Consider the following 57,671-nt stretch of genomic DNA (forward strand, 5'->3'; position numbering starts at 1 on the left):
CGCCATGGTCGTCAGGGTCACATGCCGGCGCAGAATGAGCTGTTGGGCAATGACAAAGTGCAATTGTTAGCAGCCTATGTGTACAGCTTGTCACATGGATTGAATACAGAAAAACTGATTACTGAAGACAATAAGCAGTAAGCGTTGCGTACACATCTGCCGCACCGTTCTCGGTGCGGCAGCATCCCGCCCCTTTGCGACGCATTGTCGCACCCCTTAACACCCTCACCTTTCGGTTCCCCGGATTCGGGTCTACGCTTGCTCGATGCGGACTGGCCCGTGCCGGTTCCAGGTCGACCCCGAGCGATGTGTTCGATGAATTGGCTGACAGACTCGCCGCAAAGGCCGGTAGATACCGGCTGTCGCGCCGATTGCCATTCATCAGCCGAACTGGCCGTTCGAACACACCTCGTTACAAGTGACCTGAACCCCTCGCTTTTTTCGTCCGCTGCGACATTTTGTCCGAGGCTGATTTTGTCCTTACGCGGCGCATGGAAAGGCCGCAGAATCAGCGTTGGAAAGCATTGACCCAGGTCATGGCGCGTTGCAATGACCCCCTGCTCTCTGCATACTTGCGGCCGATTTTAATCCTAATAAAACACCCAAACCGTGGAACCTTAGAATGAGCACAGCAATCAGTCCGACTGCTTATAACTATAAGGTAGTCCGCCAGTTCGCCATCATGACGGTGGTCTGGGGGATCCTTGGCATGGGGCTCGGTGTCTTCATCGCCTCGCAACTGGTCTGGCCGGAGTTGAACTTCGGTCTGCCGTGGACGAGCTTTGGACGCCTGCGCCCGTTGCACACAAACCTGGTGATTTTCGCCTTCGGTGGTTGTGCACTGTTTGCCACTTCCTACTATGTCGTGCAGCGAACCTGCCAGACGCGACTGATTTCCGACAGCCTCGCCGCCTTCACCTTCTGGGGCTGGCAAGCGGTGATCGTCGGCGCAATCATTACCTTGCCGCTGGGTTACACCACTACCAAGGAATACGCGGAACTGGAATGGCCACTGGCTATTTTGCTGGCGATTGTCTGGGTCACCTACGGTCTGGTGTTCTTCGGCACCATCACCAAGCGCAAAACCAAGCACATCTATGTCGGTAACTGGTTCTACGGCGCATTCATCGTCGTCACGGCGATGCTGCACATCGTCAACCACGCTTCCCTGCCAGTCAGCTTCTTCAAGTCCTACTCGGCCTATGCCGGTGCGACCGACGCGATGATCCAGTGGTGGTACGGCCACAACGCGGTGGGCTTCTTCCTGACCACCGGTTTCCTCGGGATGATGTATTACTTCGTGCCGAAACAGGCCGAACGTCCGATCTACTCCTATCGCCTGTCGATCGTGCACTTCTGGGCACTGATCACCCTGTACATCTGGGCCGGCCCGCACCACCTGCACTACACCGCACTGCCGGATTGGGCACAATCGCTTGGCATGGCGATGTCGATCATCCTGCTGGCACCAAGCTGGGGCGGCATGATCAACGGCATGATGACCCTGTCGGGCGCCTGGCATAAGCTGCGCACCGACCCGATCCTGCGCTTCCTCGTGGTATCGCTGGCGTTCTACGGCATGTCGACCTTCGAAGGGCCGATGATGGCGATCAAGACCGTCAACTCGCTTTCGCACTACACCGACTGGACCATCGGCCACGTACACGCCGGCGCGCTCGGCTGGGTGGCGATGATTTCGATCGGCGCGATCTACCACATGATCCCGAAACTGTTCGGTCGTGCGCAGATGCACAGCGTCGGCCTGATCAACGCGCACTTCTGGCTGGCGACGATCGGCACCGTGCTGTACATCGCTTCGATGTGGGTCAACGGCATCACTCAGGGCCTGATGTGGCGTGCAATCAACGACGACGGCACCCTCACCTACTCGTTCGTTGAAGCGCTGCAGGCCAGCCACCCGGGCTACATCGTCCGTGCGCTGGGCGGGGCTTTCTTCGCCAGCGGCATGTTCCTGATGGCTTACAACGTCTGGCGCACCGTGCGCGCCTCGAACCCGGCCGAAGCCGAAGCCGCTGCCCAGATCGCTGTCGTTGGAGCTCACTGATGAAGCATGAAGCTGTCGAGAAGAATATTGGCCTGCTGGCTTTCTTCATGGTCATCGCCGTCAGTGTTGGCGGCCTGACCCAAATCGTTCCGCTGTTTTTCCAGGACGTCACCAACAAGCCGGTCGAAGGCATGAAGCCACGCACCGCCCTTGAACTGGAAGGCCGCGACATCTACATCGCCAACGGCTGTGTCGGCTGCCACTCGCAGATGATCCGTCCGTTCCGCGCTGAAACCGAACGCTACGGCCACTACTCGGTTGCCGGCGAAAGCGTCTGGGACCACCCGTTCCTGTGGGGTTCCAAGCGTACCGGCCCGGATCTGGCCCGTGTCGGCGGTCGTTACTCCGATGACTGGCACCGTGCGCACTTGTACAACCCGCGCAACGTCGTGCCCGAGTCGAAAATGCCGGCGTACCCGTTCCTCGTGGAAAACAAGCTCGACGGCAAAGACACCGCCAAGAAAATGGAAGTGTTGCGCACGCTCGGCGTCCCTTACACCGACGAAGACATCGCCGGGGCCAAGGATGCCGTGAAGGGCAAAACCGAAATGGACGCGCTGGTGGCCTATCTGCAAGGCCTGGGCACCATCATCAAAAGCAAACGGTGAATTAGATGGATATCGGGATGATTCGTGGCCTGGGCACCGTTGTTGTGATGGTGGCCTTCATCGGTCTGGCGTTGTGGGTGTTCAGCCCCAAGCGCAAGTCGGAGTTTGAAGACGCGACCTTGTTGCCTTTTGCGGATGATCCCGAAGCCATCAAGCACGTCGAGCAAGCTTCTAGGAGTAACAAAGAATGACTACATTCTGGAGTCTGTACGTCACAGTCCTCAGTCTCGGTACGATCTTCGCCCTGACCTGGCTGCTGCTGTCGACCCGCAAGGGCCAGCGCAGCGAACAGACGGACGAGACGGTCGGGCACTCCTTCGACGGGATCGAGGAGTACGACAACCCACTGCCGAAATGGTGGTTCATGCTGTTCGTTGGCACGATCATTTTTGCTCTGGGTTACCTGGTGTTGTACCCGGGTCTGGGCAACTGGAAAGGCCTGCTGCCGGGCTACAACTACCTCGATAACGACAAGCAGACCGCGTTCGCCAACGGCCAGACCGGCTGGACCGGCGTGCACGAGTGGGAAAAGGAAATGGCCCGCTCGGACGCCAGGTTCGGTCCGATCTTCGCCAAGTTCGCTGCCATGCCAATCGAAGAAGTCGCCAAGGATCCGCAAGCACTGAAAATGGGTGGCCGTCTGTTCGCCTCCAACTGCTCGGTGTGCCACGGTTCCGACGCCAAGGGTGCTTACGGTTTCCCTAACCTGACCGACGCCGACTGGCGCTGGGGCGGCGAGCCGGAAACCATCAAGACCACCATCATGGGCGGTCGTCACGCGGTGATGCCGGCCTGGGCAGAAGTCATTGGCGAGCAAGGCGTTGCCGACGTCGCGGCATTCGTCGTGACCAAACTCGATGGCCGTAAGCTGCCGGAAGACGCCAAGGCTGACCCGGCCAACGGCGGCAAACTGTTCGCCGCCAACTGCGTGGCCTGCCACGGACCGGAAGGCAAAGGCACCCCAGCGATGGGCGCGCCTAACCTGACCCACCCGGGTGCGTTCATCTACGGTTCGAGCTTCGCGCAGTTGCAGCAGACCATCCGTTACGGCCGTCAGGGCCAGATGCCTGCGCAGGAACAACTGCAAGGCAACGACAAGGTGCACCTGCTGGCGGCGTATGTTTACAGCCTGTCACACGGTGAAAAAGCACCGGAAGCCGACGCCCAATAAGCCCGGCTTGCGCTGCAACGAAGCCCCCACCACTGATCTGGCGGGGGCTTTTTTATGGTCGGCTGGCAAAGATCGACTTTACCGGCACCGTCGCCACCGGCATACGTTCACGCCACTGGTTGCCCTCCACCAGACTCACCTCCAGTTGCTTGCGATCCTTGGAAAAACTGGCCGTCAGGTACGTCTGCCGAGAGGCCGCCCCACTGAGGAACATCGGCACGCTGCCTATGTAACTCATCATGCCGCCATCGGCATGGAAATGGCCGGCGAACATCGCCGTCACCTGATATTTTTCGATCATTGCACGAAAGCGTTTTTGCTCATCCCAACTGCCCGCCCAATCATAGGGTTTGTGCATATTGATAATGATCACCGATCCCTGCATCCGCGCTATCCGCAAATCATTCTCCAGCCAGTCCAGCGACTGCTTGATGTCGAACGTGGTCGGATTCAAGGCATGGGAAATTTTCACCTGGTAAGTCGGCTCATTGTTAAGTTGCACCAGATGCACTTCACCGATGTTCTTTGAATAAGCCAGGCTACCCAAATATTGTTTATTGAGAAGACCTCCGGTGACTGCAAGATCAAACTGATCGACCTTATCGACATGATGATCGCGATAATCGACGATACTGCCCGCTGCGCAACTCTCGCTAAAACAGTCGCCGACATTGTTCTGATAGTCGTGATTACCTAAGCCGTAAAGATAGTCATCAGCAAAGTATTTCTTCAACATCGACCCTACAAACGAGCGTTGCCAGCCGTGGCCGAAGGCGGTCATGTCGCCGTTGATCATCAGCGGCACTGCGCGCTGCCCGCCCATTTCGTTGCGGAACTGCGCAATACTCGCGAATTGGCTTTCAACCAGCCATTTCGAGCGTTTTTCAAAGTCCGCGCTCGACTCCTCTTCACCACTGTCCGATTTTTCCGTCCACGGGTATTGAGGATCCGAGGCAAATACCATGTGCTGTGGAACGCCCGCATCTGCATGGGCAAAAGAAGCCAGCGATGACAGGCAAAGTCCGGCGAGCATTTTTTTAACATCCTTTATATTCATACAACTCCATTTTTAACCTGATCTATAAACACCAATACGCAACTTCCGAAGAACGGCGCAAGCAACTAAACTATTCGAGAAGACCGCAACTTTAAAACCTGACAATTAACTAATTATATTTCCAGCACATTGATCTCGCGTACAAAAACGGCCCAGCCAATGTGTACTGGCGGGGCCGTTCCGTTTGCGTTTCATACCTTGAGACACTTGTCCGATGGACTCGATTGACCATCGGCGATAGGGTTTTGAGCAGCCCGATGATCCGCATTGGAGCAACTTCAAGGATGAAGCCGCCATGTCGAATGATGACAACACGCAACTGCCCGATGAGCAGGACCTCGCTGAAACCGAACAGGCTTGCAGCTCATCGGAACACGCCCTGAATCCCGCCGTGCTGACCCTCGGCACGCCGCTGCAACCCGACGCCAACAGCACCACTAAGCCGCACAGGAATACCGGCAGTCTCGACAGCCTGGGCGGTGGTCGGCTTCCCTGAGTTTTGAAACGAAGCCTGATTCAAGCCGAGATGGCTTCTGCTCCGCGCGAAGCCGTCTCGACACACGCCAGCCAGCGCCCGACCAACGGACGTATGAGCCCTGCTCCTTCCAATTGCCGCACTGACGGTGAAGTAGTAACGTTGCTACATCTGCAATCCGAGAGGTCGACCATGATGGCAATCACCACCATCTCCAGCCGTGAGTTCAATCAGGACACCAGCAGCGCCAAGAAGGCTGCGCGCCTGGGCCCTGTGATCATTACCGACCGCGGCAAGGCTTCTCACGTCCTGCTGAGCATCGAGGAATACCTGAATCTGAGCGGTACAAACGCAAACATTGTTGATTTGCTAGTCATGCCGGAAGCCGCCGACATCGAATTCGAAACCGAGCGTGCGGTCATCATTCATCGTCCCGTGGATCTATCCTGATGTATTTACTCGACACCAATGTGATATCCGAACTTCGCAAGCCGCAAGCTGATGCCAATGTCGTCAATTGGGCGAAAAGCGTGCTGGCTCCAAGCCTGTATCTTTCGGCCATTACCCTGAAAGAACTGGAAACCGGGGTGCTACGCATGGAACGGCGCGATCCTGCTCAAGGCAAGGTTTTGCGCAGCTGGCTGATGCGCCACGTCATGCCGGCATTCGACGCACGAATCCTGCCGGTGGACGCTGCTGTGGCACTGCGTTGTGCCAGTCTGCATGTCCCCGATCAGGCCAATGAAAGCGACGCATTGATCGCAGCCACCGCGCTGGTACACGGACTCACTGTCGTTACTCGCAATGTCGGTGATTTTAAATCGAGTGGTGTTTCCCTGATAAACCCCTGGAAACAATGAATTAGCGACCGCGCCAAAACTGTCCATACTCAACAAGTCAATTGACCTGCATCAGGCTTTGCTACATTCGCTACACCATTCAGGCTTCGCCCCCAACGCGACCAAAGGTCGCACCCTTGAGCTAGAGCGACAGGCGTATCATTGCGCCACTGCAACACCCCTTTTTGACCGCGGTTGGCACGTATCGACCGAGGCATTTTTCCACTGCCGTGGGATGCAATGATGAGCAACCAGATTCCAGTACACGACGTCACGCCACCGAGCAAAAACGCGAACAACAGCGTCGACCTTTACGCCTCAAGAGAAAAAATCTACACCCGCGCTTTCACCGGCCTGTTCCGCAACTTGCGGATGATGGGCGGTGCGGCATTGTTCCTGTTGTATTTCGGTACGGTTTGGCTGAACTGGGGCGGCCATCAGGCCGTGTGGTGGAACCTGCCAGAGCGCAAGTTCTTCATCTTCGGCGCAACGTTCTGGCCACAGGATTTCATCCTGCTCTCGGGGCTGTTGATCATCGCGGCGTTCGGTCTGTTCTTCATCACTGTTTATGCCGGCCGCGTCTGGTGCGGCTACACGTGTCCGCAAAGTGTGTGGACGTGGATTTTCATGTGGTGCGAGAAGGTCACCGAAGGCGACCGCAACCAGCGCATCAAGCTCGACAAAGCGCCGATGAGTGCCAACAAGTTCCTGCGCAAAGCCGCCAAACACGTGATGTGGCTGTTGATCGGTTTCGTCACGGGCATGACCTTCGTCGGTTACTTCTCGCCGATTCGCGAACTGGTCTTCGAATTCTTCACCGGCCAGGCCGATGGCTGGTCGTATTTCTGGGTCGGCTTCTTCACTCTCGCCACTTATGGCAACGCCGGCTGGTTGCGCGAGCAGGTGTGCATTTACATGTGTCCGTATGCGCGCTTCCAGAGCGTGATGTTCGACAAGGACACACTGATCGTTTCCTACGATCCGCGCCGTGGCGAAAGCCGTGGGCCGCGCAAGAAAGGTATCGACTACAAGGCCCAGGGCCTTGGTGACTGTATCGATTGCACGATGTGCGTGCAGGTCTGCCCGACCGGTATCGACATCCGCGATGGCCTGCAGATCGAGTGCATCGGCTGCGCGGCCTGCATCGACGCCTGCGACAGCATCATGGACAAAATGGATTACCCGCGCGGCCTGATCTGCTACACCACCGAACACAACCTGTCCGGGCAGAAAACCCATAAACTGAGGCCTCGCCTGATCGGTTATGCCATCGTGTTACTGGCAATGATCAGCCTGTTGGTCACTGCATTCGTGATGCGCTCGCTGGTCGGTTTCGACGTCAGCAAAGACCGCGTGCTATACCGCGAAAACGCTGAAGGCAGGATCGAAAACGTCTACAGCCTGAAGATCATGAACAAGGATCAGCGCGACCACACTTACGTGCTCGAAGCCAGCGGTTTGCCGGATCTGCGCCTGCAAGGCAAGCGCGAGATCAAGGTCGCGGCCGGTGATATTTTCAGCATGCCGGTCGAGTTGTCGAGCGCACCGGAACAACTGCCATCGAGCACCAACGAGGTGAAATTCATCCTCAAGGATGCCGATGACGACAGCGTCCACGTTGAAGCCAAGAGCCGATTCATCGGCCCACAAATCCGTTGAGAGAACTGAACATGCCCGCAGCAAACGCCGCAAGTCCCTGGTACAAGCACCTTTGGCCATGGATCATCATCGGGATTCTGGCCTGTTCGGTGACGCTGACCCTGTCCATGGTGACCATCGCGGTGAACAACCCGGACAACCTGGTCAACGACAACTACTACGAGGCCGGCAAGGGCATCAACCGTTCGCTGGATCGTGAGTTATTGGCGCAAAACCTGAAGATGCGCGCCAATGTGCACCTGGATGATGTCACTGGCGAAGTCGATCTGCGCCTGAGCGGCGACAGCCAGCCGAAGACCCTGGAGCTGAATCTGATTTCGCCGACCCAGCCGGAGAAGGATCGCAAGATCATCCTGACTCGCAGCGAAAGCGAAGCGGGCCGCTACATCGGTCAATTGGGTGACAAGGTCGAAGGTCGCCGGTTTGTCGAATTGCTCGGCAGTCAGGATGACCACGTCTGGCGTATGTTCGAAGAAGAACTGGTCAGCCACGACAAGGACCTGCTGCTCGGCGACGAACCCCTGCAAGGCGCCGAAGACCTGAAGAAGTAAACAACTTCAAAAGCCCCCTCACCCTAGCCCTCTCCCCCAGGAGAGGGAACTGATCTCGAGCGTTTGCACGTGTTGTGTATGGCTGTGAGGATTTCGAAGACTGAACCTGTTTTTCCGGCTCACACCGATCGGCTCCCTCTCCCTCCGGGAGAGGGCTGGGGTGAGGGCAAGCGGACAACCCCAATGCAAGGGCTTACCCCCCCAACGATGCCATGACCACCCCACTCCCCTGCTACCACTGCGCCCTGCCCGTCCCGTCCGGCAGCCGCTTCACCGCTGTCGTACTCGGGGAATCCCGCGAATTCTGCTGCCCTGGCTGCCAGGCCGTGGCCGAAGCCATCGTCGCTGGCGGTCTGCAAAGTTATTACCAGCATCGCAGCGAAGCCTCGGCCAACCCCGAGGCGCTGCCGGTGCAACTGGTCGATGAGTTGGCGCTGTACGACCGCGCCGACGTGCAAAAACCGTTCGTTCGTCATGAAGGCGATCTGGCCGAAACCACCTTGCTGATGGAAGGCATCAGTTGCGCAGCCTGTGGCTGGCTGATCGAGAAACACCTGCGCACGCTGCCCGCCGTGGCCGAGGCGCGCCTGAACCTGTCCAACCATCGCCTGCACGTAAGCTGGGTCGATGCGCAATTGCCGCTGAGCCAAATCCTCGCCGAGCTGCGCCACATCGGTTACGCCGCGCATCCGTATCAGGCCGACCGCGCCAGCGAACAACTGGCCAGCGAAAACCGTCTGGCCCTGCGCCAGCTCGGTGTGGCCGGGCTACTGTGGTTCCAGGCGATGATGGCGACGATGGCGACCTGGCCGGAATTCAACATCGACCTCAGTCCCGAGCTGCACACGATTCTGCGCTGGGTGGCGTTGTTCCTGACCACGCCAATCGTGTTCTACAGTTGCGCGCCGTTCTTCAAAGGGGCGATGCGCGATTTGCGTACCCGGCACCTGACCATGGATGTCTCGGTGTCGCTGGCCATCGGCAGTGCTTATATCGCCGGCATCTGGACCTCGATCACCGGTGTCGGCGAGTTGTATTTCGACGCGGTGGGCATGTTCGCGCTGTTTTTGCTCGCCGGACGCTATCTGGAACGCCGCGCCCGGGAACGCACCGCGGCCGCCACGGCGCAGTTGGTCAATCTGTTGCCCGCTTCGTGTCTGCGCCTGGACAACCACGGCCAGAGCGAACGCATCCTGCTCAGCGAATTGCGCCTGGGTGATCAAATTCTCGTCCAGCCCGGCTCGATTCTGCCGGCAGACGGCAAAATCATCGTTGGCCAGTCGAGCATCGACGAATCGCTGCTGACCGGCGAATACCTGCCACAGGCGCGCATGCCCGGTGATGCGGTGACCGCCGGCACGCTGAATGTCGAAGGCGCGCTGACGGTTGAAGTGCAGGCGCTGGGCCAGGACACGCGGTTGTCGGCCATCGTCCGCCTGCTCGACCGCGCCCAGGCGGAAAAACCACGGCTGGCAGAAATCGCCGACCGGGCCGCGCAATGGTTCCTGCTGTTGTCTTTGATCGCTGCGGCCGCCATTGGCCTGCTGTGGTGGGAGCTGGATTCCTCTCGCGCCTTCTGGATTGTCCTCGCCATGCTGGTCGCGACCTGCCCGTGCGCGCTGTCGCTGGCCACGCCGACGGCGCTGACTGCCGCCACCGGCACCTTGCACAAACTCGGCCTGCTGTTGACGCGCGGGCATGTGCTGGAAGGCCTGAATCAGATCGACACAGTGATTTTCGATAAGACCGGCACGCTCACCGAAGGCCGCCTGGTACTGCGCTCGATCCGCCCGCTCGGCGCGCTCGACAGCGATCAGTGCCTGAGCCTTGCCGCCGCCCTGGAAAACCGTTCGGAACACCCGATTGCCCGCGCCTTTGGCCGCGCTCCGCTGGCGGCTGAAGACGTCCACAGTACCCCGGGGCTTGGCCTCGAAGGGCTGGTCGGCGAGCAGCGCTTGCGCATCGGTCAGGCCGGGTTTGTCTGTGCTCTCAGCGGCGCCGCCGTGCCATCAATGCCGAATGATGCAGGCCAGTGGTTGCTGCTCGGTGACGCTCACGGCCCGCTGGCCTGGTTCGTTCTCGACGACCGCCTGCGCGACGATGCTCCGGCGCTACTTGCCGCGTGCAAGGCGCGCGGTTGGCGCACATTGTTGTTGTCGGGCGATAGCTCGCCGATGGTCGCCAGTGTTGCCGCCGAACTGGGCATTGATGAAGCCCATGGCGGCCTGCGCCCGGACGACAAGCTGCAAGTGTTGCAACAGTTGCACAAGGAAGGTCGCAAAGTGCTGATGCTCGGCGATGGCGTCAACGATGTGCCGGTGCTGGCTGCCGCAGATATCAGCGTGGCCATGGGCTCGGCCACCGATCTGGCGAAAACCAGTGCCGATGCTGTCCTCCTGTCCAATCGTCTCGACGCTTTGGTCCAAGCCTTCACGCTGGCACGGCGCACTCGCCGGGTAATCATCGAGAACCTGCTGTGGGCGGCGCTGTACAATGGCCTCATGTTGCCGTTCGCCGCCCTCGGCTGGATCACCCCGATATGGGCCGCCGTCGGCATGTCGATCAGTTCGTTGACCGTGGTGCTCAACGCCCTGCGCCTGACTCGGTTGCCGAGCGCGCCGGCCCTGCGCACCCCGTCAGAAACCCGCCCGCTGCCGGCCTGAGCCGCGCGGGCATGGAGTACAGATGCCAGCTCTCTACGTGATGATCCCGGCCGCACTGCTGATCGTGGCCATCGCCGTGTATATCTTTTTCTGGGCGGTGGACAGCGGTCAGTACGACGACCTCGACGGGCCGGCGCACAGCATCCTCTTCGACGATCAGGATCCGAATCACACGGCGGCCGTCGACGAAGCCAACGCCAGCAAGCCGGACGACAAGGCGCCACCCCATGCTTGAATTGGCACCCCTGCTGGTGTCGGCGCTGATCCTCGGCCTGCTCGGTGGCGGCCATTGCCTGGGCATGTGCGGCGGCTTGATGGGCGCGTTGACCCTGGCGATTCCCAAGGAGCAGCGCAGTCGACGCTTCCGTTTGTTGCTGGCGTACAACCTCGGGCGAATTCTAAGTTATGCCACGGCGGGACTGCTGATCGGCCTGGCGGGCTGGGCGGTGGCCAACAGTCCGGCGGCGCTGTTCATGCGCGTACTGGCCGGGCTATTGCTGATCGCCATGGGTTTGTATCTGGCCGGCTGGTGGAGCGGGCTGACGCGCATCGAAAGCCTTGGACGCGGTTTGTGGCGCTACATCCAGCCCGTGGCCAATCGCTTGCTGCCGGTGTCGAGCCTGCCGCGTGCGTTATTGCTGGGTGCGTTGTGGGGCTGGTTGCCGTGTGGATTGGTTTACAGCACGTTGCTGTGGAGCGCGAGCCAAGGCAATGCGCTGGACAGTGCATTGTTGATGCTTGCGTTCGGGCTTGGCACTTGGCCGGTGTTGCTCGCGACGGGCCTCGCCGCCGAGCGCGTCACCGCATTGCTGCGCAAGCGCAGCGTGCGCATGGCGGGGGGGGTGCTGGTGATTTTGTTCGGCATCTGGACCCTCCCTGGCCCACATCAGCATTGGTTGATGGGGCATTAAGATCAAAAGATCGCAGCCTTCGGCAGCTCCTACCTTTGGAATGCGTTTCCCTGTAGGAGCTGCCGAAGGCTGCGATCTTTTGATCTTATGCTGTTGATGCAAATCAAGATGCCCCTGCGCGCCCTCCCCTAGACTCGCCACACTGCCAGCCTATCCGGGGGAATGCCCGCATGCTCGACGCCATTCGTTGGGACACTGATCTGATCCGCCGCTACGACCTGGCGGGGCCGCGCTACACCTCTTATCCAACGGCCGTGCAATTCAACAGTCAGGTCGGCACCTTTGACCTGTTTCACGCCCTGCGTGACAGCCGCAAAGCCTTGCGCCCGTTGTCGCTGTACGTGCACGTACCGTTCTGCGCGAATATTTGCTACTACTGCGCCTGCAACAAGGTCATCACCAAGGATCGTGGCCGCGCCTTGCCGTATCTGCAACGGCTCGAGCAGGAGATCCAGCTGATCGCCTGCCATCTCGACCCGGCGCAGCAAGTCGAGCAACTGCATTTCGGCGGCGGCACCCCGACCTTTCTCAGCCACGACGAACTGCGTCAGCTGATGGCGCACCTGCGCAAGCATTTCAATCTGCTCGATGACGACTCCGGCGATTACGGCATCGAAATCGATCCGCGCGAAGCCGACTGGTCGACCATGGGCCTGCTGCGCGAACTGGGTTTCAACCGGGTCAGCATCGGCCTGCAGGACCTTGATCCGGTGGTGCAACGCGCGGTCAATCGCCTGCAAAGCCTGGAGGAAACCCGCGCCGTGATCGACGCCGCGCGCACCCTGCAATTTCGCTCGATCAACATCGACCTGATCTATGGCTTGCCCAAGCAGACCCCGGACAATTTCGCCCGTACCGTCGAGGAAGTCATCAGCCTGCAACCGGACCGACTCTCGGTGTTCAACTACGCGCACCTGCCGGAGCGCTTCATGCCGCAACGGCGGATCAACGCCAATGAACTGCCGAGCCCGGCGCACAAACTGGAAATGCTCCAGCGCACCATCGAGCAACTGACCGCTGCCGGTTATCGCTATATCGGCATGGATCATTTCGCCCTGCCCGACGATGAATTGGCGATCGCCCAGGAAGAGGAAACCCTGCAACGCAACTTCCAGGGCTACACCACCCACGGTCATTGCGACCTGATTGGCCTCGGCGTTTCAGCGATCAGCCAGATCGGCGACCTGTATTGCCAGAACAGCAGCGACCTCAACGAATACCAGCACACCCTCGCCTCTGCACAACTGGCGACCAGTCGGGGTTTGGTGTGCAATGCCGATGATCGGCTGCGGCGCGCGGTGATCCAGCAACTGATCTGCAATTTCAGCCTCGACTTCGCCGAGATCGAACAGCAATTCAACGTCGATTTTCAGGGCTATTTCGGCGCGCTGTGGCCGCAACTGCAAGGCATGGCCAACGATGGCCTGATTGAACTGAGTCGCGAAGGGATTGAAGTGCTGCCGGCCGGGCGCCTGTTGGTGCGCTCGGTGTGCATGGTGTTCGACGCCTACCTGGAACAACAGAACCGCCAGCGTTTCTCGCGGGTGATCTAGTTTTTCATCAGCAGCGAACCGACTTTCAGGTTCTGGTCTGCGCTCAGGCCCGATTGCCCGACCACTTTCGACAAGGCCAGATTGGCCGTGATCAAGCCGGTATTCAGCGCGGCGATGGCGCCGCGCAAGCTGGCAGCCTTGATGATCTTTTCTTCGTTGGTCAGGCGCTTGTCAGCCATCACCGCTTCGATGAGCGCCTTTTTCTCGGCAATCTCTTTTTGCAATTTGCGGATCATCTTCAGCAATTGCTGGATGTTCTCAGGCAAACCGCTTTCTTCGATATCGCGATTATCGCCGCCAGCGCCGGCGGATTTTTCGATGGAGGCTCCGGACAGCGACACTTTGACGCCCTCGACCAAGGTCGGGGTTGCGTCTTCGGTCGAGCTGGCGTCGCGGGCGTTGCCCGAAGACGTTTTAAACGTCTCCGGCAAAGCCGCAACGTCGCTGCCAGCGGGGCTGAGCGTGCCAATGGCGGCCATCGATTCATTCCTTGTATGCGTTCTGATACCTGTTTATCGGCTGCTTGCTCTGCGGCTTTATGGCTGTGGGACAAAGTCGCCACAGACTGGCCTGAATGTCCTCCCGTGGGTTACCCTTACGGCTTATGTGTGTTTTCCCACAAGGATTTAAGAAATGTCCGAGCCAGTCAAACTGCGCGCTCATAACCAGGCTCATTGCAAGGATTGCAGCCTGGCCCCTCTCTGCCTGCCACTTTCTCTGAATCTGGAAGACATGGATGCGCTGGACGAAATCGTTAAACGCGGCCGCCCGCTGAAAAAGGGTGAGTTCCTGTTCCGTCAGGGCGACACGTTCGATTCCGTTTATGCAGTACGCTCCGGCGCCCTGAAAACCTTCAGCCTGAGCGACAGCGGCGAAGAACAACTGACCGGTTTCCACCTGCCGAGCGAACTGGTCGGCCTGTCCGGCATGGACACCGAGAAGCACCCGGTGTCCGCCCAAGCGCTGGAAACCACCTCGGTCTGCGAAATTCCTTTCGAACGCCTCGACGAACTGGCCCTGCAATTGCCGCAATTGCGCCGTCAGTTGATGCGCGTGATGAGCCGCGAAATCCGCGACGACCAGCAAATGATGTTGCTGCTGTCGAAAAAAACCGCCGACGAGCGCATCGCCACGTTTCTGGTCAACCTGTCGGCACGCTTCCGCGCTCGCGGCTTCTCGGCCAATCAGTTCCGCCTGGCAATGTCGCGTAACGAAATCGGCAACTACCTCGGTCTGGCGGTGGAAACTGTGTCCCGAGTGTTCACGCGCTTCCAGCAGAACGAGCTGATTGCCGCCGAGGGCAAGGAGATCCACATCCTCGACCCGATCCAGCTCTGCGCCCTGGCCGGTGGCTCGCTCGAAGGCTAATGCCGATCCGCGGTTGAGCGAACCGTTTCAGCCGCGGGTATACTGCGCCGTTTGCAGCCCTGCCAGGACACCTCGACGATGGTCTTCGACTCCTTCGACATCAAATCCCTGATCCGCCCCGTGATCGACTTCCCGAAACCGGGCGTGATCTTTCGCGACATCACCCCGCTGTTCCAGTCGCCAACCGCCCTGCGCCTGGTGATGGACAGCTTCGCCCACCGCTACGTCGAAGCCGACTTCACCCACATCGGTGCGATGGATGCGCGCGGTTTCCTGATCGGTTCGGTATTGGCTTATCAGTTGAACAAGCCGCTGGTGCTGTTCCGCAAGCAAGGCAAACTGCCGGCGGACGTGTTGGCCGAAGGTTACGCGACCGAGTACGGCGAAGCGTTCCTCGAAGTGCACGCCGACAGCCTGTGCGAAGGCGATTCGGTGGTGATGTTCGATGACTTGATCGCCACCGGCGGAACGCTGATCGCGGCGGCCAACCTGATTCGCCGGATGGGCGCGCGGGTGCATGAGGCGGCGGCGATCATTGATTTGCCGGAGCTGCAAGGTTCGCAGCGTCTGCAGGACATGGGCATCCCGACGTTTTGCCTGACGCAGTTTGCGTTGACCGATAAATAATCAAGGTCAAAAGATCGCAGCCTTCGGCAGCTCCTACATTGGGATGTGCGTTTCCCTGTATGAGCTGCCGAAGGCTGCGATCTTTTGCTTTTAAAGCCCCATCTGCTTGCTGATGATTTCGTTCATCACCTCACGCGTCCCGCCGCCAATCGACAGAATGCGGTTATCCCGATACAGCCGTTCCACCAGGCTCTCGCGCATGTAACCCAACCCACCAAGAATCTGCACCGCCTCCGTGGTGATCCGGTCCGAGGTGTCCGTGGCAAAGTTCTTCGCCATGGAGATCTCCTTGATCACACTTTGCCCCGCCGCCATCTTCGCCGCTTGCCGGTAAGTGAACTCGCGCGACACCTCCAGCGCCGTGGCCATCTCGGCGAGTCGATGCTTGATCACCTGGAACTTGCCGATCGGCTTGCCGAACGCTTCACGCTCGCGCGCCCATTTCAGGCTTTCCTCCAGTGCGAGCTGTGAAGTCATGTTGGCCATCAGTGCCAGTGCCAGGCGTTCACTCTGGAAATTGCCCATGATGCAGGCGAAGCCCATATTCTCGGCGCCGATCAGATTTCCTACCGGCACTCGGCAGTCGTCGAAGAACAATTCAGCGGTGTCCGACGCCCACCAACCCATTTTCTTCAACTGCCGGCCGACGGTGAAACCGGCGGTGCCTTTCTCGATCAGCAGCAGGCTGATGCCGCCGAAACCCGCCGCGCCGGTGCGCACCGCAACGGTGTAGTAATCGGCGCGTACGCCACTGGTGATAAAGGTTTTGCTGCCGCTGACCCGGTAATAATCGCCGTCGCGCACGGCACGGGTTTGCAGGTTGGCGACGTCGGAACCACCGCCCGGCTCGGTCACGGCCAAGGCGCTGATTTTTTCGCCGCTGAGCACTTGCGGGACGACGCGATCACGCACGTCGGGGAGCGCCCATTTGACGATCGGTGGCAGACCGATATCCAGCGAGCCCAGCCCCGCGACGAGTCCACCTGAGCCGCAGCGCATCAGTTCTTCACTGGCGGCGACCTTGGCGAATAGATCACCTGCATGGCTGCCGCCCAGCGCTTCGGGGTAACCGATGCCGAGGATCCCGGCGGCGCCGGCCTTCAGGTAGAGCTCACGCGGAAAGCTTTCGGCTTCTTCCCACTCGTCAATGCCAGGCAGGATTTCGCGCTCGACGAAACGTCTGACGCTGTCGCGGACCATTTGATGGCTGGGGTCGAAGTATTCCTGAAAGGCAGGCATGGGCGAGCTCCACGGAAGGGTTCGCCGACGTTAACCGAGCGCTTGCTTGGTTTACAAGATACAGAAGATCAAAAGATCGTAGCCTGCGGCAGCTCCTACATCCGAATGCGTTTCCCTGTAGGAGCTGCCGCAGGCTGCGATCTTTTGATTTTTATCAGAGGGCGATCGGTTTACGCCCGGCAAACGAATGCGCCAGCGTGCCGCCGTCAACCAGTTCCAGCTCGCCGCCCAACGGCACACCATGGGCAATCCGCGAGGCGATCAGGCCTTTGTGCTGCAACAACTGCGCGATGTAGTGCGCCGTGGCCTCGCCTTCCACCGTCGGATTGGTCGCGAGGATGACTTCAGCAAACGTGCCCGCCTCTTCGATCCGCGCCATCAGTTGCGGAATGCCGATCGCCTCAGGCCCCAAGCCATCGAGCGGCGACAAATGCCCCTTGAGCACAAAGTAGCGCCCCCGGAAACCGGTCTGCTCGACTGCGTAAACGTCCATCGGCCCTTCCACCACGCACAGCAACGTATCGTCGCGGCGAGTATCGGCGCATTGCGGGCACAGATCGTCTTCGGTCAGCGTGCGACATTGCCGGCAGTGGCCGACGCCTTCCATGGCCTGGCTCAAGGCCTGGGCGAGACGCAAGCCGCCGCTGCGGTCACGCTCGAGCATCTGCAACGCCATGCGCTGGGCGGTTTTCTGACCCACGCCCGGCAAGGTGCGCAGAGCGTCGATCAGTTGGCGAATCAAAGGGCTGAAGCTCATGGGTAAAAAGTCCGACAAAACAACGAGACGCGGTTTATACCCGCGCCTCCGGCCAGCGTCAAATACTCAGTCCGGGGCAACCCGAACCACCAGTTTGCCGAAGTTGCGCCCTTCCAGCAGGCCGATAAACGCCTCGGGCGCCTGCTCCAGGCCTTCGACCACGTCTTCGCGGAATTTCACCTTGCCGTCGCGTACCCACGGCACCATGTGGCTGATGAATTCCGGCTGACGGTCACCATAATCGTCAAAGACGATGAAGCCCTGAATGCGCACGCGTTTGGTCAGCAGCGTGCGTTGCAGCATCGGCAGACGATCCGGGCCCTGCGGTGCCTCAGAGGCGTTGTAACCGGCAATCAGACCGCACAGCGGGATGCGCGCCTTGGCGTTGAGCAACGGCACGACCGCGTCGAACACGTGGCCACCGACGTTCTCGTAATAGATGTCGATGCCCTTGGGGCAGGCTTTGGCCAATTGTTCGGCGAAGTCTGCGGCCTTGTGATCGATGCAGGCGTCGAAACCCAATTCCTCGACCACGTATTTGCACTTCTCGGCACCGCCAGCCACACCCACGGTGCGCAGGCCTTTGATTTTCGCCACTTGGCCAACCACCGAACCCACGGCACCGGACGCTGCGGCAACCACCAGCGTTTCACCTTCCTTCGGCTGGCCGATGTCCATCAGCCCCATGTACGCGGTCATCCCCGGCATGCCCAGCACGCCGAGGGCCATCGACGGGCTCGGCAACCCCGACGGAATCGGAATGATGTTGCGGCCGTCGCTGATGCTGTGGCTCTGCCAACCGGTGGCGCCGACCACCAGATCGCCTTTATGGAATTTCGGATGACGCGAATCCTCGACACGGCTGACAGCACCACCGGTCATCACTTCGCCGATTTGTACCGGGGCGGCGTAGGAAGGTGCGTCGCTCATGCGTCCGCGCATGTAGGGGTCAAGGGAGAGGTAAAGGGTTTTCAGCAGTACCTCGCCATCCTGCAGATCCGGCAGGGCTTCGCGTTCGAGGCGGAAGTTTTCCGGGGTCGGCGCGCCGACCGGGCGCGAGGCGAGAACGAAACGTTGGTTGAGCGTGAGAGGGTCGGACATGTCAGCGTCTCCTGTGAATGATGAATTCAGCGGGTATAGGGAGCAGACCGTTGAGGCTTTTGCACGTTCGATGTTTATACAGGCGAACCGGGCTGATCGTTCCCATGCTCCGCGTGGGAATGCCTCAACGGACGCTCTGCGTTCGACTCTGGACTTGGGACGCGGAGCGTCCCGAGCGGCATTCCCACGCAGAGCGTGGGAACGATCAATGGGGCAGAAACAAAAATGCCAGGCGCGATGCCTGGCATTTTGTGTAGCTCATCTGCCGCCAAATGGCGAATCAGAATGGCAGTTTCATACCGGCTGGCAGGTTCATGCCGGCGGTCATGCCGCCCATTTTTTCCTGGCTGTTGGCTTCGATCTTGCGCACGGCGTCGTTGACGGCGGCGGCTACGACGGCTTCGAGCATTTCTTTGTCGTCTTCGCTCAGGCCTTCAACCAGGCTCGGGTCGATGCTGACGCTTTTGACGTCGTGACGACCGGTCATCACCACGGTGACCATATCGCCGCCGGCCTTGCCGGTGACTTCGGCGTTGGCCAGTTCTTCCTGCATCTTGGCCATTTTTTCCTGCATCTGCTGCGCCTGCTTCATCAGGCCGGCCATGCCACCTTTCATCATGGGAATCACCTCAAAAGTACTTGGATCAAAACAGCGCCCGGCCAGCGAGGCCGGGCACCTTCAGTTATTAGCCCTGGGCGACCAAGGCGTCGACAGGTTCAATAGTATCGTGTCGCACGACGGCACCGAACTGCTGGACCATCTGCTGGATGAACGGATCGCCGTGGATCGACTCCTCCGCCTCGCGCTGACGGTTGGCCCGGCGACGGGACGCGGCCTGGGCCGGGGTTTCCTGCTCGGGCTTGATCAGCTCGATGGTCAGCGTCAGCGGGCGGCCATGGAACTGGTTCAACGCATCGTTGAGACGACGCTGTTGCGTGGCATTGAACAGTGCGCTGTGCGCCGGGTCGAGGTGCATCAGCCAATGGTCGCCATCGACACCGATCAACGTGCAGTTGGCGGCGATGCTGCCGGTCATGCCGGAAATCGGCAGTTTCGGGAACAACTCCAGCCATTGCAATGCGAGGCCGGTGGCGGGTGCGGCAGCCGGTTCCGGCTCAGGTTCCGGCGCAGGCTCGGCGGCGTGTTCGCTGGCCAGTTCGTCGAGGTAGCTGTAGGCCGAGTCGATGTCCGGCTCGATGTAATCCTCGTCCAGCGGCGGCTCGTCGTCCATGTCCATGCCCGGTGTGGCGGCATCGACTTCGGCGACCGACGGCTCGGGAATCGGCGCGGCAGCCCACTCGGGGGCGTCCGGGACGACGCTGTCCGGGGTCGGCAACGGCATCGGCGGCAACTCGGGTTGCTCAGCGGCGGTTTCCAGCATTGGCTCGACGGCAGGCTGCTGGGCAGGCTCGGGCTCGGCTTCTGGCTCAGGCTCAGGCTCAACCGGGTCATTCCATGGCAGGTCGACGACTGCTTCGGCGACGACGGGCGCAGGTTCCGGTTCTGGCTGCGAAACCGGAGCAACCGGAGCAACCGGAGCAACCGGAGCAGGCTCAGGCACCGGGGCAGGAGCTGCCACTGGTGCAGGTGCTAGCGCAGGCGTTGGCGCAACAGCCGCAGCAACTACCGGCGCAGGTTTAGGCGCGGCAGCCACTGAGTTTGCGGAATCAACTGTGGCCTGGCTGATCCCCACTGGCTTTAGCGGTTGCCTCGGCGCGTCCGCAGTGTCGGCGGGCCGGAAGGCCAGCATTCGCAGCAGGACCATTTCGAAACCGCCGCGCGGATCCGGCGCCAGCGGCAAATCGCGGCGACCGATCAGGCCCATCTGGTAATAGAACTGCACGTCTTCGGCCGGCAAGGCCTGCGCCAAGGCCAGCACGCGATCGCGGTCGCCATGGCCGTTGTCGACACCTTCCGGCAGCGCCTGAGCGATGGCTACGCGGTGCAGCACGTTGAGAATTTCCGACAGCACGCCGTTCCAGTCCGGGCCTTGCTCGGCCAGGTGACGCACGCCTTCGAGCAGCGCCTTGGCGTCGCCTTCGATCAACGAATGCAGGACGTCATAGACCTGACCGTGATCGAGCGTGCCGAGCATCGCCCGCACGTCGGTGGCCAGCACCTTGCCTTCACCGAAGGCGATCGCCTGATCGGTCAGGCTCATGGCATCACGCATCGAACCGTCAGCGGCGCGACCGAGCAGCCACAGCGCATCGTCTTCGAACGGCACGTTTTCGGCGGTCAGTACGTGGGTCAGATGCTCGACCACACGCTCAGGCGTCATGTTCTTCAGCGAGAACTGCAGGCAGCGCGACAAAATCGTTGCCGGAAGTTTCTGCGGGTCAGTGGTCGCCAGGATGAATTTGACGTACGGCGGCGGCTCTTCGAGGGTTTTCAGCAGCGCATTGAAGGAATGGCTGGAAAGCATGTGCACTTCATCGATCAGGTAGACCTTGAAGCGCCCACGGCTCGGGGCGTACTGCACGTTGTCGAGCAGTTCGCGGGTGTCTTCGACCTTGGTCCGGCTCGCGGCGTCGATCTCGATCAGGTCGACGAAACGGCCCTCGTCGATTTCACGGCACACCGAGCACTCGCCGCACGGGCTGGAAGTGATACCTGTCTCACAGTTCAGGCATTTGGCAATGATCCGCGCAATCGTGGTTTTACCCACCCCGCGCGTACCGGTGAACAGGTACGCATGGTGCAGCCGCTGGCTGTCCAAGGCATTGATCAGAGCCTTGAGCACATGGGTCTGGCCGACCATTTCGCGGAACGAGCGCGGACGCCATTTACGTGCAAGAACCTGATAACTCATCGAAAACCGTCGCAACGAAGGAAGCTGAAGCGGCTAATGCTAGCGGAGCAGGGGCAAAATTGCATCCGGTGTCCTCGTCTAATATGGCTAAGCTGCATGAGCAGAGGCTTTTATCGGCTCAGGATCGGGAATTACCGGAGCGTTTATGCGTTGGGCCTTGGGGGCACTGCTGGGAATCAGCCTGAGCGTGACGGCAGCGGAACCGCCGTTGCGCTTCGCCATGCCCGACAGCTGGGCGATGCCCATGGTGCAATTCGAACGCGGCCGCCCGACCCAGGGCATCCTCTACGACCTCATGCTCAGCCTGGCCACCCAGGTTGGTGTGCCGGCGGAGTTTCACGTCCTGCCGCGTGCACGGGTACAAAGTGCCATGGAGCACGGCGAGATCGACGTGCGCTGCTATGCCGCGCAATCTTGGCTGCCGAATCAGTCGGGGGATTACATCTGGAGTCTGCCGCTGTTGTTCCAGCGAGATCTGTTGATCAGCCGCAAGGATCAACCTGCCAACGTCGATCCTTCCAGCTTGCCCCGCCAATCCATCGGCACCGTGCTTGGCTACATCTACCCTACCCTGCAGCCGTTGTTCGATGCCGATCGCTTGCACCGCGAAGATGCGCGCAATCAGGAGCAGGTATTGGAGAAGTTGCTGGCCGGGCGTTATCGCTATGCGGTGAGCAATCAGTGGACGCTGGACTGGTTTAATCAGCGACTGACGTCGGATAAGCAATTGCAAGCGGTGGCGGTGTTGCAAGAGCAGAAGGTCGGTTGCTACGTGAGGAATGACCCGAAGGTGCCGGTGCAGCGGATCTTGCGCACGTTGTTGCGGATGAAGATGTCGGGGGAGATTGATGAGATTATCCGGCTGTATACCGGGTCCTCTGAAGCCACCCCATAACCCCTGTGGGAGCGGGCTTGCTCGCGAATACGGTGTCTCAGTCAACTCATCACTGGCAGGTCTGACGCCTTCGCGAGCAAGCCCGCTCCCACAGTTGATCCAGGGCGCTGGCCAAATCGCAGACACAAAAAAACCGCAGTGGGCGAAACCCATGCAGTTCTGGTTGAAGCGTTCGATTGTTCGTTAAGGTGGTAACCCCACCAGCCACACCCCGGCACACAATGTTCCCGCTGTGGCTGCTGCCTTCCGGCTCTGACCAGGTTCACGGGTAATCGTTGCGGGGGGACCGATGGGGTCACCATAACGACGCTTGCCTGTCGGCGAGCCGCGCCATTGTACCTATCTGAGATGAAGTTACAACCGTTGGTTGCAGATTAAAAATATGAATCGCTTCAAGGACATAAAGATCGCAGCTTGCGGCAGCTCCTACAAAGATTCGCGTTCACCTGTAGGAGCTGCCGAAGGCTCGGGCCGCGATCGGACGATCTTTTGACCTTATAGCGCCAAAACCTCATCCGCCTTGCCGCCCGCCTGCTGGATCACCAGATGAATGAAGTGCAGTTTGGCGATCGCCGGCGCCGGCAGCACGAACGGGTAGAAATCCGGTTGGCCCATGCTGCGGGACAATTCATTGAGCATCCCGGCCAGTTCGATCCACGCGTTGACGAACGACAGGAACGCCTCGCCACCGGGATGCTCCGGCTCATACAGCGTGCTAGGCGGAAACGGCTGGTAGTCGAAATCCATTTCCCGTGCGCTCATGCCAAAGCCCAGCGCGGTGTCCACAGCGTCCATCATGTGCAGGTAATGCGCCCAGGTTTCCGCCCAGTCTTCCCACGGGTGCATGGTTGCGTAGGCGCTGACGTAGTGCTGCGGCCAGTCGAGTGGCGCGCCTTGCAGGTAGTGACGATCGAGCGCCTCGGCGTAACTGGCACGCTCGTCGCCGAACAGCTGGCGAAACGAGTCGAGCCATGGGCCGTTGGCGATCAGTCGATCCCAGTAATAGTGGCCGACCTCATGGCGAAAATGTCCGAGCAGCGTGCGATACGGCTCGTGCATCTGCGCCCTCACCTGCTCGCGGTGGGCGTCGTCGGCTTCCTTGATGTCGAGGGTGATCAAGCCGTTGGCGTGGCCGGTCATCGGCGCATTGCCTTCGAGGTCGACGCCGATGAAATCGAAGGCCAGGCCGGTGTCTTCATCCACGGTTTTCGGAATGACTTGCAAGCCGAGGGTGATCAACTGCGCGACAAGACGACGCTTGGCGATTTCGACCTTGCGCCAGCGCTCGGGGTTATCCGGGTCGGACAGGTCGGGAATGGTGCGATTGAGGCTGCAGGCGACGCACAAGGCATCGTCAACGTTGGCCGGCAGCAACCAGTTGCACGCGGCCGGGGTGTCGAGATTGGCGCAGCGGCGAAACAGGCCTGCGTCGGGATCAGCATCCAGTGTCCAGGTGCCGTTCTGTGCGCCGGGCGACAGCGACGTGATGCGGCTTTCCTCCGGCTGGTAACCGAGCAAGGCATTGCAAGCCAGGCACTGGCTGTTGCGAAAGAACAGCGACTGGCCGCAACGGCACGGCCAGACTTTGCTGTTGCGTGAGGATTCGCCCATGAACGGCGCGATGATGCGGGAACTGAGCTGCTCGAAAAAGCGGTGCATGGCGATCTCTCCCTGGGGCTTGCCAAGACTAGATCATTCCCATGACAACATCGTTCCCACCCATAACAGTGCAACCAGGTGATTGCACCATTGTGGCGAGGGGATTTATCCCCGTTGGGTTGCGAAGCGACCCCAAATCCATACAACGCGGTTAGTCAGATGTACCGCGCTGTACGGTTTTGCGACGACTGCGTCGCCGAACGGGGATAAATCCCCTCGCCACAGGGTTTTGTGTCAGACCTGAAGGCTATGAGCTTTGTGTCAGACCTGAAGACTATGGGCTTTGTGTCAGACCTGAAGGCCATGGGCTTTTTGTGTCAGACCTGAAGGCCATGGGCTTTGTGTCAGACCTGCAGGCCATGGGCTTTGTGTCAGACCTGAAGGCCGTGGGTTTTGAGGAAGGCGATGAAGGTTTCTTCGTCCATCACTTTCACACCCAGCTCATTGGCTTTGGTCAGTTTGGAACCGGCACCGGGACCGGCAACGACGCAATGAGTTTTCGCCGAGACCGAACCAGCGACTTTAGCGCCCAGACTTTCCAAGTGATCCTTGGCCACGTCCCGGCTCATCAACTCGACCTTGCCGGTCAGCACCCAAGTCTCGCCAGACAACGGCAAGCCTTCGATCACCTTCTTCTCGCTCTGCCAGTGCATGCCGAAATCGCGCAGTTGTTTCTCGGATTCTTCAGCCAGTTGCCGATGCTCAGGCAAAGCAAAAAACTCGCGAACCGAATTCGCCTGCTTCTCTGGCAACGCCTGACGCATGTCCAGCCAGTCGGCATTCATCACCGCTTCCAGTGAGCCGAACTTGTCCGCCAGTTTCTGCGCGCCACCAGGGCCGACCGAAGGAATGTGCAGCTTGTCGAGGAAGCCACCCAGCGTGGTGCTGGCGGCAAACTCGGCGCCCAACTCACCCTGATCCTGAATTTGCAAACCATGCCCCAGCAGCTCGGTAATCACCTGCTGGTTATGCGCATCTTCAAAGAAGCTGTGAATCTCGTGCGCCACTTCCAGACCGACATCCGGCAGATACGTCAGCACTTGCGGCAACGCCTGCTGCACCCGCTCCAGCGAACCCAGCGAGCGCGCCAGCACTTTGGCCGTCTCCTCGCCGACATCAGGAATACCCAGTGCATAAATGAAACGCGCGAGGCTCGGCTTCTTGCTGTCCTCGATGGCCGCCAGCAGCTTGTTGCTGGAGACTTCGGCAAAACCTTCGAGGTCGACGATGTCGTCGAACTTAAGCGCGTACAGGTCGGCCGGCGAACTGACCAGACCTTCATCGACCAACTGCTCGACGCTCTTGTCGCCCAAGCCTTCGATGTCCATCGCGCGGCGCGAGACGAAGTGAATGATCGCCTGCTTCAATTGCGCGCCACAGGCCAGACGCCCGACGCAGCGATACACCGCGCCTTCGCTGACGGTTTCCTTGCCCTTGCTGCGCTTGACCAGTTGCGTGCGTTCGACGTGCGAACCGCACACCGGGCAGCTCTCGGGGATCGCCACCGGACGGGCGTTTTCCGGACGACGCTCGGTGACCACTTGCACCACTTGCGGGATCACATCACCGGCGCGGCGGATGATCACGGTGTCGCCGATCATCAGGCCCAGACGCGCGACTTCGTCCATGTTGTGCAACGTGGCGTTGGCGACGGTAACGCCAGCCACCTTGACCGGTTTCAGGCGCGCGACCGGTGTAACCGCGCCAGTGCGACCGACCTGAAACTCGACGTCGAGCAGCTCGGTGAGTTCTTCCATCGCCGGGAATTTATGCGCGATCGCCCAACGCGGTTCGCGGGCGCGGAAGCCCAGTTCGCGCTGATCGGCAATGCTGTTGACCTTGAACACCACACCGTCGATTTCATACGTCAGCGAGTTACGGCGCGCGCCGATGTCGCGGTAGTAATCGAGGCATTCGTCGATGCCCTTGGCCAGCTTCAGCTCGTGACTGATCGGCATGCCCCACTGCTGCAACTGCTTGAGGTTGCCGATGTGGGTGTCGGCAATATCGTGCGAGACCTGACCGATGCCGTAGCAGCAGAATTCCAGCGGACGGTTGGCGGTGATCTTCGAATCGAGCTGACGCAAGCTGCCGGCGGCGGCGTTGCGCGGGTTGGCGAAGGTCTTGCCGCCGACTTCCAGTTGCGAGGCGTTGAGGCGCTCGAAACCGGCCTTGGACATGAACACTTCGCCGCGCACTTCCAGGGTCGCCGGCCAGCCTTCACCTTGCAGCTTCAGCGGAATGTTGCGCACGGTGCGCACGTTGACGCTGATGTCTTCACCGGTGGTGCCGTCGCCGCGTGTGGCGCCGCGCACCAGCACGCCGTCCTGATAGAGCAGGCTGACCGCCAGGCCATCGAGCTTCGGCTCGCAGCTGTATTCCACCGCTGCACCGCCGCCGAACAGATCGCCAGCGGGGATATCCAGACCTTCGGTGACGCGGCGATCGAACTCGCGCATGTCGGTTTCTTCGAAGGCGTTGCCGAGGCTGAGCATCGGCACTTCGTGACGCACCTGAGTGAACGCGGTGAGCGCCACGCTGCCGACGCGCTGGGTCGGCGAATCGCTGGTGATCAGTTCCGGGTTGGCCGCTTCCAGCGCCTTGAGCTCGTGGAACAACCGGTCGTACTCGGCGTCCGGAATGCTCGGCTCGTCGAGGACGTGGTAACGGTAGTTGTGCTGATCGAGTTCAGCGCGCAGCTCGAGAATGCGGTTTTTGGCGGCGGTCATGGGTGTTCTCTCATAAAGCAAAAGAGCAGCCGAGGCTGCTCCAGTTTCATCCTTAAAAGATCGCAGCCTCGTTGCACTCGCCAGCTCCTACAGGATCGCGATCCTTTGTAGGAGCTGCCGCAGGCTGCGATCTTTTGATCTGGCCTTAGCGCTTCTGGGTCAGGGCGCGGCGTTCGAATTCGACGATGCGCTGACGGTAGTGCTCAATCGTCTGCGCGGTCAAAACACTGCGCTGGTCATCTTTCAGTTCGCCATTGAGTTCCTGCGACAGCTTGCGGGCTGCAGCCACCATCACGTCGAAGGCTTGCTTCGGATGACGCGGGCCTGGCAGGCCGAGGAAGAAGCTCACCGCCGGGGTGCTGAAATGGTCGATGTCGTCCAGATCGAAGATGCCCGGCTTGACCGCATTGGCCATGGAGAACAGCACTTCACCGTTGCCGGCCATGCTTTCGTGGCGATGGAAAATATCCATCTCGCCGAAACGCAGACCGCTTTCGAGAATGTTCTGCAACAGCGCCGGGCCTTTGAAGCCGGCAGCGTCACGGCAGATCACGCTGATCACCAGAACTTCCTCGGCTTGCGGCTGATCTTTCTCGACCAGCGCCGGAGCAGGCTTGGTGTTTTCAACAAAATCGTCGTCACGGCTGCTGAAGCTCGGGCCGCCGTCCAGATCCAGGTCGAGGTTCAGGTCACCCTGAGCCGGGCCATTGCTGCCACGCTTGCCACGTTTCGAAGCGGATTCGCGAGGCTCGCGAGCTTCGCGGGCCGGCATGCTCACCGACGGCAGATCGTGTTCGTCCAGCTGTGGTTCTTTATGGTTGTCCAGAACGCGGGCCGGGCCCAACAGCTCAGCGCTGGTGTCCTCGTCCGGCAGGTTGGACAGACTTCGGTCAAGACGGAATTTCAGTTTTCCCTTGCCGCCGCGCATACGGCGCCAGCCATCGAAAAGAATACCGGCTATCACTATGATGCCGATGACGATCAGCCACTCGCGCAGACCGATTTCCATGTAATCCCGTGCCTCTATAAAAAATGCTGAAAAATAAGGGGTTTACACTGTGCAAACCGCTTTAAAACGTGGCGCCAACTCTATGTTCTGACAGGCGTTTTGCCCACGTATACGAAAAATTGACATTAAACTAGCACGACCAAAGACAACTTTACACCGTCTGTCTCATTGGCTTGCGCGAATATGTCGATTGGCCAGCAAGTCGAACGCGGTAAAAAAGTCCTACAACACCAAATTACCTTTCCGACACCACGCTGGCTCAGGCGTCCACCATCGCCATCGCCTCCTCGACATCCACGGCTACCAGTCGCGAACAACCCGGTTCATGCATCGTCACCCCCATCAACTGCTCGGCCATTTCCATGGCGATCTTGTTGTGGGTGATATAGATGAACTGCACGGTCTGCGACATCTCTTTGACCAAGCGTGCGTAGCGTCCAACGTTAGCGTCATCCAGTGGCGCGTCAACTTCATCGAGCATGCAGAACGGCGCCGGGTTCAACTTGAAGATGGCAAAAACCAATGCCAGCGCGGTCAGGGCTTTTTCCCCGCCGGAGAGCAAATGGATGGTGCTGTTCTTCTTCCCTGGCGGCTGCGCCATGATCGTTACCCCTGTATCGAGTAGATCTTCGCCCGTCAGTTCCAAATACGCCCGTCCACCACCGAAAACTTTTGGAAAAAGTGCCTGTAAACCGCCATTGATCTGATCAAAGGTATCTTTGAAGCGGTTACGGGTTTCCTTGTCGATCTTGCGAATGACGTTCTCAAGGGTCTCCAGCGCTTCGACCAGATCGGCATCCTGCGCATCCAGATAACGCTTGCGCTCGGACTGTTGCGTGTATTCGTCGATAGCCGCGAGGTTGATCGCGCCCAAGCGCTGAATCCGCGCATTGATGCGTTCGAGTTCTTCTTCGGCTTCGCGTTCACTGGCTTGCGCAGTTAATGTCGCGAGCACGCCGTTGAGATCGTAGCCGTCTTCCAGCAATTGATCCTGCAAGGCCTTGCGGCGCACGGTCAGGGCTTGCCATTCCATGCGTTGCTGTTCGAGCTGGCCGCGAATCAATTGCGATTGCTGTTCGGCCTGGGTCCGGCGTTTTTCTGCATCACGCAGCTCGCGATCAGCGTCTTCGAGAGCGATCTGTGCGGTCTTGAGCTCCTCGTCGACGGTCATGCGCTTGTCGAGCAGCTCTTCGAGTTTCAGGCGCAGTTCTTCCAGCGGCGCCTCGCCCTCTTCCAGATTCAGGCTCAACTGTTCGCGTTTTTCAGTCAGGCGCTCGGACTGCATTTCCAGACGCTCCAACGCCTGACGCGTAGAGTCATGCTGCGCACGCAGAGAGCCGAGACGCACGGCCAATTGATGCGCGTGATCCTTGTGCTGCCGCGCTTCCTGACGCACGCGATCAAGGCGTTCGCGCAGGCTGTCGCGCTGGGCCAGCAGCAACTCGCGCTGCTCGGTGTCGAGCGCCATGGCATCCAGCGCTTCCTGCAAGTGCATGCGCGCTTCGCCGACTTGTTCGTGCTCAAGCTCGCGCTGTTCACCAAGCTCGACCAGCTCTTCATCGAGACGCGTGCGGCGCAAGGTCAGCTGTTCGGCCTTGGCTTTGCCGGCCGACAACTGCGCTTTCAATTCACCTTGCTGACGCGCTTCGTCTTGCAGCAATCGGCGCAAATGTTCGCGACCGTTTTCCTGCTGACGCTGTTGCGCACGCAGAGTTTGCAGACGGGTTTCCATGGCCTCGACCGTGGCTTCTTTCTCTTCGCGTTCGAGGTGCAGCGCTTCGATTTCCTGGCCACGGGCCAGCATGCCGCTTTCCGCTTCGCTGGCACGTCGTACGCGTAAAAAGTGCCGACCGACCCAATAACCGTCACGACTGATCAGGCTCTCACCGGCGCTCAACTGCCCGCGCAAGGCCAAGGCCTGCTCAAGGCTGTCGACCGGTTTGACCTGACCGAGCCACGGCGACAGATCGATCTGCGCATCAACCTTGTCCAGCAAGCTGCCCGCCACCCGCACGCCATCGCTGGCCGGGCTGAGCAGACGCAGATCGCCCTGAGTAAAACCTGATAAATCAAAGCCGCTGAAGTCGTCGACCAACACCGCCTGCAGATCAGCGCCGAGCACGGTTTCCACCGCCAGTTCCCAACCGGCCTCAACCTTCAAACCTTCGGCCAGACGCGGACGCTCGGCGAGGTTGTGCTCCTTCAGCCACTCGGCGGTGCCGGTGCCCGGATCAAGCGCCGCTTGCTGCAGAGCTTCAAGGGACGCCAGGCGACCATTGAGGCGCTGCAAATCACCCTGTGCCTGTTGCTGCGCGGTCAGTGCTTGCTGCAATTCCTGGCGCAGTTGTTCAAGTTTTTCGACCTGCGCTTCTTCACTGGTCTGCAAATCTTCGAGAGTCGCTTCGGACTCGGCGAGCTGCTCGTTGAGCTGCAGGATCGCCGCGTCTTCCGGGTCGGCCGAGAGCAACGCGCGCTCTTCGCCAAGACGCTTTTGCCGATCAGCGAGACGCTCCATGCTGGTTTCCAGCTGCTGGATGCGCGACTGCTGCACTTCGGCCTGACGACGCGGTTCGGCGGCGGTCAGGTTGAACGCATCCCACTGCTCCTGCCAGCCGTGCATGACCGATTCGGAATCTTCCAGCGCGGCAGCGGCCTCTTCGGCGGCGGCGCTGGTGACTTCCTGCTCGGGCACGAGCATGTCCAGCTCTTCACCGAGAGTCAGCAGCAATGTGCGGTCGTGGCCCAAGTGCGACTCGGTTTCCAGACGGGCGCGCTCGGCTTCTTTCAGATCGTCCTGCAACTGTCGCAGACGTTGCTGGCCGTGCTGGATGCTCTGCTCGACCCGGGCGATGTCGCCGCCGACCGAATAGAAGCGCCCCTGCACCAGATTGAAGCGCTCGGACAGGTCATGGTGACCGTCGCGCAGACGCTCAATGGCCGCGTCAGCATTACGCTGCTCGGCGACCAAAGCTTCGAAACTGATTTCCTGTGTGCCGATGATCGACTCGCGCTGACCGACCTGATCGTTGAGATCCTGCCAGCGCAGCGCCGACAGTTGCGCCTTGAGCTGGCGTTCTTCGGCTTTGAATTCCTGATACTTCTTCGCCGCTTCGGCCTGGCGGTGCAGGCGTTCGAGCTGACGTTCCAGCTCGTCGCGCAGGTCGGTCAGACGCGCGAGGTTTTCGTGGGTGCGACGGATACGGTTTTCAGTCTCGCGCCGGCGCTCCTTGTATTTGGAGATGCCGGCGGCTTCTTCGATGAAGTTACGCAGGTCTTCCGGCTTGGATTCGATCAGCTTGGAGATCATCCCCTGCTCGATGATCGAATAGCTGCGCGGGCCGAGGCCGGTGCCGAGGAAGATATCGGTGATGTCGCGACGCCGGCATTTGGTGCCGTTGAGGTAATACGTGGTCTGGCTGTCGCGGGTGACTTTGCGGCGAATCGAAATCTCCGCGTACGCCGCGTACTCGCCCAGCAGCGTGCCGTCGGAGTTGTCGAAGACCAGCTCAATGCTCGCCTGACTCACCGGTTTGCGGCTGGTCGAACCGTTGAAGATGACGTCGGTCATCGACTCGCCACGGAGGTTCTTCGCCGAACTTTCGCCCATCACCCAGCGTACGGCGTCGATGATGTTCGACTTGCCGCAACCGTTCGGCCCGACGACCGCCGCCATGTTACTGGGGAAGTTCACCGTGGTCGGGTCGACGAAGGATTTGAATCCCGCCAGTTTGATGCACTTGAGCCGCACGCTCAGGCAACCGTCAGCGCGGAGACCACCAGATCGCAACTGCGCTGGGCGTACGCCGTCAGCACGATGCGGATCTGCGGCAAATCACGGGCAAGCACGGCGGCCAGCAAGCGTTCGAACAGTTCGAGGAACTCGCTCATTGAAGCCTTGCGCTGTTCGAGGGCGAGGAAATACGCGCGGCTCATCGCCGGTTGCATGTTCTCGACCGTTTCTTGCAGGTACGGGTTATTGGCGAACGGATAGGCGGCGCGCATCACGCTGAAGCTGTCGTCGACGAAGCTGCGGATGTCCTGACGCTCGAAGCTGGCGGTCAGGCGCTGCTGGATCTGCACGAACGGCGCCATGTCCGACTGTACTTGCCAGCCATTGGCGACCGAGTTGCCGAGCAGGATGTACAGCTCGCTCATCAGCGTGCACAGGCTCTGCACCTTGTGCGGCGTCAGCTCGGTGACGTGCGCGCCACGCCGCGGCAGGATCGCGATCAGGTGGCGGCGTTCGAGGATCAGCAAGGCTTCGCGGACCGAGCCGCGGCTGACATTCAGTGCCAGCGTGACCTTCTGTTCCTGGATGCGCTCTCCCGGCTTCATTTCGCCACGAATGATGCGTTCGGCGAGGTGGTGAGCAATTTGCTCGGCGAGGCTGTCCGGCGCCTTGAACGTCATGGTTGTCCTTCAAACTCTATCGATCTGCACAAGCGGCGCAGTGTAGCGCAAATGCACGCTCATGGCGGAGTGCCCACGCAGCGGTTTTTGGCACGATTCCCGCAGTTTTCTTTAGAAAACCAAACAAAAAACCGGGGCGACCGATGAGGGTCAATACTGAATAGACACGTTGTTGATCGACGAAATGGATTTTCCTGACCTTTAAGTCAGAAAACCATTGACCGAAAAGTCAGACCTGCTAAATTCGGCTCAAGTCGGTTAACAACAATAATGAGTCTGCGAGGCCTTCCGTGATCCAGTTTTTACTTAACCAGGAACTCCGTAGCGAGCACGCCCTGGACCCGAATCTGACTGTGCTCAATTACCTGCGTGAACACGTCGGTAAATCGGGCACCAAAGAAGGTTGCGCCAGCGGCGACTGCGGCGCCTGCACCGTAGTGGTCGGCGAGTTGCAGACGGATGACGATGGCCGCGAACATATTCGCTATCGCAGCCTCAACTCGTGCCTGACCTTTGTGTCGTCGCTGCACGGCAAGCAATTGATCAGTGTCGAGGATCTCAAGCACCAAGGCGAACTGCACAGCGTGCAGAAAGCCATGGTCGAGTGCCACGGTTCGCAGTGCGGTTTCTGCACCCCCGGTTTCGTCATGTCGCTGTTCGCTCTGCAAAAGAACAGCGATGCACCGGATCACGCCAAGGCCCACGAAGCGCTGGCCGGCAACCTCTGCCGCTGCACCGGCTACCGGCCGATTCTGGCGGCTGCCGAGCAATCCTGCTGTGGCAAGCAACCGGATCAGTTCGATGCCCGCGAAGCAGACACCATTGCTCGTCTGAAAGCCATCGCTCCGACCGATATCGGCGAACTCAACAGCGGCGACAAGCGCTGCCTGGTGCCGCTGACCGTCGCTGATCTGGCCGATCTCTATGACGCCTATCCACAAGCTCGCCTGCTGGCTGGCGGTACCGATCTGGCGCTGGAAGTCACTCAATTCCACCGCACCTTGCCGGTGATGATCTACGTCGGCAACGTCGCCGAAATGAAGCGCATCGACACCTTCGGTGACCGCATCGAAATCGGCGCCGCCACCGCCCTCTCCGACTGCTACGAAGCGTTGAACGCCGAGTACCCGGACTTCGGCGAACTGCTGCACCGCTTCGCCTCCCTGCAAATCCGCAACCAGGGCACCCTCGGCGGCAACATCGGCAACGCCTCGCCGATCGGTGACTCGCCACCGCTGCTGATCGCCCTCGGCGCACAGGTTGTGCTGTGCAAAGGCGAAACCCGCCGCACCTTGAACCTCGACGATTACTTCATCGATTACAAAGTCACTGCCCGTCAGGAAAGTGAATTCATCGAGAAGATCATCGTGCCGCGCGCCACGGCTGAACAGTTGTTCCGCGCCTACAAAGTCTCCAAGCGTCTGGACGATGACATCTCTGCCGTCTGCGCCGCGTTCAACCTGCGCGTCGAAAACGGCGTGATCACCGATGCACGCATGGCCTTCGGTGGCATGGCCGCGATCCCGAAACGCGCCGCTCACTGTGAAGCCGTGTTGATCGGTGCGCCGTTCAACAATGCCGTGGTCGAACGCGCCTGCGCCGCACTGGCGGAAGATTTCATCCCGCTCTCGGACTTCCGCGCCAGCAAGGAATATCGCCTGCTCAGCGCGCAGAACCTGCTGCGCAAATACTTCATCGAACTGCAAACACCGCACATCGAGACTCGGGTGACCGCTTATGTCTAACCATCACGGCGTAGAAAAAACCCAAGCCGAACTGGCTGAACTGTTCGCCCAGGACCTGACTTCCGGTGTCGGCCGCAGCGTCAAGCACGACAGCGCCGCCAAGCACGTGTCCGGTGAAGCGCAGTACATCGATGATCGCCTGGAATTTCCGAATCAGCTGCACCTGTATGCACGCATGTCGGACCGCGCCCACGCGAAAATCATCAGCATCGACACCTCGCCGTGCTACGCCTTCGAAGGCGTGCGCATCGCCATCACCCACGAAGACGTGCCGGGCTTGAAAGACATCGGCCCGTTGATGCCGGGCGACCCGCTGCTGGCCATCGATGACGTGCAATTCGTCGGTCAACCGGTGCTCGCCGTCGCGGCGAAAGATCTGGAAACCGCGCGCAAAGCGGCGATGGCCGCGATCATCGAATACGAAGATCTCGAACCGGTGCTCGACGTGGTCGAAGCCCTGCGCAAACGCCACTTCGTGCTCGACAGCCACACCCACCAGCGCGGCGATTCGGTCTCCGCACTGGCGACAGCTGAACATCGCATCCAGGGCACGCTGCACATCGGCGGTCAGGAACACTTCTATCTGGAGACGCAAATCTCTTCGGTGATGCCGACTGAAGACGGCGGCATGATTGTCTACTGCTCGACGCAGAACCCGACTGAAGTGCAGAAACTGGTCGCCGAAGTGCTCGACGTATCGATGAACAAAATCGTCGTCGACATGCGCCGCATGGGCGGTGGTTTCGGCGGCAAGGAAACCCAGGCCGCCAGCCCGGCGTGCCTGTGCGCGGTGGTTGCGCACCTTACCGGGCAGCCAACCAAGATGCGCCTGCCGCGCGTCGAAGACATGCTGATGACCGGCAAGCGTCACCCGTTCTACGTCGAATACGACGTCGGCTTCGACAGCACCGGGCGCCTGCACGGGATCAACATGGATCTGGCCGGCAACTGCGGCTGCTCGCCGGACTTGTCCGCCTCCATCGTTGACCGGGCGATGTTCCACTCCGACAACTCTTATTACCTCGGCGACGCGACCATCAACGGTCATCGCTGCAAAACCAACACTGCATCGAACACCGCGTACCGTGGTTTCGGTGGCCCGCAAGGCATGGTCGCGATCGAAGAAGTGATGGACGCAATTGCCCGTCACCTGCAACTCGATCCGCTGGTGGTGCGCAAGGCCAACTACTACGGCAAGACCGAGCGCAACGTCACCCATTACTACCAGACCGTCGAGCACAACATGCTCGAGGAAATGACCGCTGAACTGGAAGAAAGCAGCCAGTATCACGAACGCCGCGAAGCGATCCGTCGCTACAACGCGAACAGCCCGATCCTGAAAAAAGGCTTGGCGCTGACCCCGGTGAAATTCGGTATTTCCTTCACCGCGAGCTTCTTGAACCAGGCTGGCGCGTTGATCCATATTTACACCGACGGCAGCATCCACCTGAACCACGGCGGCACCGAAATGGGCCAGGGTTTGAACACCAAAGTCGCGCAGGTCGTGGCTGAAGTGTTCCAGGTGGAAATCGATCGCGTGCAGATCACTGCGACCAACACCGACAAGGTGCCAAACACCTCGCCGACCGCGGCGTCCAGCGGCGCTGACCTGAACGGTAAAGCGGCGCAGAACGCGGCGGAAATCATCAAGAAACGCTTGATCGAATTCGCTGCGCGGCACTTCAAAGTCACTGAAGAAGATGTTGAATTCCACAACGGCCACGTGCGTGTTCGCGATCACATCCTGACCTTTGAAGCGCTGATCCAGCAGGCGTATTTCAACCAGGTGTCGCTGTCGAGCACCGGCTTCTACAAAACCCCGAAAATCTACTACGACCGCAGCCAGGCGCGTGGCCGTCCGTTCTACTACTTCGCCTTTGGCGCGGCGTGCTGCGAAGTGATCGTCGACACCCTGACCGGCGAATACAAGATGCTGCGTACCGACATCCTGCACGACGTCGGCGCCTCGCTGAACCCGTCCATCGACATCGGTCAGGTCGAGGGTGGCTTCATCCAGGGCATGGGCTGGCTGACCATGGAAGAGCTGGTCTGGAACAACAAAGGCAAGCTGATGACCAACGGCCCGGCCAGCTACAAGATCCCGGCCGTGGCGGACATGCCGCTCGACCTGCGGGTGAAACTGGTGGAAAACCGCAAGAACCCGGAAGACACGGTGTTCCATTCCAAGGCTGTCGGTGAGCCGCCGTTCATGCTCGGGATTGCGTCGTGGTGTGCGATCAAGGATGCGGTGGCGAGCCTCGGTGACTACAAGCATCAGCCGCAGATCGATGCGCCGGCGACACCGGAGCGGGTGTTGTGGGGTTGCGAGCAGATGCGGCAGTTGAAAGCGGTGAAGGCTGTCGAAGCTGAAACCGAGGTTGTTTGATGATCGTTCCCACCCTCTGCGTGGGAATGCAGCCCGCGACGCTCTGCGTCGCATCCTGAACAGCGGACGCGGAGCGTCCAGTGATGCATTCCCACGCAGAGCGTGGGAACGATCTGAGAGGTGTGTATGTACAACTGGATCGACGCCCTCGCTGACCTGCAGAACCAGGGCGAACCCTGCGTTCTGGTGACGATCATCGAAGAACTCGGCTCGACGCCACGCAACGCCGGCTCGAAAATGGTCATCAGCGCCAACCAGAGTTTCGACACCATCGGTGGCGGGCATCTGGAATACAAAGCCATGCAGATCGCCCGCGAAATGCTCGCCAGCGGTAAGCAGGACACCCATCTGGAGCGCTTCAGCCTCGGCGCCAGCCTTGGCCAGTGCTGCGGCGGCGCCACCGTGTTGCTGTTCGAACCGATGGGCCAGGTGCAGGCGCAAATCGCCGTGTTCGGTGCCGGCCACGTCGGCCGCGCTTTGGTGCCATTGCTCGCCAGCCTGCCCTGCCGGGTGCGCTGGATCGATTCGCGCGATGCCGAATTCCCCGAACACATCCCCCACGGCGTGCGTAAAATCGTTTCCGAAGAGCCTGTGGATGAAATCGATGACCTGCCCGCTGGCAGTTATTGCATCGTCATGACCCACAACCATCAGCTCGACCTTGAACTCACTGCCGCGATTCTCAAGCGCAACGACTTCGCCTACTTCGGCCTGATCGGTTCGAAGACCAAACGTGCGAAGTTCGAACACCGCCTGCGTGATCGCGGTTTCGACAGCGGCGTCGTGCAACGCATGCGCTGCCCGATGGGCATCGGCGAAGTCAAAGGCAAACTGCCTGTGGAAATCGCCATCTCCATCGCTGGCGAAATCATCGCCACCTATAACGCCAACTTCGGCCAGCAGACTGCCAGCGCCGAACCGATTGCCAAACTGCTGCCGGTTTCGCGGCGCAATCAGGCCGCCAAACTCAAAGCCTCAAACTGATTAGAGAACCCTCATGCCTCTGACTCGTAAAGCCTACCGCGCCGCCATCCTGCACAGCATCGCCGACCCCGCCGAAGTCGGGATCGAAGCCTCCTACGAATATTTCGAGGATGGCCTGCTGGTGGTCGATGGCGGCAAGATCAGCGCCCTTGGCCACGCCAGTGATTTGCTGCCGACACTGCCGGCGGATATCGAAATCGAGCACTACAAGGACGCGCTGATCACCCCGGGCTTCATCGACACCCATATTCACTTGCCGCAAACCGGCATGGTCGGTGCCTACGGTGAGCAACTGCTCGACTGGTTGAACACCTACACCTTCCCTTGCGAAAGCCAGTTCGGCGACAAGGCCCACGCTGACGACGTTGCGGACATATTCATCAAGGAACTGCTGCGCAACGGCACCACCACCGCGCTGGTGTTCGGCAGCGTGCACCCGCAGTCGGTGAACTCGTTTTTCGAAAAGGCCGAGAAGCTCGATCTGCGGATGATCGCCGGCAAGGTAATGATGGACCGCAACGCGCCGGATTATCTGACCGATACCGCTGAATCGAGCTACGTCGAGAGCAAAGCGCTGATCGAGCGTTGGCATGGCAAGGGTCGTCTGCACTATGCGGTGACTCCGCGCTTCGCACCGACCAGCACCCCGGAACAACTGACCCTTGCCGGGCAACTGCTCACCGAATACCCGGATCTGTACATGCAGACCCACATCAGCGAGAACCTCAAGGAAATCGAATGGGTCAAGGAACTGTTCCCGGAGCGCAAGGGCTACCTCGACGTTTACGACCACTACAAATTGCTCGGCGAGCGCTCGGTGTTCGCTCACGGCGTACACCTGTGCGACGACGAATGCGCGCGTCTGGCGGAAACCGGTTCGGCGATCTCGTTCTGCCCGACCTCGAACTTCTTCCTCGGTAGCGGCTTGTTCAACTTGCCGATGGCCGAGAAGCACAAACTCAATGTCGGCCTCGGCACTGACGTTGGTGGCGGCACCAGCTTTTCGCTGCTGCAGACGCTGAACGAAGCGTACAAAGTGATGCAACTGCAAGGTGCGCGACTGAGTCCGTTCAAGTCGCTGTACCTGGCGACCCTCGGTGGCGCACGAGCGCTGCGTCTGGAAGACAAGATCGGCAACCTGCAACCCGGTTCCGACGCCGACTTCCTGGTGCTCGATTACAACGCTACGCCGCTGCTGAGCTACCGCTTGAAGCAGACCAATAACATTGCCGAAACGTTGTTTGTGTTGATGACGCTGGGGGATGACCGCACGGTGCAGCAGACGTACGCGGCGGGGGCATTGGTGCATCAGCGCTGAGTTTTCCCCACCCCATGATCATTCCCACGCTCTGCGTGGGAATGCAGCCCGTGACGCTCCGCGTCGCTGGACGCGGAGCGTCCCTAGAGGCGTTCCCACGCAAAGCGTGGGAACGATCAAAGGCATAAAAAATCCCCCGGAGGTATTCACCCCCCCGAGGGATTTTTATTGCCTGTCAGGACGCCATCGCGAGCAGGCTCACTCCTACGGTTGATCTTTGTTGCTCACACATTATGTGGTCACTGAAGATCCACTGTAGGAGTGAGCCTGCTCGCGAAGGGGTCGACTCGGTATCCCTTAGAGCTTGGCCGCAGAACGCCCTGGCTTCTTGGTCTGCAACAAATGCGAGAACACCGCATGCAAATCATCCGACGCGCCTTCCTCGTCGAGGTTGAGCTTGCTGTCGATGTGATCCATGTGGTGCATCATCAAATCCACTGCCAGCTCGCCGTTGCGCGCTTCGATCGCGTCGATCAATTGCGTGTGTTCGTCATACGAGCAGTGCGAACGGTTGCCGCTTTCATACTGGGCAATGATCAGCGAGGTCTGCGAGACCAGGCTGCGCTGGAAGCTCACCAGCGGCGCGTTTTTCGCCGCTTCGGCGAGTTTCAGGTGAAATTCACCCGACAGGCGAATGCCGGCGCCGCGATCACCACGGGAGAAGCTGTCGCGTTCGTCGTTGACCATCTGGCGCAGTTCGGCGATCTGTTCGGCGGTGGCATGCAGCACGGCCAATTCAGTGATCGCACGTTCGACCAGACGGCGCGCCATGAACACCTGACGGGCTTCTTCAACGCTCGGGCTGGCAACGACGGCGCCACGGTTCGGCCGCAACAGCACGACGCCTTCATGGGCCAGACGCGACAGCGCGCGGCGAATGATGGTGCGGCTGACCCCGAAGATTTCCCCCAGCGCTTCTTCGCTCAATTTTGTGCCGGGCGCCAGACGCTGTTCGAGGATGGCCTCGAAGATATGCGCGTAGACAATATCGTCCTGGGTTCCGCTGCGGCCGGCTTTGCCTGCTCGCGGTTGTTTCTTGAGGGGTTGCAACTGTTCGTTCATGGGCACTCGAGTCGGGAGAACTGCGGCGAATAGACCGTGACTGTAATACGGCACAGTAGGTCGCTGGCAAGTATCGCGTAAAAAACACCGCGATTGTACACAATGGATGGTGGCAACACGACTGTATGGCTGTTTGTGACCTCGGCTGTATTGCAACGATCCGTTACGATTGAGTTTAGGCTTGATCGCAGAATCCGCCGCCCGCCTCATGCAGGAGCTGCCGAAGGCTGCGATCTTTTGATTTTGTTTTTTAGAAGCAAGATCAAAAGATCGCAGCCTGCGGCAGCTCCTACAGGGGAATATCATCTGTAGAAGGAACACCGTTGTCATGAACGACGCCACGCACACTCAACTGCGCCCGCTGGCCGACACGTCGCCGTCGGCCATCGTCGCCGGGTTCATCGCGATGATGACCGGTTACACCAGCTCGCTGGTGCTGATGTTCCAGGCCGGGCAAGCGGCGGGCCTGACCAGCGGGCAGATATCCTCGTGGATCTGGGCGATTTCGATTGGCATGGCGGTGTGTTCGATCGGCCTGTCGCTGCGCTATCGCACGCCAATCACCATCGCCTGGTCGACACCCGGCGCAGCACTGCTGATCACCAGTCTGGGCGGTGTCAGTTATGGCGAGGCCATCGGCGCCTACATCACTTGCGCCGTGCTGGTGACGATTTGCGGCCTGACCGGCAGCTTCGAGCGGCTGGTGAAAAAGATCCCGGCGTCACTGGCGGCGGCATTGCTGGCGGGGATTCTGTTCAAGATCGGCAGCGAAATCTTCGTCGCCGCGCAACACCGCACCGCGCTGGTGCTGGGGATGTTCTTCACTTATTTAGTGGTCAAGCGCCTATCGCCGCGCTATGCGGTGCTCGCCGCGCTGCTGATCGGCACGGCATTGTCGGGCTTCATGGGGTTGCTGGATTTCAGCGGTTTTCATCTGGAAGTGGCAACACCGGTGTGGACGACGCCGCACTTTTCGCTGGCGGCGACCATCAGCATCGGCATTCCATTGTTTGTGGTGGCGATGACCTCGCAGAACATGCCCGGCATCGCCGTTTTGCGCGCCGATGGCTACACCGTACCGGCCTCGCCCTTGATCACCACCACCGGCATCGCCTCGCTGTTGCTGGCGCCGTTCGGCTCCCACGGCATCAACCTCGCGGCGATCAGCGCAGCGATCTGCACCGGGCCGCACGCCCATGAAGATCGCAACAAGCGCTACACCGCTGCAGTCTGGTGCGGGATTTTCTACGGAATTGCCGGGGTGTTTGGCGCGACATTGGCGGCGTTGTTCGCGGCATTGCCGAAGGAACTGGTGCTGTCGATTGCGGCGTTGGCGCTGTTTGGCTCGATCATCAATGGTTTGAGCATTGCCATGAGCGAGGTGAAGGAGCGTGAGGCGGCGCTGATTACCTTTATGGTCACGGCGTCGGGGCTGACGCTGTTTTCCATCGGATCGGCGTTCTGGGGGATTGTCGCGGGGGTGTTGACGCTGGTGATTTTGAATTGGCGTAAGGCTTAAGGTCAAAAGCCCCTCACCCTAACCCTCTCCCCGGGGGAGAGGGGACTGACCGAGGTGCTTGGAAGAAATACGCCGACGTGGGATACCGAGTCGAACTCAGGTATTGAACAGCTCGCAAATCGGCTCCCTCTCCTCCGGGAGAGGGCTGGGGTGAGGGGCAGACTCACCACAAATCCCAAACCGAACACCCAAACACCCAAACACCAGACGAAAAAAAACGGCGACCCCAAGGCCGCCGTTTTTTCAGTATCACTTAGCCGCGTTGATCGGCTTTTCCGGATACCAAACGTCCAGCAACGGGCTGACTTCATACTTGGTCAGCTCGGAGCGGGTTTTCAGCCAGGCTTCAACGGCAGCACGCTGCTCTTCGTTGACCGAGCCACGCTTCTGCAGGCAAACCAGACCGAAGTCGTCGCCGCCAACATAACCCAGACCGTTGGCTTCCATGGCTTCTTTGATGAATGCTTCGAGGAAAGCGTCAATGGCTTCTTCGGACAAGTCTTCTTTGAAGTCCAGGTTCAGTTCGAAACCCAGCTCTTGAAATTCATCAACGCACAGTTTTTTGCGCAGACGCTGGGAACGGTTAGTCGCCATTGGAACAATCCTCTTAAGTAAATACGGCGGGCACTTTACCAGTTTAAGCCGTCGATTGCCCGCCTCTGTAGACACAGCGGCTGACCGCCTGTAAAAAAATCAGCGAATCGCCACCCCGAGGACGGCACAATCGGTTACACCTTGGGGCATAATGCCGACACTTTCGTGACCACTGAGGACCTTTTCATCCATGTCCTCGTCTTTTTCCCCTCGGCTGTAGGGTTTTATTTCATATGATCAAATCGTTGCGTCCACTGTTTCTCGCCGGCCTTCTTCTGCCTCTGGCCCTGCCTGTTTCTGCTGCCACCATCAATACTTCCCTGACCCCCAACGTCGAAAAGGCCCTCAAGGCGAGCAAGTTGCAGCCCACCGCCCTGTCGCTGGTAATGGTGCCGCTCGACGGCCCGGGCACGCCGACCGTGTTCAACGCCGACGTGTCGGTCAACCCGGCATCGACGATGAAACTGGTCACCACCTACGCGGCGCTGGAAATGCTCGGCCCCAACCATCAGTGGAAGACCGAGTTCTACACCGACGGTGATCTCAACGGCGGCATCCTCAACGGCAACCTCTACCTCAAGGGTGGCGGCGATCCGAAGCTGAACATGGAAAAACTCTGGCTGCTGATGCGCGACCTGCGCGCCAACGGCGTCACTCAGGTCACCGGTGACCTGATCCTCGACCGCAATTTCTTCGTGCAACCGGTGTTGCCGGAATTCAACGATGACGGCAACGACGAGAACAAGCCGTTTCTGGTCAAACCCGACTCGCTGCTGGTCAACCTCAAGGCCCTGCGCTTTGTTGCCCGCAACGACAATGGCCGGGTGCTGATCTCGGTTGAACCGCCGATTGCCACCGTACGCATCGAGAACACCGTCAAGGCACTGAACTCCAAGCAGTGCACCGGCGGCGTGCGCTACAACCCGGTGCCGCAAGCGGACGGCAGCGTCACCGTGACCGTTGCCGGCCAGTTGGGTGAGGGCTGCAGCTCGCAGACTTACCTGTCGCTGCTTGACCACGCGACCTACACCGCCGGCGCCGTGCGCGCGATCTGGAAAGAACTGGGTGGCAGCATCCAGGGCAAGGATCGTCTGGCTGCGACCCCGGGCAACGCCAAACTGCTCGCGCGCGCCTACTCGCCGGACCTGGCGGAAATCATCCGCGACATCAACAAATACAGCAACAACACCATGGCCCAGCAGCTGTTCCTGAGCCTTGGGCAGAAATTCCGCAACGACGCCGACGGTGACGACGCCAAGGCCGGGCAACGCGTGGTTCGGCAGTGGCTGGCGAAGAAAGGCATCACCGCGCCGCACCTGGTAATGGAGAACGGCTCCGGTTTGTCCCGCGCTGAACGCGTCAGCGCCCGTGAGATGGCGGCCATGCTGCAAGCCGCTTGGCACAGCCCGTATGCCGCCGAATACATCAGTTCGCTGCCGATCGCCGGCACCGACGGGACCATGCGTAAACGCCTGAAGACGACTGCCATGCGCGGCGAAGCTCACGTGAAGACCGGCACGCTCAACACTGTGCGGGCGATTGCCGGCTTCAGCCGTGATGTGAATGGCAATACCTGGGCGGTGGTAGCGATTCTGAACGACAAGGCACCGTTTGGGGCATCGTCGGTGCTCGATCAGGTGCTGCTGGACCTCTACAAGCAGCCGAAACTGGCGCAGACCGCTTCGGTCCTTTAACAGCAAAAGATCGCAGCCTTCGGCAGCTCCTACACATAACCCAGTAGGAGCTGCCGAAGGCTGCGATCCTTTGATCTTCTGTGGGAGCGAGCCTGCTCGCGAAGGCGTCAGGTCAGTCAATAAATGTGCTGACTGATACACCGCCTTCGCGAGCAGGCTCGCTCCCACATTGATTTAGTGGCAGGGTCTAACTCATCTGTTCGACGCGATCACGGCCGCGCTGCTTTGCCATATACACGCCCGAATCCGCGCGCAACAGCAACGCATCCGCACCCTCCCCCGGTCGCCAGCTGGCGATGCCGAAACTCGCCGTGATCACGCCGACCACATCCACCGGCGCACTGCGCAAGCCTTGCCACAACTCAACCGCCAGCGTGTGCGCATGCTCACCGTCGATGTCCGGGCAGAGCACCATGAACTCCTCGCCGCCCAACCGGCAGAACACATCGGTACGCCGCAGGCGATGACCGATGCGCTCGCACACCGCTTGCAGCACCCGATCACCGACGGCATGTCCGTACTGGTCGTTGATGCGTTTGAAGTGGTCAATGTCGAGCATGATCACCGACAGCTCGCCACCGCCGCGCTCAACCCGGGCCATTTCGGTGGTCAGGCGTTCCTGGAAATAACGCCGGTTGTGAATCCCGGTCAACGAGTCGGTCACCGACAGTGCGCGCAGTTCTTCTTCCACGCGTTTCAGGTCGGAAATGTCCGAAATATAACCGTGCCACAACACGCCGCCACCCGGCAGCTCTTCCGGCGTCGCCTCGCCACGCACCCAGCGCAGGCCGCGCGCGGGCAATTGCACACGGTATTCCTCGCGCCACGGGCTGAGGTTGTCTGCCGACGCGCGAATCGACGAGCGTACGCGCGTGGTGTCCTGCGGATGGATGCGGGTGAAGATCGCCTCGGCGTTGAACAGCAACACGTCCGGCTCCAGCTCGTAGATCTCGCGGATGCCATCACTGGCGTAGATCACGCTGAAACGCCCGTCGAATTCCATCTTGAACTGGTAGATGCCGCCGGGAACGTGCGCGCTGAGTTTCTTCAGCAGCACATCGCGCGCCGCCAGCACTTCGTGCACGCGCTTGCGCTCAGTGATATCGATGCAGATCGCCAGATGACCGACCCACAAACCTTGCTCATCCAGCACCGGCGTGGCCAGCATGTTCACCGGCAGATGGCTGCCATCGCTGCGCACCAGTGTCCATTCCCGCGCCTCGTGACCGCCGACTTCACCGCCCTCGACCAGCATCGCGTGGCAGGTCGGAATACTTTTGCCGTAGCGCGCACTCAACTCGGCAGCACGCGCCGTCAACTCGCGCGGCAGGTGCAGGTTTTCCAGGGTCATGTGCCCGACCACATCGACGCTGCGGTAGCCGAGCATTTGCTCGGCGCCGGGGTTGAAAGTGTTGATCACCCCGCGCAGATCGGTGGCGATGATTGCCACCTGCGTCGCCGCATTCAGCACGCCGCGCAGTTGCCCGTGGGTGCCGCGCAGCTCTTGTTCCCGCTCGTGCAATTCCTGCGTGCGCTGTTCGACCAGGCGCAAGGCGCGCTGACGCTGGCTGACCAGCACATACAGCAGCGCGCTGAGCAGCAAGCTGAGCAAACCACCGAGAATGATCACGCTGCCGACCGACGAATGGTTGGCCTGAATGAACGCATCGCTCGGCAGGATATCGACCTGATAGTCGTGATCGGCCATGCGCAGCAACCGCGTGGCGGACAGATCGCTCGGCGCCGGTTCATTGGTCGATTCGAACAACACCTCGTGCTGATCATTGGTCGACAGATCGAGAATGCGCACCGACAGGTAATCATGGAAGGCATCCGGCAAGCCGTCGGCCAACAGCTGACGCATGCTGATCACCGCCATCACGTAGCCGAACGCGCGCTGCTGAGCTTCGCGAGTGACCGGCGCCACCAACAGCACGCCACGCGCGTACGACGGCTCGATACTGACCAGATGCATCGGTTGCGACACCGCCAGACCGCCGAGCTTGTCGGCGCGTTGCAGGGTGTCACGGCGCAACGGCTGCGCCAGCAAGTCATATCCCAGCGGCGAGCCGAGGCGGCTTTGGGTCTGGCTGTACAACACCGGCACATATTCATCACGCAGCGCCGCCAGTTGCAGTTCACCCTGGGCATTCAGTTCGCGGATGGTGAAGGTGCTCAGGCCTTCATCGCGTACGCGCCGCTCAAACGCCGCGCGCTCGGCAGCACTGACCCGTAGCGCAAACGAATAGGCCTGGGTACGCAGTAATAAAGGTTGGGTATAGCCGTCGAATTCGGCGCGGGACACCGATTCGGAGTTGGCGAAGAAGCGGCGCAGGCCGTCGAGTCGCTGCTCTTGATCCTGAAAACGTTCTTCGATGCGGCTGTAACGCTCGTTGGCCAGCAGCTGAAAACGCTGCCGCAATTGTTGCTGAAACTGATTGAGCGTGCCCCAGGCGAGCAGCCCCGTGAGAATCCCGCCGGCGAGCAATACCAGCAGCGCGACCAGCCAGGCCGAGACTTCTTCGCTGATAAAACCCAGGATCTTTGGGCGCACGGGGTGCAACGACATAAGGGCAGCTCACTACGCCAGTGTTCCGGGGAAGCCCCATTGGCCATGAGTGAGTTATAGCTATTAGCCATTAATTTGGCTAGCACTGATCGGATCCAAGAGCCTTTAAGAATCAAGGCTCTGTGGATCCAATAGTGTCAAGCGTCAACGAGCCGTGATTTTCCAGGCGCGATGGATCTTGGTGTTGCGGGCGAAATCCGGATCGATGGTCTGTGCGCTGATTTCCTCGACCGCGTAACGCTCGGTGAGGTTCTCCTCCAACTGGAACTTGCGGAAGTTGTTGGAGAAATACAACACGCCACCCGGCGCCAGACGCGCCATGGCCAGGTCGATCAGCTGCACCTGGTCACGCTGCACGTCGAAGATGCCTTCCATGCGCTTGGAGTTGGAGAAGGTCGGCGGATCGATGAAGATCAGGTCGTACTCGTCGCGGCTGCTTTCCAGCCACGCCATCACATCGCCCTGCTCCAGACGGTTCTTGTCCGAGAAGCCGTTCAGCGACAGGTTGCGGCGCGCCCAGTCGAGGTAGGTTTTCGACAGGTCGACGCTGGTGGTGCTGCGCGCGCCGCCCTTGGCCGCGTGCACGCTGGCGGTCGCGGTGTAGCAATACAGATTGAGGAAGCGCTTGCCGGCCGCCTCTTTCTGGATACGCATGCGCATTGGCCGGTGATCGAGGAACAGGCCGGTATCAAGGTAGTCGGTGAGGTTGACCAGCAACTTCACGCCGCCCTCGCTGACTTCATTGAACTTGCCCTGCGCAGCCTGACGCTCGTACTGCTTGGTGCCGCTCTGGCGCTCGCGGCGCTTGACCACGACGCGGCTCTTGTCGACGTTGAGTGCCTGCGGAATCGCTGCCAGTGCATCGAACATGCGAGCCGAAGCTTTTTCCGGGTCGATCGACTTCGGCGCGGCGTATTCCTGGACGTGCACCCAATCGTGGTACAGATCGATTGCCATCGCGTACTCAGGCATGTCGGCATCGTAAACGCGGTAGCAATCGATGCCTTCGCGCTTGACCCACTTGCCCATCGCCTTGAGGTTCTTTTGCAGACGGTTGGCAAACATCTGCCCGCCTTCGCTCAAGCGCGGTTGCTCGATCACCGGCGCCGGGGCTGGCGTCGGTTTGATCGGGTTACCGTTCTTGTTGAACTTGCGCTCTTGCGGCTCGTCCGGGGTCTGGTCGTAAGCCGCTTGCTCGCGCTCGGCCTGACGCTGTTCCGGAGTACGACGCTCGCCAGTGACGAACTGATCCGGCAGCACTTTGATCAACAGCAGTTTGCACGGCAGCGCGCCGTTCCAGAACGAATACTGTTTGTGGCTGCGAATCCCCATGCGCTTGCCCAGGTCCGGCGCGCCGGTGAACACCGCCGCTTCCCAGTTCAGGCAGGCCTGACGCAGACGCTCGCCAAGGTTCTGGTAGAGATACAGCAGGCTGGCTTCGTCACCGAGACGCTCGCCGTACGGCGGGTTGCAGATCACCAGACCTTTCTGGTTCTGATCCGGACGCGGCTCGAAGGTCGCAACTTCGCCCTGGTAGATCTTGATCCACTCGCTCAGGCCGGCGCGCTCAACGTTGTTGCGGCCCGGCTGAATCAGGCGTGGGTCAGCTTCGTAGCCACGAATCCACAGCGGTGGCTTGGCCAGACCGGCAGCGGCGCGTTCAGCGGCTTCTTCGTGAAGTTTTTTCCACAGCGCCGGGACGTGACCGAGCCACGCAGTGAAGCCCCACTGCTCACGGCGCAGGTTCGGCGCCATATCGGCGGCGATCATTGCCGCTTCGACGAGGAACGTACCCACACCGCACATCGGGTCAGCCAGCGCGCCGCCTTCGGCAGCGATGCGCGGCCAGCCGGAACGGATCAGGATCGCCGCCGCGAGGTTTTCCTTCAGCGGTGCCGCGCCCTGCTGCAAGCGATAGCCGCGCTGGTGCAGGCTGTGTCCGGAAAGGTCGAGGGAGAGGATCGCTTCGCCGCGATCCAGGCGCAGGTGGATGCGCAGGTCAGGGTTGAGCTTGTCGATCGACGGACGGTCGCCCTGCGGGGTGCGCAATTTGTCGACGATGGCATCTTTGACTTTCAAAGCGCCGAAGTGAGTGTTGTCGATGCCCGAGCCGTGGCCGCTGAATTCAACGGCGAGGGTGCCGTCGTTGAGCATGTGATCCTGCCATTCGATGTCGAGGACACCGTGGTAGAGGTCTTCAGCGTCTTTCATCGGGAAACGCTTGAGCACCAGCAGCACACGGTTGGCCAGACGCGACCAGAGGCACAGGCGATAAGCGGTTTCCATGGTCGCCATGCCACGCACGGCGGAAGTGTGCTCGCGCGCTTCTTCAAGGCCAAGCCCGACGGCTTCCTCGATAAGCAGGCCTTCAAGGCCTTTAGGGCAAGTGAGGAAGAGTTCGAAACGGTCGGACATGGTATTTCCAGAGCCTTTGGCTAGTGAATCGGCAACGCATTGCCGATCCGGTTTTCAATCAGGCGCTTTTCTAAAAGAGCGCCCGCGTGGCACGAAGGTGTGCCGTTCCATCCCCGCTGCTCGGGTTAAAAGAGCTTAGATGCCGGGACAGATAAAAAAGTTGATGAAACAAAAAGTCTTAAAGCGACCCTTCGTCGCTTAGTACCCCAGCGCAAACGTGGGTCATTCTCACTAAAGAATTAAGCCCATCATCCAGCGCGGGGCCGATCATACCGGGGTTTGCTCAATAAACGTTCAATAAATACGCGGTTACTTATCGCTATAGCACCCTTTTCGTTACGTGCTTATGACAAAACGGTCATTCCATCGGTGTGACTCATTGGTTAGAACTGATCACAGGTTGACGTCGCAACGGCGTCAACACCTTGGCTCGCCACGCCGGCAGCGAGCCGCACCATGGCAGGTTGTTTTCTGCCCGACCTCGGTTGAGGTCAACGCGACACAAACAGTCAACAAGTGAGGGAAACACCCTATGAGAAGACTTAAGCGTGATCCGTTGGAAAGAGCATTTTTGCGCGGATATCAATATGGCGTTGGTGGCAAATCCCGTGAGCTTTGCCCATTTACTCTACCGTCGGTACGTCAAGCCTGGATTAACGGCTGGCGAGAAGGACGCGGCGACAACTGGGACGGTATGACCGGCACTGCGGGAATCCACAGACTCAACGAACTTCACGCCGTCGGCTGACACAGGGCATTAATTCCGACACGACAATCTGAATTTGTAACGAATTAACCACGCACGTCCTTCCCGGACGGCGGGCTACGGCCCAGGGGCTCCTTCGAGGAGCCCTTTTTTATGCCCGAAAACTGATGCACATCTCATGTAGGAGCTGCCGCAGGCTGCGATCTTTTGATCCTGTTTTTTAAAATCAAAATCAAGATCAAAAGATCGCAGCCTTCGGCAGCTCCTACATTGATCAGGTCAGCCTGGGTTATTTGCGTAGGGCGGCGATGGCGTCTACCGACTCGCGGATCAGTGCAGGGCCTTTATAGATGAAGCCGGAGTAGATCTGCACCAGGCTCGCACCCGCGAGAATTTTCTCCGCTGCATGCTTGCCTTCAGTGATGCCGCCAGCGGCAATGATCGGCAAACGCCCAGCCAACTCACCCGCCAGCACCTTCACGGTATTCGTACTCTTCTCACGCACCGGCGCGCCGGACAAACCGCCCGCCTCGTCGCCATGCTCCATGCCTTCAACGCCGACACGGCTCAGGGTGGTGTTGGTCGCGATCACCGCGTCCATGCCGGTTTCGATCAGCGCTTGCGCGACCTGCGCGGTTTCTTCATCAGTCATGTCCGGCGCGATCTTGATTGCCAGCGGTACATGCTTGCCATGACGCAAGGCCAGTTCGGCGCGGCGCGTGGCCAGATCAGCCAACAATTGCTTGAGCGAATCGCCAAACTGCAGGCTGCGCAGGCCCGGGGTGTTGGGCGAACTGACGTTGACCGTCACGTAGCTGGCGTGGGCATAAACCTTGTCCAGGCAGATCAGGTAATCGTCGACCGCGCGTTCAACCGGTGTGTCGAAGTTCTTGCCGATGTTGATGCCCAGCACGCCTTTGTATTTAGCCGCTGCCACGCGCGCCAGCAGGTTATCGACCCCGAGGTTGTTGAAACCCATGCGGTTGATGATCGCCTCGGCTTCCGGCAGGCGGAAAATCCGTGGTTTCGGGTTACCCGGCTGCGGACGCGGGGTCACGGTGCCGATTTCGACAAAACCGAAACCCAACTGTGCGAAGCCGTCGATGGCCGCGCCGTTTTTGTCCAGACCGGCCGCCAGCCCCACCGGGTTCGGAAAGTCGATACCCATGACGGTCACCGGCACGTTCGCCGGCGCCTTGCACAGCAAGCCATTGAGGCCCAAACGCCCACCCGCGCCGATCAGATCCAGCGACAGATCGTGGGAAGTTTCCGGGGAAAGTTTGAACAACAGCTGACGGGCCAGGGTGTACATGGGCGGCGATGACTCGGGCGGCGAAAAGAGGCGGCGATTATAGCCGGGCATGGGCCTGCGGCGCGAGGCGCACGCGTAAATCGCTGACGCTGGCATATGCCTTGCACTTTCTTCGTTATCAGCTCGCAGGCCAATGGCGGCAAACGGGCAAGGACAATGGCGTCGTCCCCGGGTTTTGCCTGCGCAAAGTCCAGGACGGCGTTTTTTTTGAGGTGGCGTTGGATGAATGAACCATCAGTGGGGCCGCTGGCCTGGGTCAACGGCAGCGATGCGCCGGAAAAAAGCGCGATCAACCTTGGTTTCATGGCCCTGAGCGATTGCGCTTCGGTCGTCGTCGCTGCCACTCAGGGCTTTGCTCAGCCCTATGGGCTGACCCTGAACCTCAAGCGCCAGGCTTCCTGGGCGAATCTGCGCGACAAGCTGGTCAGCGGTGAACTCGATGCCGCCCACAGCCTTTACGGCCTGATATACGCGGTGCATCTGGGCATCGGCGGCGTTGCCCCGACCGACATGGCGGTACTGATGGGCCTGAATCAGAACGGCCAGAGCCTGAATCTTTCACACGACCTGCAAAACCTCGGCGTGACCAGTCCTGAAGCGCTGGACCGGCACGTGCACCAAAGCCGCGCAAAACTCACCTTCGCGCAGACCTTCCCAACCGGCACCCACGCGATGTGGCTGTATTACTGGCTGGCGAGCCAAGGCATTCATCCGTTGCAGGATGTCGACAGCGTGGTTGTGCCGCCGCCGCAAATGGTCGCGCACTTGCAGGCCGGGCGCATCGACGGTTTCTGCGTCGGCGAACCGTGGGCTGCCAGCGCGGTGCAGCAGGATCTCGGCTTCACCCTCGCCACCAGCCAGACCATCTGGCCCGATCACCCGGAAAAAGTCCTCGGCTGCACCCGCGAATTCGTCGAGCAATACCCCAACACTGCGCGGGCGTTGGTGATGGCGATCCTTGAAGCCAGCCGCTTCATCGAAGCAAGCCCGGAAAACCGTCGCAGCAGCGCGCAATTGCTCAGCGCACAGGAATACCTCGACGCGCCCGTGGCCTGCATCGAACCGCGCTTTCTCGGTGACTACGCCGATGGCCTCGGCAATCGCTGGCAAGATCCGCACGCGCTGCGCTTTCACGGCAAAGGCGAAGTCAATCTGCCGTATCTGTCCGATGGCATGTGGTTCATGACCCAATTCCGGCGCTGGGGTTTGCTGCGCGAAGATCCGGATTACCTCGCCGTCGCCCGCCAGGTTCAGCAACTCGATCTCTACCGCGAGGCAGCCACGGCGGTCGGCGTTGCAGCGTGGGGAGCCGAGATGCGCAGCAGCCAGTTGCTCGACGGCAAACTCTGGGACGGTAGCGACCCGGCCGGTTACGCGCGCAGTTTCAAGCTGCACGCGTTGAACGACGACACCGCCCTTCTCGCCCATCGCTGACAGGAGACCGCGAACATGTTGCGCATTCTGCTGATCAACGACACGGCAAAAAAAGTCGGCCGCCTGAAAGCGGCGCTGACCGAGGCCGGTTTTGAGGTCATCGACGAATCCGGCCTGACCATCGACCTGCCCGTGCGCGTCGAAACGGTGCGCCCGGACGTGATCCTGATCGATACCGAGTCACCGAGCCGCGATGTCATGGAGCAAGTGGTGCTGGTCAGCCGCGACCAGCCACGGCCAATCGTGATGTTTACCGACGAGCATGACCCTGGCGTGATGCGTCAGGCGATCAAGTCCGGGGTCAGTGCCTACATCGTTGAAGGTATTCACGCACAGCGTTTGCAGCCGATTCTTGATGTCGCGATGGCGCGCTTCGAGAGCGATCAGGCGTTGCGTGCGCAGCTGCAGGCGCGGGACCAGCAACTGGCCGAGCGCAAGCGCATCGAACTGGCCAAGGGGTTGTTGATGAAAATGAAGGACTGCAATGAGGAAGAGGCTTACACCCTGATGCGACGGCAGGCGATGAGCCGGCAGCAGAAATTGATTCAGGTGGCGGAGCAGATTATTGCCATGAGTGAGTTGCTTGGCTGAGGTGTTCTAACCACTGAACGCCCCTCACCCTAGCCCTCTCCCAGAGGGAGAGGGGACTGATTGGGGGATGCTCGGGAAATAGGCCGGCCTGTAGCTTTCTGCTGTGAATCCGTAATCGACTCGGTTTCCCAAGTCGATGTCTGGCGCCAGACACCTCGGTCAGTCCCCTCGCGAAGTACGCCGGCCTGTAGCTTTCTGCTGTGAATCCGTAATCGACTCGGTTTCTCAGGTCGATGTTTGGCGCCAGACACCTCGGTCAGTCCCCTCTCCCTCCGGGAGAGGGCTAGGGTGAGGGGCTTTTGATTTTCCGGCTGTTGGCACAAATCTCGCTAAGCATCCCCTCAGGTAACCAACGGCGGTTGCCCCACCCACGACAAAGACGTCGCTCACCCGTTCGCCCCAACCGGCGCATCAGGTAGCGGCGTTTTTGCGTTTTGGCCCCACAGCTCGGGGCCGGTGGTGCGGCCGTGGCGGCGCCCCACTTGCTGTTGCATGACTCCTTTCGAGACTCTTTTCAGCTGAGGTGCGCGATGAATTCAAGCTTCTGGAAATCCGGCCACACCCCGACCCTGTTCGCGGCCTTCCTCTATTTCGACCTGAGCTTCATGGTCTGGTATCTGCTCGGCCCGTTGGCGGTGCAGATTGCCGCTGATTTGCACCTGACCACGCAACAACGCGGCCTCGTCGTCGCCACGCCGATCCTCGCCGGTGCGGTACTGCGCTTCATCATGGGCATGCTCGCCGATCGGCTGTCGCCGAAAACCGCCGGGCTGATCGGTCAGGTCATTGTGATTTGCGCGCTGTTCGGCGCCTGGAAAATCGGCATTCACAGCTACGAACAAGCACTGATCCTCGGCCTGTTCCTCGGCATGGCCGGCGCGTCGTTCGCCGTGGCCCTGCCGCTGGCCTCGCAATGGTATCCGCCGCAGCATCAGGGCAAAGCCATGGGCATTGCCGGCGCGGGCAACTCCGGCACTGTGTTCGCCGCGCTGCTGGCGCCTGTGCTCGCCGCCGCGTTCGGCTGGAGCAATGTTTTCGGCTTTGCGTTGATTCCGTTGATCCTGACGTTGGTGCTGTTTGCCTGGCTGGCGAAAAACGCGCCGGAGCGGCCAAAAGCCAAAGCCATGACCGACTACTTCAAAGCCTTGGGCGACCGTGACAGTTGGTGGTTCATGTTTTTCTACAGCGTCACGTTCGGCGGCTTCATCGGTCTGGCCAGCGCCCTGCCCGGCTACTTCAACGATCAATACGGTTTGAGCCCGGTGACCGCTGGTTACTACACGGCGGCCTGCGTGTTCGGTGGCAGTTTGATGCGTCCGTTGGGCGGTGCGCTGGCTGACCGTTTTGGTGGCATCCGCACCCTGCTGGCGATGTACACCGTGGCCGCGATCTGCATCGCCGCCGTCGGTTTCAACCTGCCAAGTTCCTACGCCGCGCTGGCGCTTTTCGTCTGCACCATGCTCGGCCTGGGCGCCGGCAACGGTGCGGTTTTCCAATTGGTGCCGCAGCGTTTTCGCCTGGAGATCGGCGTGATGACCGGATTGATCGGGATGGCCGGCGGCATCGGCGGTTTTGCCTTGGCGGCAGGCATGGGCGCGATCAAACAAAGCACCGGCAGCTATCAACTGGCCCTGTGGTTGTTCGCCAGCCTCGGCGTGTTGGCGTGGTTTGGCCTGCACGGCGTCAAACGTCGCTGGAGAACCACTTGGGGCTCGGCAGCGGTGACGGCGGCGCGGGTCTGAGGCATCGATGGCCCTGCAACTGAGTTTCGCCGAAGCCAGCGCCACCGGTCCGCGTGCGGAGAATCAGGACGCTTTGCGTTCGGTAACACCGGCGCCGGCGCTGGCGGCGAGCAAAGGTTATCTGTTCGCCATCGCCGACGGCGTCAGCCAGTGCGCCGATGGTGGCCTCGCCGCACGTTCGACCTTGCAGGCCCTGGCGCTCGACTATTACGCCACGCCGCAAACCTGGAGCGTGGCGCAGGCACTCGATCGCTTGCTGCTCGCGCAAAATCGCTGGTTGCAGGCCAATGGCGGTGGGCAACCGTTGCTCACCACTGTCAGTGCTTTGGTCATGCGTGGTCGGCGCTTTACCTTGGCCCACGTAGGAGATTGCCGGGTGTATCGCTGGCACGCCGACGGCTTGCAGCGAGTCACCGAAGACCACGTCTGGGAGCAGCCGGGCATGCAGCACGTGCTCAAGCGTGCGCTCGGGCTGGATCAGCATCTGGTGCTGGATTTTCTCGACGGTGAATTGCGCGAGGGCGAGCGTTTCGTAATGCTCAGCGACGGGATCTGGTCGACGCTCGGAGATACCGCGATTGCGGCGATTCTGCGTGATCAGCCGGATCTCGACAGCGCCGCACATACCTTGGTCAACGCCGCGCATCTGGCCGGCAGTCAGGACAACGCCAGTGCTTTGCTGGTGCGCGTCGATGCGGTCGGCGAGGCGAACATTGGCGACGCGCTGATTCATTTGCAGCAATGGCCGTTGCCGCCACCACTGAAACCCGGGCAGTCGTTCGAAGGCTGGCAGGTGCAAGGCATCGTCGCGCAGAGCCAGCAATCATTGCTGTATCGAGTGCTGGATGGACAAGGTCAGTCCTGGCTTCTGAAAACCCTGCCCACGCGCTCCGTCGATGATTCCTACGCCGGGCAAGCATTGCTGTCCGAGGAATGGTTTCTGAAACGGGTGGCCGGGCGGCATTTTCCTGAAGTCCACCCGTGCAGTCAGCGTCAGCATTTGTACTACGTGATGCGCGAATATTCCGGGTCGACGCTGGCACAGCTTGGGCCTTTATCTTTGGCGCAATGGCAGGACATCGCCGAACGGCTGCTGCGTGCGGTCGGGTTGCTGCATCGACGGCAGATCCTGCATCGCGACATCAAACCGGAAAACCTGCATCTAGGTGACGACGGCGAACTGCGCTTGCTGGATTTTGGCCTGGCGTATTGTCCTGGGCTGTCCGAAGACGCGCCGTCGACGTTGCCGGGAACGCCGAGTTATATCGCGCCGGAAGCGTTTCGCGGTGATGCGCCGAGTGCGCAGCAGGATTTGTACGCGGTAGGCGTCACGCTGTATTTCCTGCTGACGGGGCATTATCCCTATGGCGAAATCGAAGCGTTTCAGCGACCGCGCTTTGGTCTGCCGGTGAGTGCCAGTCGTTTTCGGCCTGACTTGCCGGAATGGCTGGCGCAGAGCCTGGAACGCGGGGTTGCAGCCGATCCGCAGCAACGGTTTGAGACCGCTGAAGAATGGTTGCTGGTGCTGGAACAGGGTGAGCGGCGCAGTTTGAGTGTGCGGCCTCGGCCGCTGTTGGAGCGTGAGCCATTGAAGGTCTGGCGGACGATGGCGTTGCTGGCCCTGCTCGGGAATGTGGTGCTGCTGGTTTTGTTGTTTCATCACTCCTAAAAGATCGCAGCCTTCGGCAGCTCCTACATGGTATCGCGTTCGCCTGTAGGAGCTGCCGAAGGCTGCGATCTTTTGATTCAGCGCTCCAAAAAAGCGCAACACGCCTCCAGAAAGTGCAGCGAGACATCTCCAATTGCGCAAATAGCCCAGCAACTACGGCGCCCGAGCCACTTGGCACAACCACTGCATTATCCCATTCAACACACACATAAAGCCCAGCCTTCAACGACGAAGGCTGCGCTTCCCGAGAGAACGGGACCAGGACAAAGGCGTCCTCGCTAGGCAACTAGCGGGACGCCTTTTTTGTTTGCGCAAAATTTCTCGAGCAAGGCCTGACTGCCCACAAGAGGCCAGCCGCAGCTCCCCGGAGAACCTGATGAAAAAACTCAAACTGGTGATGATCGGCAATGGCATGGCCGGGGTTCGTACCCTCGAAGAGCTGCTCAAACTGAGCAACGAGCTGTACGACATCACCGTCTTCGGCGCCGAACCGCACACCAACTACAACCGCATCCTGCTCTCGCCGGTGCTGGCTGGTGAGCAGACCTTCGAAGAGATCGTGCTCAACGACCTCGACTGGTATCTGCAAAACAACATCAAGTTGCTGCTCAACCGCAAAGTGGTGGAGATCGACCGGGTCAAACGCCGGGTGATCGCCGAGGACGGCACCGAGGCCGAATACGATCGCCTGCTGATCGCCACCGGTTCGACGCCGTTTATTCTGCCAATCCCCGGCAACACCCTGCACGGCGTGATCGGTTACCGCGACATCGCCGACACCCAGGCGATGATCGACACCGCCAAAACCCACAAGCACGCGGTGGTCATCGGCGGCGGCCTGCTCGGTCTCGAAGCCGCCAACGGTCTGATGCTGCGCGGCATGCACGTCACCGTGGTGCACATCGGCGAATGGCTGCTGGAGCGGCAACTGGACAAGACCAGCGGCCAACTGCTGCAAAGCGCCCTCGAATCCCGAGGCCTGCACTTCCGCCTGTGCGAACAGACCCAGGCCCTGCACGACGCCGGCAATGGCCGGGTCGGCTCGGTGCAATTCAAGAACGGCGACATCATCCCCGCCGATCTGGTGGTGATGGCAGCCGGCATTCGTCCCAACACCGAACTGGCGGAAAAGGCCGGCATCCCGTGCAATCGCGGGATTCTGGTCAATGACACCCTGCAAACCTACGATCCGCGCGTCTACGCCATCGGCGAGTGCGCCAGCCATCGCGGCATTGCCTACGGCCTGGTCGCGCCGCTGTTCGAACAGGCCAAGGTTTGCGCCAACCACCTCGCGCAACTGGGTTTCGCCCGTTATCAGGGTTCGGTGACGTCGACCAAACTCAAAGTCACTGGCATTGACCTGTTTTCCGCCGGCGACTTCATGGGCGGCGAAGGCACCGAGACCATCACCCTCTCAGATCCGATTGGCGGCGTGTACAAAAAACTGGTGATCAAGGATGACGTGCTGGTCGGCGCCTGTCTGTACGGCGATACGGCAGATGGCGGTTGGTATTTCCGACAGATTCGTGAGAATCACGCCATCGGCGAGATCCGTGATCACCTGATGTTCGGAGAAAACGCACTCGGGGATGTAGGACATCAGGGCCAGGACAAAGCCATGGTCATGGCCGACACCGCCGAAGTCTGCGGCTGCAACGGCGTGTGCAAAGGCACCATCGTCAAAGCCATTCAGGAACACGGCTTGTTCAGTGTCGATGAGGTGAAGAAACACACCAAAGCCGCCAGCTCCTGTGGCTCCTGCGCCGGGCTGG

General features: G+C 60.2%; 46 protein-coding genes and 1 other RNA gene (2 of these 47 only partly in view). 29 read left to right on the forward strand and 18 right to left on the reverse strand.

What is annotated here, in order from left to right; genetic code table 11:
- The 5 genes from ccoP (QOL84_RS09830) to ccoP (QOL84_RS09850) form a co-directional block, all read left to right on the forward strand.
- Positions 1–141 carry the 3' portion of a cytochrome-c oxidase, cbb3-type subunit III gene (gene ccoP, locus QOL84_RS09830; protein WP_129391562.1) on the forward strand. Its footprint begins 813 nt before the window's first position, so only the last 141 of its 954 coding nucleotides appear in the window; its start codon lies off the left edge, out of view; its stop codon occupies positions 139–141.
- 481 nt (positions 142–622) lie between these two features.
- The gene (gene ccoN / locus QOL84_RS09835; protein ID WP_129391558.1) at positions 623–2,065 is read left to right on the forward strand and encodes a cytochrome-c oxidase, cbb3-type subunit I; all 1,443 of its coding nucleotides are present in this window, start codon (positions 623–625) and stop codon (positions 2,063–2,065) included.
- Positions 2,065–2,673 (forward strand): cytochrome-c oxidase, cbb3-type subunit II, encoded by a 609-nt coding sequence (gene ccoO / locus QOL84_RS09840; RefSeq protein WP_129391555.1) that lies wholly within the window; start codon positions 2,065–2,067, stop codon positions 2,671–2,673. Before ccoN ends, ccoO begins: the two co-directional genes overlap by 1 nt.
- A gap of 5 nt (positions 2,674–2,678) precedes the next feature.
- Positions 2,679–2,864 (forward strand): CcoQ/FixQ family Cbb3-type cytochrome c oxidase assembly chaperone, encoded by a 186-nt coding sequence (locus QOL84_RS09845; RefSeq protein WP_003175465.1) that lies wholly within the window; start codon positions 2,679–2,681, stop codon positions 2,862–2,864.
- The gene (gene ccoP, locus QOL84_RS09850) at positions 2,861–3,844 is read left to right on the forward strand and encodes a cytochrome-c oxidase, cbb3-type subunit III (protein ID WP_283437094.1); all 984 of its coding nucleotides are present in this window, start codon (positions 2,861–2,863) and stop codon (positions 3,842–3,844) included. The genes QOL84_RS09845 and ccoP (QOL84_RS09850) overlap by 4 nt, the downstream gene beginning before the upstream one ends.
- A gap of 52 nt (positions 3,845–3,896) precedes the next feature.
- On the opposite strand, the gene QOL84_RS09855 is transcribed toward ccoP (QOL84_RS09850), so the two are convergent.
- Positions 3,897–4,901 carry a metallophosphoesterase family protein gene (locus QOL84_RS09855; RefSeq protein ID WP_283437095.1) on the reverse strand — a complete coding sequence of 335 codons (1,005 nt, stop codon included), beginning with the start codon at positions 4,899–4,901 and terminating at the stop codon, positions 3,897–3,899.
- A gap of 295 nt (positions 4,902–5,196) precedes the next feature.
- On the opposite strand from QOL84_RS09855, the gene QOL84_RS09860 reads away from it, so the two are divergent.
- From QOL84_RS09860 to hemN, 9 genes are all read left to right on the forward strand, one after another.
- On the forward strand, positions 5,197–5,397 hold the full coding sequence (locus tag QOL84_RS09860) for a hypothetical protein (RefSeq protein WP_283437096.1): 201 nt from the start codon (positions 5,197–5,199) through the stop codon (positions 5,395–5,397).
- Between the two features lie 174 nt (positions 5,398–5,571).
- Positions 5,572–5,826 carry a type II toxin-antitoxin system Phd/YefM family antitoxin gene (locus tag QOL84_RS09865; protein WP_283438644.1) on the forward strand — a complete coding sequence of 85 codons (255 nt, stop codon included), beginning with the start codon at positions 5,572–5,574 and terminating at the stop codon, positions 5,824–5,826.
- The gene (locus QOL84_RS09870) at positions 5,826–6,236 is read left to right on the forward strand and encodes a type II toxin-antitoxin system VapC family toxin (protein ID WP_283437097.1); all 411 of its coding nucleotides are present in this window, start codon (positions 5,826–5,828) and stop codon (positions 6,234–6,236) included. The genes QOL84_RS09865 and QOL84_RS09870 overlap by 1 nt, the downstream gene beginning before the upstream one ends.
- A 222-nt stretch (positions 6,237–6,458) precedes the next feature.
- Positions 6,459–7,874, forward strand: a complete 1,416-nt coding sequence (gene ccoG / locus QOL84_RS09875; RefSeq protein WP_283437098.1) for a cytochrome c oxidase accessory protein CcoG — start codon at positions 6,459–6,461, stop codon at positions 7,872–7,874.
- 11 nt (positions 7,875–7,885) lie between these two features.
- A complete protein-coding gene (locus QOL84_RS09880; RefSeq protein ID WP_129391537.1) occupies positions 7,886–8,425 on the forward strand; it encodes a FixH family protein in 540 nt (179 codons plus the stop codon).
- A 212-nt stretch (positions 8,426–8,637) separates the two neighbouring features.
- Entirely contained in the window at positions 8,638–11,088 is a 2,451-nt protein-coding gene (locus QOL84_RS09885) for a heavy metal translocating P-type ATPase (protein ID WP_283437099.1), read from the forward strand.
- Between the two features lie 22 nt (positions 11,089–11,110).
- Positions 11,111–11,323 (forward strand): cbb3-type cytochrome oxidase assembly protein CcoS, encoded by a 213-nt coding sequence (gene ccoS, locus QOL84_RS09890; protein WP_077571858.1) that lies wholly within the window; start codon positions 11,111–11,113, stop codon positions 11,321–11,323.
- Entirely contained in the window at positions 11,316–11,999 is a 684-nt protein-coding gene (locus tag QOL84_RS09895; protein WP_187681069.1) for a sulfite exporter TauE/SafE family protein, read from the forward strand. Before ccoS ends, QOL84_RS09895 begins: the two co-directional genes overlap by 8 nt.
- A 170-nt stretch (positions 12,000–12,169) precedes the next feature.
- Positions 12,170–13,552, forward strand: a complete 1,383-nt coding sequence (gene hemN / locus QOL84_RS09900; protein WP_283437100.1) for an oxygen-independent coproporphyrinogen III oxidase — start codon at positions 12,170–12,172, stop codon at positions 13,550–13,552.
- Here hemN and QOL84_RS09905 read toward each other — a convergent pair.
- Positions 13,549–14,031, reverse strand: coding sequence for a hypothetical protein (locus QOL84_RS09905; protein WP_283437101.1), 483 nt, complete (start codon positions 14,029–14,031; stop codon positions 13,549–13,551). The genes hemN and QOL84_RS09905 overlap by 4 nt on opposite strands.
- 154 nt (positions 14,032–14,185) lie before the next feature.
- Between QOL84_RS09905 and fnr the strand changes: the two genes are divergently transcribed.
- Both fnr and QOL84_RS09915 read left to right on the forward strand, forming a co-directional pair.
- A complete protein-coding gene (gene fnr / locus QOL84_RS09910; RefSeq protein ID WP_141129035.1) occupies positions 14,186–14,920 on the forward strand; it encodes a fumarate/nitrate reduction transcriptional regulator Fnr in 735 nt (244 codons plus the stop codon).
- A gap of 78 nt (positions 14,921–14,998) precedes the next feature.
- Entirely contained in the window at positions 14,999–15,547 is a 549-nt protein-coding gene (locus QOL84_RS09915) for an adenine phosphoribosyltransferase (protein WP_024012326.1), read from the forward strand.
- A gap of 90 nt (positions 15,548–15,637) precedes the next feature.
- On the opposite strand, the gene QOL84_RS09920 is transcribed toward QOL84_RS09915, so the two are convergent.
- The 5 genes from QOL84_RS09920 to dnaX form a co-directional block, all read right to left on the reverse strand.
- Complete coding sequence (locus QOL84_RS09920) at positions 15,638–16,786, reverse strand: acyl-CoA dehydrogenase family protein (protein WP_283437102.1); 1,149 nt, start codon at positions 16,784–16,786, stop codon at positions 15,638–15,640.
- Positions 16,787–16,940: 154 nt separating this feature from the next.
- Positions 16,941–17,543, reverse strand: coding sequence for a recombination mediator RecR (recR, locus tag QOL84_RS09925; RefSeq protein WP_283437103.1), 603 nt, complete (start codon positions 17,541–17,543; stop codon positions 16,941–16,943).
- A gap of 66 nt (positions 17,544–17,609) precedes the next feature.
- The gene (locus QOL84_RS09930; RefSeq protein ID WP_283437104.1) at positions 17,610–18,644 is read right to left on the reverse strand and encodes an NADP-dependent oxidoreductase; all 1,035 of its coding nucleotides are present in this window, start codon (positions 18,642–18,644) and stop codon (positions 17,610–17,612) included.
- Positions 18,645–18,924: 280 nt separating this feature from the next.
- On the reverse strand, positions 18,925–19,263 hold the full coding sequence (locus QOL84_RS09935; RefSeq protein ID WP_042558527.1) for a YbaB/EbfC family nucleoid-associated protein: 339 nt from the start codon (positions 19,261–19,263) through the stop codon (positions 18,925–18,927).
- Between the two features lie 67 nt (positions 19,264–19,330).
- On the reverse strand, positions 19,331–21,457 hold the full coding sequence (dnaX, locus tag QOL84_RS09940) for a DNA polymerase III subunit gamma/tau (RefSeq protein WP_283437105.1): 2,127 nt from the start codon (positions 21,455–21,457) through the stop codon (positions 19,331–19,333).
- A gap of 145 nt (positions 21,458–21,602) precedes the next feature.
- Between dnaX and QOL84_RS09945 the strand changes: the two genes are divergently transcribed.
- Complete coding sequence (locus QOL84_RS09945) at positions 21,603–22,352, forward strand: substrate-binding periplasmic protein (RefSeq protein WP_283437106.1); 750 nt, start codon at positions 21,603–21,605, stop codon at positions 22,350–22,352.
- 195 nt (positions 22,353–22,547) lie between these two features.
- On the opposite strand, the gene ffs is transcribed toward QOL84_RS09945, so the two are convergent.
- From ffs to QOL84_RS09975, 6 genes are all read right to left on the reverse strand, one after another.
- Positions 22,548–22,644, reverse strand: an RNA gene (gene ffs, locus QOL84_RS09950) — signal recognition particle sRNA small type.
- A gap of 203 nt (positions 22,645–22,847) precedes the next feature.
- Entirely contained in the window at positions 22,848–24,011 is a 1,164-nt protein-coding gene (locus QOL84_RS09955; RefSeq protein WP_283437107.1) for a zinc-binding metallopeptidase family protein, read from the reverse strand.
- A 371-nt stretch (positions 24,012–24,382) separates the two neighbouring features.
- Entirely contained in the window at positions 24,383–26,740 is a 2,358-nt protein-coding gene (gene ligA, locus QOL84_RS09960) for an NAD-dependent DNA ligase LigA (protein ID WP_283437108.1), read from the reverse strand.
- Between the two features lie 145 nt (positions 26,741–26,885).
- Positions 26,886–27,749 carry a cell division protein ZipA gene (zipA, locus tag QOL84_RS09965; protein WP_129391495.1) on the reverse strand — a complete coding sequence of 288 codons (864 nt, stop codon included), beginning with the start codon at positions 27,747–27,749 and terminating at the stop codon, positions 26,886–26,888.
- Between the two features lie 259 nt (positions 27,750–28,008).
- Positions 28,009–31,497, reverse strand: coding sequence for a chromosome segregation protein SMC (smc, locus tag QOL84_RS09970; protein WP_283437109.1), 3,489 nt, complete (start codon positions 31,495–31,497; stop codon positions 28,009–28,011).
- Positions 31,498–31,499: 2 nt separating this feature from the next.
- Positions 31,500–32,159, reverse strand: a complete 660-nt coding sequence (locus QOL84_RS09975) for a GntR family transcriptional regulator (protein ID WP_283437110.1) — start codon at positions 32,157–32,159, stop codon at positions 31,500–31,502.
- 290 nt (positions 32,160–32,449) lie between these two features.
- Here QOL84_RS09975 and xdhA point away from each other — a divergent pair, with 290 nt between their 5' ends.
- From xdhA to guaD, 4 genes are all read left to right on the forward strand, one after another.
- Complete coding sequence (gene xdhA, locus QOL84_RS09980; RefSeq protein WP_283437111.1) at positions 32,450–33,904, forward strand: xanthine dehydrogenase small subunit; 1,455 nt, start codon at positions 32,450–32,452, stop codon at positions 33,902–33,904.
- The gene (gene xdhB / locus QOL84_RS09985; RefSeq protein ID WP_283437112.1) at positions 33,897–36,290 is read left to right on the forward strand and encodes a xanthine dehydrogenase molybdopterin binding subunit; all 2,394 of its coding nucleotides are present in this window, start codon (positions 33,897–33,899) and stop codon (positions 36,288–36,290) included. Before xdhA ends, xdhB begins: the two co-directional genes overlap by 8 nt.
- A 126-nt stretch (positions 36,291–36,416) precedes the next feature.
- On the forward strand, positions 36,417–37,274 hold the full coding sequence (gene xdhC, locus QOL84_RS09990; RefSeq protein ID WP_283437113.1) for a xanthine dehydrogenase accessory protein XdhC: 858 nt from the start codon (positions 36,417–36,419) through the stop codon (positions 37,272–37,274).
- 13 nt (positions 37,275–37,287) lie between these two features.
- A complete protein-coding gene (gene guaD, locus QOL84_RS09995) occupies positions 37,288–38,592 on the forward strand; it encodes a guanine deaminase (protein WP_283437114.1) in 1,305 nt (434 codons plus the stop codon).
- Positions 38,593–38,889: 297 nt separating this feature from the next.
- Here guaD and QOL84_RS10000 read toward each other — a convergent pair whose 3' ends face one another.
- Entirely contained in the window at positions 38,890–39,654 is a 765-nt protein-coding gene (locus tag QOL84_RS10000) for a GntR family transcriptional regulator (protein ID WP_283437115.1), read from the reverse strand.
- A gap of 328 nt (positions 39,655–39,982) precedes the next feature.
- Here QOL84_RS10000 and QOL84_RS10005 point away from each other — a divergent pair, with 328 nt between their 5' ends.
- Positions 39,983–41,173: a benzoate/H(+) symporter BenE family transporter gene (locus tag QOL84_RS10005; RefSeq protein ID WP_283437116.1), complete on the forward strand. Its 1,191-nt coding sequence runs from the start codon at positions 39,983–39,985 to the stop codon at positions 41,171–41,173.
- A 249-nt stretch (positions 41,174–41,422) separates the two neighbouring features.
- Here QOL84_RS10005 and QOL84_RS10010 read toward each other — a convergent pair whose 3' ends face one another.
- The gene (locus QOL84_RS10010) at positions 41,423–41,767 is read right to left on the reverse strand and encodes a YggL family protein (protein WP_007916365.1); all 345 of its coding nucleotides are present in this window, start codon (positions 41,765–41,767) and stop codon (positions 41,423–41,425) included.
- Between the two features lie 233 nt (positions 41,768–42,000).
- On the opposite strand from QOL84_RS10010, the gene dacB reads away from it, so the two are divergent.
- Positions 42,001–43,461 (forward strand): D-alanyl-D-alanine carboxypeptidase/D-alanyl-D-alanine endopeptidase, encoded by a 1,461-nt coding sequence (gene dacB / locus QOL84_RS10015; RefSeq protein WP_283437117.1) that lies wholly within the window; start codon positions 42,001–42,003, stop codon positions 43,459–43,461.
- A 187-nt stretch (positions 43,462–43,648) separates the two neighbouring features.
- Here the strand turns inward: dacB and QOL84_RS10020 are convergent, their stop codons facing one another.
- Positions 43,649–46,030, reverse strand: coding sequence for a sensor domain-containing diguanylate cyclase (locus tag QOL84_RS10020; protein ID WP_283437118.1), 2,382 nt, complete (start codon positions 46,028–46,030; stop codon positions 43,649–43,651).
- Between the two features lie 144 nt (positions 46,031–46,174).
- Positions 46,175–48,445: a bifunctional 23S rRNA (guanine(2069)-N(7))-methyltransferase RlmK/23S rRNA (guanine(2445)-N(2))-methyltransferase RlmL gene (gene rlmKL, locus QOL84_RS10025; protein WP_283437119.1), complete on the reverse strand. Its 2,271-nt coding sequence runs from the start codon at positions 48,443–48,445 to the stop codon at positions 46,175–46,177.
- Between the two features lie 532 nt (positions 48,446–48,977).
- On the opposite strand from rlmKL, the gene rmf reads away from it, so the two are divergent.
- Positions 48,978–49,193, forward strand: coding sequence for a ribosome modulation factor (gene rmf / locus QOL84_RS10030; protein WP_003223300.1), 216 nt, complete (start codon positions 48,978–48,980; stop codon positions 49,191–49,193).
- Positions 49,194–49,440: 247 nt separating this feature from the next.
- On the opposite strand, the gene QOL84_RS10035 is transcribed toward rmf, so the two are convergent.
- Complete coding sequence (locus tag QOL84_RS10035; protein ID WP_129391463.1) at positions 49,441–50,463, reverse strand: quinone-dependent dihydroorotate dehydrogenase; 1,023 nt, start codon at positions 50,461–50,463, stop codon at positions 49,441–49,443.
- A gap of 222 nt (positions 50,464–50,685) precedes the next feature.
- On the opposite strand from QOL84_RS10035, the gene QOL84_RS10040 reads away from it, so the two are divergent.
- From QOL84_RS10040 to nirB, 5 genes are all read left to right on the forward strand, one after another.
- Entirely contained in the window at positions 50,686–51,897 is a 1,212-nt protein-coding gene (locus QOL84_RS10040) for a CmpA/NrtA family ABC transporter substrate-binding protein (protein WP_283437120.1), read from the forward strand.
- Between the two features lie 15 nt (positions 51,898–51,912).
- Positions 51,913–52,488: an ANTAR domain-containing response regulator gene (locus tag QOL84_RS10045; RefSeq protein ID WP_283437121.1), complete on the forward strand. Its 576-nt coding sequence runs from the start codon at positions 51,913–51,915 to the stop codon at positions 52,486–52,488.
- 530 nt (positions 52,489–53,018) lie between these two features.
- The gene (locus tag QOL84_RS10050) at positions 53,019–54,230 is read left to right on the forward strand and encodes a nitrate/nitrite transporter (RefSeq protein WP_064391274.1); all 1,212 of its coding nucleotides are present in this window, start codon (positions 53,019–53,021) and stop codon (positions 54,228–54,230) included.
- Between the two features lie 7 nt (positions 54,231–54,237).
- A complete protein-coding gene (locus QOL84_RS10055; RefSeq protein ID WP_283437122.1) occupies positions 54,238–55,899 on the forward strand; it encodes a bifunctional protein-serine/threonine kinase/phosphatase in 1,662 nt (553 codons plus the stop codon).
- 376 nt (positions 55,900–56,275) lie between these two features.
- Positions 56,276–57,671 carry the 5' portion of a nitrite reductase large subunit NirB gene (gene nirB, locus QOL84_RS10060; RefSeq protein WP_283437123.1) on the forward strand. Its footprint extends 1,058 nt past the window's final position, so only the first 1,396 of its 2,454 coding nucleotides appear in the window; the start codon lies at positions 56,276–56,278; its stop codon lies off the right edge, out of view.

Source organism: Pseudomonas helmanticensis (assembly GCF_900182985.1).
GTDB classification, from domain to species: Bacteria; Pseudomonadota; Gammaproteobacteria; order Pseudomonadales; family Pseudomonadaceae; genus Aquipseudomonas; species Aquipseudomonas helmanticensis.

What these genes read in the sequence shown, in the direction of transcription:
- ccoN (WP_129391558.1), top strand. Translation starts at nt 623, where the DNA reads ATGAGCACAGCAATCAGTCCGACTGCTTATAACTATAAGGTAGTCCGC.
- ccoO (WP_129391555.1), top strand. Translation starts at nt 2,065, where the DNA reads ATGAAGCATGAAGCTGTCGAGAAGAATATTGGCCTGCTGGCTTTCTTC.
- QOL84_RS09845 (WP_003175465.1), top strand. Translation starts at nt 2,679, where the DNA reads ATGGATATCGGGATGATTCGTGGCCTGGGCACCGTTGTTGTGATGGTG.
- ccoP (WP_283437094.1), top strand. Translation starts at nt 2,861, where the DNA reads ATGACTACATTCTGGAGTCTGTACGTCACAGTCCTCAGTCTCGGTACG.
- QOL84_RS09855 (WP_283437095.1), bottom strand. Translation starts at nt 4,901, where the DNA reads ATGAATATAAAGGATGTTAAAAAAATGCTCGCCGGACTTTGCCTGTCA.
- QOL84_RS09860 (WP_283437096.1), top strand. Translation starts at nt 5,197, where the DNA reads ATGTCGAATGATGACAACACGCAACTGCCCGATGAGCAGGACCTCGCT.
- QOL84_RS09865 (WP_283438644.1), top strand. Translation starts at nt 5,572, where the DNA reads ATGGCAATCACCACCATCTCCAGCCGTGAGTTCAATCAGGACACCAGC.
- QOL84_RS09870 (WP_283437097.1), top strand. Translation starts at nt 5,826, where the DNA reads ATGTATTTACTCGACACCAATGTGATATCCGAACTTCGCAAGCCGCAA.
- ccoG (WP_283437098.1), top strand. Translation starts at nt 6,459, where the DNA reads ATGAGCAACCAGATTCCAGTACACGACGTCACGCCACCGAGCAAAAAC.
- QOL84_RS09880 (WP_129391537.1), top strand. Translation starts at nt 7,886, where the DNA reads ATGCCCGCAGCAAACGCCGCAAGTCCCTGGTACAAGCACCTTTGGCCA.
- QOL84_RS09885 (WP_283437099.1), top strand. Translation starts at nt 8,638, where the DNA reads ATGACCACCCCACTCCCCTGCTACCACTGCGCCCTGCCCGTCCCGTCC.
- ccoS (WP_077571858.1), top strand. Translation starts at nt 11,111, where the DNA reads ATGCCAGCTCTCTACGTGATGATCCCGGCCGCACTGCTGATCGTGGCC.
- QOL84_RS09895 (WP_187681069.1), top strand. Translation starts at nt 11,316, where the DNA reads ATGCTTGAATTGGCACCCCTGCTGGTGTCGGCGCTGATCCTCGGCCTG.
- hemN (WP_283437100.1), top strand. Translation starts at nt 12,170, where the DNA reads ATGCTCGACGCCATTCGTTGGGACACTGATCTGATCCGCCGCTACGAC.
- QOL84_RS09905 (WP_283437101.1), bottom strand. Translation starts at nt 14,031, where the DNA reads ATGGCCGCCATTGGCACGCTCAGCCCCGCTGGCAGCGACGTTGCGGCT.
- fnr (WP_141129035.1), top strand. Translation starts at nt 14,186, where the DNA reads ATGTCCGAGCCAGTCAAACTGCGCGCTCATAACCAGGCTCATTGCAAG.
- QOL84_RS09915 (WP_024012326.1), top strand. Translation starts at nt 14,999, where the DNA reads ATGGTCTTCGACTCCTTCGACATCAAATCCCTGATCCGCCCCGTGATC.
- QOL84_RS09920 (WP_283437102.1), bottom strand. Translation starts at nt 16,786, where the DNA reads ATGCCTGCCTTTCAGGAATACTTCGACCCCAGCCATCAAATGGTCCGC.
- recR (WP_283437103.1), bottom strand. Translation starts at nt 17,543, where the DNA reads ATGAGCTTCAGCCCTTTGATTCGCCAACTGATCGACGCTCTGCGCACC.
- QOL84_RS09930 (WP_283437104.1), bottom strand. Translation starts at nt 18,644, where the DNA reads ATGTCCGACCCTCTCACGCTCAACCAACGTTTCGTTCTCGCCTCGCGC.
- QOL84_RS09935 (WP_042558527.1), bottom strand. Translation starts at nt 19,263, where the DNA reads ATGATGAAAGGTGGCATGGCCGGCCTGATGAAGCAGGCGCAGCAGATG.
- dnaX (WP_283437105.1), bottom strand. Translation starts at nt 21,457, where the DNA reads ATGAGTTATCAGGTTCTTGCACGTAAATGGCGTCCGCGCTCGTTCCGC.
- QOL84_RS09945 (WP_283437106.1), top strand. Translation starts at nt 21,603, where the DNA reads ATGCGTTGGGCCTTGGGGGCACTGCTGGGAATCAGCCTGAGCGTGACG.
- QOL84_RS09955 (WP_283437107.1), bottom strand. Translation starts at nt 24,011, where the DNA reads ATGCACCGCTTTTTCGAGCAGCTCAGTTCCCGCATCATCGCGCCGTTC.
- ligA (WP_283437108.1), bottom strand. Translation starts at nt 26,740, where the DNA reads ATGACCGCCGCCAAAAACCGCATTCTCGAGCTGCGCGCTGAACTCGAT.
- zipA (WP_129391495.1), bottom strand. Translation starts at nt 27,749, where the DNA reads ATGGAAATCGGTCTGCGCGAGTGGCTGATCGTCATCGGCATCATAGTG.
- QOL84_RS09975 (WP_283437110.1), bottom strand. Translation starts at nt 32,159, where the DNA reads ATGACGTTCAAGGCGCCGGACAGCCTCGCCGAGCAAATTGCTCACCAC.
- xdhB (WP_283437112.1), top strand. Translation starts at nt 33,897, where the DNA reads ATGTCTAACCATCACGGCGTAGAAAAAACCCAAGCCGAACTGGCTGAA.
- xdhC (WP_283437113.1), top strand. Translation starts at nt 36,417, where the DNA reads ATGTACAACTGGATCGACGCCCTCGCTGACCTGCAGAACCAGGGCGAA.
- guaD (WP_283437114.1), top strand. Translation starts at nt 37,288, where the DNA reads ATGCCTCTGACTCGTAAAGCCTACCGCGCCGCCATCCTGCACAGCATC.
- QOL84_RS10000 (WP_283437115.1), bottom strand. Translation starts at nt 39,654, where the DNA reads ATGAACGAACAGTTGCAACCCCTCAAGAAACAACCGCGAGCAGGCAAA.
- QOL84_RS10005 (WP_283437116.1), top strand. Translation starts at nt 39,983, where the DNA reads ATGAACGACGCCACGCACACTCAACTGCGCCCGCTGGCCGACACGTCG.
- QOL84_RS10010 (WP_007916365.1), bottom strand. Translation starts at nt 41,767, where the DNA reads ATGGCGACTAACCGTTCCCAGCGTCTGCGCAAAAAACTGTGCGTTGAT.
- dacB (WP_283437117.1), top strand. Translation starts at nt 42,001, where the DNA reads ATGATCAAATCGTTGCGTCCACTGTTTCTCGCCGGCCTTCTTCTGCCT.
- QOL84_RS10020 (WP_283437118.1), bottom strand. Translation starts at nt 46,030, where the DNA reads ATGTCGTTGCACCCCGTGCGCCCAAAGATCCTGGGTTTTATCAGCGAA.
- rlmKL (WP_283437119.1), bottom strand. Translation starts at nt 48,445, where the DNA reads ATGTCCGACCGTTTCGAACTCTTCCTCACTTGCCCTAAAGGCCTTGAA.
- rmf (WP_003223300.1), top strand. Translation starts at nt 48,978, where the DNA reads ATGAGAAGACTTAAGCGTGATCCGTTGGAAAGAGCATTTTTGCGCGGA.
- QOL84_RS10035 (WP_129391463.1), bottom strand. Translation starts at nt 50,463, where the DNA reads ATGTACACCCTGGCCCGTCAGCTGTTGTTCAAACTTTCCCCGGAAACT.
- QOL84_RS10040 (WP_283437120.1), top strand. Translation starts at nt 50,686, where the DNA reads ATGAATGAACCATCAGTGGGGCCGCTGGCCTGGGTCAACGGCAGCGAT.
- QOL84_RS10045 (WP_283437121.1), top strand. Translation starts at nt 51,913, where the DNA reads ATGTTGCGCATTCTGCTGATCAACGACACGGCAAAAAAAGTCGGCCGC.
- QOL84_RS10050 (WP_064391274.1), top strand. Translation starts at nt 53,019, where the DNA reads ATGAATTCAAGCTTCTGGAAATCCGGCCACACCCCGACCCTGTTCGCG.
- QOL84_RS10055 (WP_283437122.1), top strand. Translation starts at nt 54,238, where the DNA reads ATGGCCCTGCAACTGAGTTTCGCCGAAGCCAGCGCCACCGGTCCGCGT.